Consider the following 57,671-nt stretch of genomic DNA (forward strand, 5'->3'; position numbering starts at 1 on the left):
ATGTATACCATTTGGATGATTGTCATTTCAATCGTTCCTGCCTTTGGCATTACCGGAAGGTTGCAGTTGTCTTTGCCTGCTGAGGTGATTGTATTTCTAATGGGGATGGTCATGTTGGTCTTTGCGCTGCGTCTTTTCGAAAAGCGTGATAATGTTTCGGCACGTAAATTAATGTTGGCTAGTGTAAGTTATATTACATTGATGCAGATAGTCTATGTGGTAGACAAATTCATATAAAATCAACTAGGAGTGGAGATGTGCATTTAACGTTTTGCCCATATCCCTAGGTGAATAGATTGATAATAGGTTTGGAATATAATAATTGATGATGGATTTAACGCAAGCAACAGATAAGGTAAAAAATGACAGGGCAAAGAAAATGATGCTCTGGTTCGGCATAGCGAGCTTGCTTATGGCATTCGCAGGGTGGACAAGTGCTTATATTGTGAGTAGTAGTTCTCGTGAAGACTGGATAAGCGATCTTCAAATGCCCTCTTCTTTCTTTATTAGTACGGGTATAATAATATTAAGTAGTATCACTTATATATTAGCGAAAAAAGCGATGCGTTCCGGGGCCTTGAAACAATGCACCACATTGTTGGTAGTAACAATGGGCTTAGGGGTAGCGTTTATCGTGTTCCAATTCAACGGTTTTTCGCAAATGGTGGCCCAAGGATATTATTTTACGGGACCCACGAGCAATATCAAATTGTCATATGTGTTTTTGATTGCTACCGTGCATATTGTTCACGTGGTTGCCGGAATAATCTCGTTGGCGGTTGTGCTGTATAATCAATTAAAAGGTAAATATAGTCCTGAAGAAATGCTCGGACTGTCATTGGGGGCTACTTTTTGGCATTTTTTAGATCTTCTATGGATCTATTTGCTTCTTTTCATGATTTATGTTGGATAATAAATTCAAATAAAATAGGTTTTGATTACGATTGGGCTTTTGTTTGGTCGAAAAAAATGTAAATTTGTGCAAATTCTAAATAAACGTTAAAAAAATATATGGATTCTACGGTGACAACAGCTACGGAAGAAAACGTTTGGGGCGGTGGTAATCGACCCTTGGGCGCTAGTTACGGAAAACTTATGATGTGGTTTTTCTTGGTGTCCGATGCCTTGACCTTTTCTGGGTTTTTGGCCGCTTATGGGTTTTCAAGATTTAAGTTTATAGAGACATGGCCAATTGCCGATGAGGTCTTTACACACGTACCTTTCTTTCATGGAAATTATCCCATGTACTATGTGGCCTTTATGACCTTTATATTGATTATGTCTTCGGTGACTATGGTATTGGCCGTAGATGCCGGTCATAAGTTGAAAAAGAATGCCGTAATATGGTACATGTTCCTAACCATTATTGGAGGTGCTATTTTTGTGGGGTCTCAGGCTTGGGAGTGGGCTACCTTTATTAGTGGTGATCATGGGGCTGTAGAAACCCGTGGAGGAAGAATATTACAATTCGTTAAAGCCGATACCGGTGAGCGAGCGGCCTTGGCCGATTTCGCAAAGACCATACCGGGAGAACGAACTGAGCACGAACGAAAAAACGGAATTTGGTTTTTTAATGAAGGATATGTACCGAGTTATAGTTTAGAAGAGGTTGTCGAAGGCTTTAAGGCCAATCCCAATGTTTTAATACGAACGGAGACAATTAATGACGATCATCAAAAAATAGTGCTTTCACGTGATGAGTCTCTAGCGAAATTGAAGAACGCAACGCAGGTGGTAGAAGGTGCAAACTTGATTCACAACGAATATGGTAGTAGGCTTTTTGCCGACTTCTTCTTCTTTATAACAGGCTTTCACGGTTTTCACGTATTTTCTGGTGTAGTGATAAATATCATTATATTCTTTAATGTGATATTGGGAACTTACGAACGTCGTGGCCATTACGAAATGGTTGAAAAAGTAGGTTTATATTGGCACTTTGTAGATTTGGTATGGGTATTTGTATTCACCTTTTTCTATTTGGTTTAAGAAATTTAATTGTCATTTTTGACTAAAGAAGATTGATATTTAAGTAACAAGACTGTTTATAACATGGCACACGAACATAAATTAGAAATATTCAGAGGACTTTTAAAGTTCAAGTCCAACACACAAAAAATTTGGGGCGTACTGATTTTCTTGACCGTAATTACGACAATTGAAGTAGCGTTGGGTATTACCAAGCCCAAGTCTTTGACGCACTCCTACTTTTTGGGTATGAAAGTACTGAACTGGATATTTATCATATTGACCTTGGTAAAGGCCTATTATATTGCTTGGGATTTTATGCACTTACGTGATGAAAAAAGTGCATTGAGAAGAGCGATAGTGTGGACACCTATTTTCTTGGTGGCTTATCTGATATTTATTCTTCTCTTTGAAGCTGACTATATTTACAACGTCTTTAAATATGGCTTTGTAACCTGGAATTTCTAAGGCAAAATTAACAGAATGAAAAGACGGTATAACAACCGTCTTTTTTATTTTTGTACCATTCTTAAACTACCATGAAAAAGACATTTGTATTAGTAGTCTTGTTCGTTCTACCTGTTGTTATTTACCTCTTCTTTGCGTCGGGGGTAAACAATTTTGGCAAGTTGCCAATACTTACTGAAAACGTACCAGAAATTAGTGCTATTGATGGCTCAGTGTCACTAGAGGACAAAATTACCGTTTTGGGCTTTTTAGGTGATGATACCTCGAACAAGAAGGGAATTGCATTTAACCTTAACCAGAAAATCTACAAGCGTTTCTATAAATTCAAAGACTTTCAGTTTGTCATGATGGTTCCCTTGGGAAAGGAACAGGAAGTGGAAGAAATTAAAAGGGAATTGGGAAAACTGGTCGATATGCAAAAATGGAATTTTGTCTTCGCCGAAGAGAATAAGATTCGCGATTTTTTTACAGAATTAAAAACTGACAGGAAACTGGATGAGCACTTAGGAATTCCATATGTTTTTATTATTGATAAGGATAGAAGTCTTCGTGGTCGAAAGAATGATGAAGATGAAGGAACGAAATATGGTTTTGATGCATCTTCCGTGGCCGATTTAAATAATAAAATGGTCGACGACGTCAAGATTATTTTGGCCGAGTATCGCTTGGCCCTTAAAAAGAACAATGCCGATAGACAAAAATAATGAACAAAAAGTACACATACATATGGGTGTCTTTGATAATTCTGATTTTCGGGATAATCTTTATTCCTAGAATTGTTGATCGCATCAAGGGTGGGACTATTGTTGAAACCGACCGTATGAGCGTCGAACCGCCGAAGATTCCTTTAAAGTACATTACCCTAGACGGTCAAATACGAAAAGTACCTTCTTTTGAATTTATTAACCAAGACAGTCTATTGGTCACAAATCGTGATTATTTGGGAAAGGTGTATGTGGTAGAGTTTTTCTTTACCTCCTGTCCCTCAATTTGTCCGGTTATGAATAAGAATTTGGTGGCTCTGCAAGATGAGTTCCAAGAATTTGATGATTTTGGCATAGCATCTTTTTCTATTACCCCTGAATATGACACTCCCGGTGTGTTAAAGGAATATGCAGAGGAATATGGCATTACCGATATGGATTGGAATTTGATGACAGGAGACAAAGAGAAAATTTACGAATTGGCCAATGCGGGGTTTAATATTTTTGCCGCCGAAGCGCCCGATGCTCCCGGAGGATTTGAACATTCTGGACTTTTCGCGCTTGTCGATAAACAAGGATTTCTTCGATCAAGAACTGATAGGTTCGGAAACCCTATCGTTTATTACCGTGGTGCCATTGCTGAATCAGATGGAGAGAATGACCATGGTGAAAAACAACAAATTTCCATTTTAAAAGAAGATATTAAAAAGTTGTTGGATGAGTAATATGGAGTTTGGCTTGGCCAGGGAACGAAAGTTCAATAGATTGATTACCGTGGTTTCTATCGTTATTCCGCTAGTGGTCGCTATTTTATTCCGGGTAAAGCTACCGAACGTTGAACCGCTGTCATTTCTTCCTCCTATATATGCATCTATCAACGGATTGACGGCCGTACTATTACTTGTGGCGGTATGGGCCATAAAAAACGGGAAAAGGCAGTTGCATCAAAACGTGATGACCTTCTGCATCGGTTTGTCGGTACTTTTTTTAGTGATGTATGTGGCCTATCATATGACGTCTGAATCCACAACCTATAAAGGTGCGGGCCCGGTGAGATATGTGTATTATTTTATTCTGATATCCCATATTATTTTGTCCATAGCGATTATTCCGTTGGTGTTAAAAACATATGCGAGGGCCTACTTGAAAAAGTTTGAAGCGCATCGAAAGCTGGCGCGAATTACCTTCCCCATTTGGTTATATGTGGCGATAACGGGGGTAATTGTTTATATGATGATTTCACCGTATTATGTGAATTGATGTTGCAGAATGCAATTAAATAATATTATGAAAAGGATCAATGCTATTTTATTGGTTATAGTGCTGTTGTTGCTTCCCAAAATATCGAAAGCGCAATGTGCCATGTGTCGGGCCGTTTTGGAAAGTGGGGATAATGTTGGTGCTGCTGAAGGAATTAATAATGGCATCGTTTACCTCATGGCGGTCCCCTACGTATTGGTGGCAGTGCTTTTTTATTTCGTCTACAAAAAAATGCGCACATAAACCATTTGATTGATTTTTTAAGAATTCGTTAGAGCATTCATCTTTTTAATTTCATTTGGTAAACAGTATTTGTATGCTTACCTTGTTTTAACCTAAGGCTAGGCGATTTAGGGGCTGCCACTCTTTTACTGGCGCAAACAGCATCGTAATTGAAAGAGGTGGCTCTTCGTAAAAATTTCCCCACTAATTTATTTAACATAACTTTTACATTCAAGGATGTAACAATGATATCTATGGTTAGTCTTATTGCTAAGATTTAAGAACCTGAACAACTAACATCTTCCGCATGATCGAAATAAAAGACCTTCACAAATCGTATAAAATGGGAAGTAATTCCCTTCATGTTTTAAAAGGAATTAATTTATCGATAGAGGCAGGTGAACTAGTGGCGATCATGGGTTCTTCCGGATCAGGTAAATCCACTTTATTGAACATTTTGGGAATGTTGGACGAAGCTGACTCCGGTGAGTATAATCTCGATGGTGTTCCTATTAAAAATCTTAACGAAACTAAGGCCGCCAAATACCGGAATAAGTTTTTGGGCTTTGTATTTCAATCCTTCAATCTTATCAATTACAAAAGCGCTATGGAAAATGTGGCGTTACCCTTGTACTACCAAAAAGTACCTCGAAAGGAGCGGGAACAAAGAGCAATGAAATATTTGGGACAAGTCGGTCTGAAAGAATGGGCCACCCATTTGCCAAATGAACTCTCAGGGGGTCAAAAACAACGTGTGGCAATAGCGCGGGCAATGGCAGCGGAGCCAAAAGTTTTGTTGGCTGATGAGCCCACAGGGGCATTGGACAGTACAACTTCCTATGAGGTGATGGACCTCATTCAGAAAATCAACGATCTGGGCAACACCATTTTGGTCGTAACCCATGAAGAAGATATTGCCCATATGTGCAAGCGCATCGTTTATTTAAAAGATGGAGTTATTGTAGAAGATAAAAAGGTTGAACAGGTTAGAGCTTCTACTTATGTTTAGCAGAGACAATTGGAAAGAGATTTTTGAAACCATTCAAAAGAATAAATTAAGAACCTTCTTGTCTGGGTTTACCGTCGCTCTGGGTATTTTGATATTTGTGGTCCTTTTTGGTTTCGGCAATGGCCTTATCAATACTTTCGACGATTTTTTTGGAGATGACGCTACCAATGTCTTTTTTATTTTCCCTGGGCGAACCACCGTTCCGTATAAAGGTTACAAGTCAAATAGAACTATTGAGTTCGAGAACAGCGATCTAGCCGATATAGAGAAGAATTTTCCACTTTTCTTGGAATATGTAACACCCCGAATTTCAAGGCAAGATACTGTTAGATATAAGCAAGAATCGAACAGTTATACTACCCTTGGAGTAGCCCCATCACACCAGTTTAGTGAAATGACCATCATCATGAAAGGTCGTTACTTGAACAAGCTCGATATAAAGAACAAAACCAAAAATGCGGTTATTGGTCGGCTGGTAGAGCAAGATTTGTTCGGTGCCAAAAATTCAATCGGAAAATATGTCGACATCGGAGGTAGCTCTTTTAAAGTAGTGGGCGTATTTCAAGATGATGGGGGAGATAATGAAGAGCGTGTTGTGGTAATACCATATACTACACGTCAACTGATTGAAAAGAATAATGACAAGGTAAGTCAGATCATTGTAGGGTTCAAGCCCCAGATTGGCTATGCCGGGGCCATGGCGTTTGAAAAAAGTCTCGACCGCTTTATTCGAGAAAAAAAGTACATCAGTCCGCAAGATCAAAACGGCATTTTTATACGTAATGTAGCCGACCAATTGAAGCAGAACCAACAGTTTGCGCGGGTACTTCAGATAATTGTTGCGCTAGTAGCATTTGGTACTATCATCGCGGGTATTATTGGCATAAGCAATATTATGGTCTTTGTGGTCAAAGAGCGGACAAAAGAATTGGGTATACGAAAGGCCTTAGGAGCGACCCCTAAGTCGGTTATAGGCACTATTCTATTGGAATCGGTATTTATTACCACCATATCCGGGTTTGTCGGAATGCTGATAGGCATTGCCATCCTAAGTTCGTTGGGTGAAAAGCTAAAAGATTTTTTTATTACCAATCCATATATAGATACCGGTACCGCGATTTTCGCAACAATGATTTTGATTGTTTTTGGAGCTATAGCTGGCTATGTGCCTGCTAGAAGGGCCGCGCGTATAAAACCAATTGTAGCACTTAGAGACGAATAGTATGAGATTTTTATTCGATAGAAATACGTGGCAAGAGATTTTTGGTTCTATAGGAAAGAACAAGATCCGAACAATTATAACCATTGTGGGAGTGCTATGGGGAATCTTTATCTATATCACCTTATCAGGAGCGTCAAAAGGTATGGATAACGGTTTCGAGCGCATGTTTGAAACCATTGCCAGAAATAGCATGTTCGTTTGGGCACAAAGTACAAGTATGCCCAACGAAGGCTTTAAGACCGGCAGGCAATTACAATTGAAATTGGGCGATGTCACAATGATTGAAAATAGAATACCCGAAGTGCAATATATAGCACCCCGGAATGTAAAAGGATTTTTTGGTTCTACACCGGCGAGGGTAGGAAGGGGTAAAGAATCGGGAAGTTATCCTGTGTTTGGAGATTTTCCCACCTTCACCAAAATTGCTCCAAAAAAAATATACGATGGTGGTAGGTTCATCAATGATGAAGATATAGAAAAGGCGAGAAAGGTATGTGTCATTGGTGAACGCACCGAGAAAGAACTTTTTAAGAAAGGGGAAAAGACGATTGGCGGCTTTATCGAAATCGATGATGTTTTTTTCCAAGTGGTAGGCGTACATAAATTCGATGCAAGCGGTGGTTTCGGTGGCGATGGCGATATTTTTATTCCTTTTGCAACCTTTAAAAAACTTTACAATACGGGTGATAATGTAGGCTGGTTCTCCATTGCAGCCTATGACGATGTCGATGTGGTAAAAGTAGAGGAGAACATCAAAAATCTTTTAAAGAATATACATAAGGTGCACCCCGATGATGAAAGGGCGTTCGGTTCTTTTAATTTGGGTGAACAGTTTGGTAAAATAATTGGTTTCGCAAAAGGGATAACCTTCCTTTCGTTAATTGTTGGTATAGCTACGATTTTGGCAGGGGTGATTGGTATAGGAAACATCTTGTTGATTTCAGTAAAGGAGCGAACCAAAGAGTTAGGGGTTCGAAGGGCTTTGGGGGCTACACCTAATGAGGTACGTTCACAAATAATTTTAGAATCTGTTTTCTTGACTATGATTGCGGGTGTTATGGGTATTATTCTTGGTGCCGGTACACTCAGCTTGATTAGTAGTTTTACTAAAGATATTGATTTCCCTTATACCAATCCTACGGTTCCCATCCCATATGTGATAGGGGCTTTATTGATAATGGTAGTTTTGGGTACTTTGATAGGCCTGATACCGGCACAAAGGGCAGTGAGCATTAAACCTATTGACGCATTAAGGGAAGAATAACAAGCTTTTTAGAAATACGAAAAAGAAAAGATAATTCATATGTTTTGAATCGTACTGTTTTTCAAATGGAGTTTTATTATCGAACAATCCAAGGAAAACAATATGTATTCTAAAGGAAATTTTTAACTGAAAACCACGAATACAATAACAACAAATACAACTTTAAAATGAACAAGATCGTAAAATACGTATTAATAGGTTTATTGGTGCTCGGAGCACTTTGGGCGGCAGCTTTTTTTATAAAAACCAACAGTAAATCAGCAATTACTTTCGAGACCCAAAAACCTTTTGTTTCCAGCATTGAACAAAAGACAGTGGCGACTGGCAAGGTCGTTCCTGAAGATGAAGTAGAAATCAAGCCGCAAATCTCTGGTATCATTGATAAAATATATTTGGAGGAAGGCGACGAGGTCAAGGCAGGCGATTTAATAGCCAAGATTAAAATCGTACCGAACGAACAAGCTTTGAACCAATCAAGGGGTAGGGTCAGAAATGCTGAAATTGCACTAGCTAATATAAAAATTGAATACGACAGAAATAAGAAGTTGTTTGATAAAGGAGTGATTTCCAGTCAAGATTTCAATACACTACAATTACAGTTTGATCAATCAACGCAGGAGCTGCAAAATGCACGATCTGACTATCAAATTATTCGTAGTGGCTCGGCCAGTGGATCTGCGACAGCAAATACAAATATTAGGGCAACAGTTGCCGGAACCATACTAGAAATTCCTGTAGAAGAGGGTGATCAGGTCATTGAAAGTAATAATTTCAATGATGGTACTACCATTGCCTCGATTGCCGATTTGAGTAAAATGATTTTCGAAGGAAAAGTTGATGAAGGTGAAGTGGGCAAATTAAAAGTGGGCATGCCTTTAAAAATAAGTTTGGGAGCGATAGAAGGTGAAGAATTGGATGCTAAATTAAAGTTTATAGCTCCTAAAGGGGTCGAGGAAACCGGTGCCGTTCAATTTAAGATAGAAGGAGATGTAGAGATTAAAGACGATGTTTTCGTTAGGGCAGGATATAGTGCCAATGCCTCTTTAACACTTGAAAAGAAAGATAGTATTTTGGTCATTCCCGAAGCCTTGTTGCAATTTGACAAAAAAACCGACAAGCCCTATGTCGAGGTAGCCACGGGTGCTATTGCCGATCAGAAGTTTGAGCGAAAAGATATTGAGATTGGTATTTCCGATGGCGTGAACGTAGAGATTGTTTCCGGACTCACCGAAGATGATGAGGTCAAACAGTGGAATAAAACCGAGCCTATTAAGAAAGGTGAAGATGAAGAAGAGTCGGAAGACTCGGAAGAATAAAAATCATCAATCGTAATTAAATCAAAATCAAATGAATTTCAAATTAACAGCTTTATTACTCCTGTTGTTCACGATGGGTAGCATGTCGGCACAGCAAAAGAAATGGACCCTTCGCGAATGTGTTGAATATGCCGTCGAAAATAATCTGACCGTTGAGCAATACGAACTAGATCTTCTAAGTGCACATATCGATAAATCCGATGCATTGGGAGATATGCTTCCGAATCTCAATGCTTCAATGAGCACATCGGGTAACACGGGACTTTCTTTTGACCCCACGACTCAAGAACCGGTTACGACAACTATTATGACCGCTAGCGGTGGACTTTCCTCATCGGTGACTTTGTTCGACGGACTTCGTAATATCCATCGACTCAACAGGGCGAAATTAAATGCTCTTTCCAATCAATATCGCTTAGATGATTTGAAAGATGATATCAGTCTTAACGTGGCGAATTCATATTTGCAAATACTATCGAACAAAGAGACGTTAAAAGTCTTTAATGCGCGATATGCGGTGACGGAGCAAGATTTGAAACGCACCAAAGAATTGGTGGAAGCAGGGGTTTTGCCATCAGGTGATTTGTTGGAAGTAGAAGCTACGGCTGCCAATTTGGAACAGCAAATTGTTAATACGGAAAATCAGGTCCTGTTATCGAGGATAAATCTGGCGCAGCTCTTACAAATAACCGATTATGAAAATTTTGACATAGTCGATATTGACTTCGAAATACCACCGACCGATATTCTTAATAATTCGCCCAAGGAAATTTTTGCCAAGGCATTGACGTTCCGAAATGATATCAAGTTCTCCCAATCGAATATCGATTTGGCCATCGAAGATTTAAAAATAACCAAAGGGGCGTTATATCCTACTTTAGGAGGATTTTTCAATTATAATACCAGATTTTCCGATCAAGAAAGGTTTGACAACATAACCGGACAGTTGTTCAGGGAGAGTTTTGGTGACCAACTATGGATGAATGATGGTATTTCTTATGGCCTGCAAATGAACATACCCATTTTTAATGGTTTTAGTGTAAAGAACAATATAAAGCGTTCCCAAATAAATGTTGAAAGGGCTAAACTGCAGCTAGAGCAAGAAAAACTGGGCTTAGAAACCAATATCAATCAGGCCTATGTAGATGTTAAAAGTTTTTCGAAAGCGTATGAAGCGGCACAAAAAACATTGGATGCAAGACGTTTGGCGTATAATTATTCTAAGGAAAGATATGACGTTGGTTTAATGAATGCCTTTGATTTTAGTCAGGCCCAGTCGCGGGTAGATGATGCTGCGGCGGAATTGGTGCGTACCAAATACGATTATATGTTTCGAATCAAGGTATTGGAGTTCTATTTCGGAGTTACACTCGACCTTGAGGGGTATTAAGACCGAACAGCTTTCCGAATCCTGAATATTTTGGTTAAATAGGATTATATTTGCGCCCATTATGGCAACGATTTTAAACCTTGAAACAGCTAGTACCAATTGCTCGGTAAGTATTGCTAAAGATGGCGAACTGCTTGCGATTAAAGAACACGACACGCCCAATTACTCGCATGCAGAGCAATTGCACGTTTTTATAGAGAAGGTCTTGCACGATGCGTCCATTTCCTTTGAAGAATTGAGCGCGGTTGCCGTTAGTAAAGGTCCGGGTTCATATACGGGGTTGCGTATCGGGGTTTCGGCGGCAAAGGGCCTATGTTTTTCCTTGGATGTCCCCCTTATTTCGATTTCGACTTTGAGAAGCATGGCCTATCAAGTTGAATCTGGTACGTATGATTTTGTTATACCTATGTTGGATGCTCGGCGCATGGAAGTGTATTCGGCTATTTTCGACCAATCAGGAAAAGAGGTTCGTGAGACACGAGCACAAATTATAGACCAGAATGCTTTTCAAGAGTTGGAGGGGAAGGGAAAAGTTCTGTTAATCGGAAGTGGTGCCGATAAATGCAAACAAGTACTAGCGTATCCGAACTTTAGTTTTAATACGGATGCCGTGCCTTCAGCCAAGGAAATGACAAAACTTTCTTATGCCAAATTCTTAGAGAAAGATTTTGAAAATGTAGCCTATTTTGAGCCCTACTATCTAAAAGACTTTATACTAAATGCGGGCAAAAAAAAATAACGGTATAGCAGCATGATTGTTACTTCGATGCCCATGATAGCAGGTATTTGTGGCCATCATGGGACAATGAACAAACTTGTAAATTAGGCTTCGCTAGCTCTTTTTGCTGGTGCGTGCATCACCCGTTGTGGGAACGGAATTTCAATACCTGCCGCATCGAATCGATTTTTTAATTCTTCCAACACATAAAAATGAGCGGCCCAAAAATTCTCGTTATTGGCCCAAAAACGCAACGTTAAGTTTACCGAACTATCGGCCAAGGCACCAACATATACTTCCGGTACCGGCTCTTTAAGAATATTTTCATTTTCCGCGCATATCTGTAACAGAATATCCTTTCCTTTTTTGATATTCGATCCATAACCAATGCCGACATCTATTTTGTCTCTACGGATTTTTTCGGCGTTGTAATTGATAATGTTATTATTCGAAAGTTGCCCATTGGGTAGTATAGCCACTTGATTTCCGAACGTATTCAATTTGGTTGTGAAAATCGTTATTTCTTTTACTGTTCCATCTACTCCTTGTGCAGAAATAAAGTCACCCACTTTGAACGGCTTAAAAAGTAAAATAAGCACCCCACCGGCAAAATTGGATAGTGACCCTTGTAGCGCCAAACCTATAGCTAACCCTGCAGCACCCACAATAGCCACCAGAGAAGAAGACTGTACGCCCATTTGGGTGACCACTAGAACAAATAATACGATTTTGAGGCCGGCACTAATAAAACTCTGTAAAAAAGTTTCCAAGGTTGGGTCGTAATCTTTTTTAGCGAAAAACCTGCGAACCATACGGTTAATGAAACGCAAGACCCACAATCCTAAGACTAGAATTATAATAGCCATTATGAGATTGGGTAATGCGGTCCAAACCCATGCGATGGCGTTGTCAATGTGTTCTTGATAATTCGTAAATTCTTTCATAAAACGGTTTAATTAATTTTTGCCAACATAACAAAAAACTTAATGGTCATCAAAAAATAAGAAATAAACTATTGTTAATTTGGTGTAGTTTGTTTTGATTGCTGAAACGTCTTACCGCGGAAGTGTGATTAATAGGTGTTTAGAAGGTGTTAGGCGCATTTTTTAAAAGGGAGGCGTGAAAGTGTTCCAAAAAAAACGTCCGGTAATTACCGGACGTTAAATTTGTATTGGGCTAGTTGTTAATTCACTTCAAAAGTGATTTTAACGTTGACCCGGTAATTATCCATTTTGCCATCCTTGACAGTGGCACTTTGCTCGTTGATATACACCGAGCGTATGTTCTTTACCGATTTAGAGGCGTGCGCAACGGCATTTTTAGCCGCATCTTCCCAACTTTTGTCGGAATTAGCCAATACTTCAATAACTTTTAAAACTGACATAGTATAGTGTTTTTAGATTTCCTTCAAGATAATGAATATTAACCGTAAAGACGAAAATCTAGGCTGGAAATTAGCCGTTCACCGCTACTACTTCATTGACTTTATCGCCCATCATATTTTTCAACATGTTCTCAATTCCATTTTTCAAAGTGAAAGTAGATGAGGGACATCCACTGCATGCTCCTTGCAGAATAACATTTACCGTTTTACTCTCTTTTTCATACGATTGAAAAAGAATATTTCCACCATCACTGGCGACCGCAGGTTTTACATATTCTTCAAGAATATCGATAATTTCTTGAGAGGTGTCATCCAGATTTTTACTAGCTACCTCGCTATTGGCGACTTGTACACTTTCTTGACTTAAGCTCTCAGCTGATACGACTTCTTTACCTTCGGCCAGAAAGTTCCGAATAAATTCCCGAAGCTCCATGGTTACATCGTTCCACTCGGCAACATCGTATTTTCTAATTGAAACATAGTTTTCGTCAAAAAATACTTCCTTTACAAATGGAAAATGAAACAGTTGTTTTGCCAAATCAGAGGTCGCCGCCTCATCGATGTTTTTAAACTCGAAGATTGTGGGAACGATACGTTTATTGGTCACAAATTTCATGGTAGCCGGGTTGGGTGTTACTTCGGCGTAAACAGTGACTGGTGATAATTTTTGATCTTCGCTTTCAGTAACTATAGGTTCCCCTGCATTCAGGTATTCTACCAATTGTTGGGCCACTTCATCTTTGACATCATCCCATTCAACAATATCAAAACGCTCGAGACCTATAAAGTTGCCTGAAATATAGACCGTTTTAATAAAGGGAAGGTAAAATAATTGCCGAGCCAAAGGGGAGTCTTTAGCCTCATCGATATTCTTGAATTCATAGTTTTTATTTGTGACTAAAAACTGATTCGTCTCGAATTTTAATATGCTGGGGTTGTTGGTTTTGACGGTTGTGATGGTATACTCTTTCATCGCTTTTAATTTTGTGTAAAAGTACAATCATTTTTGCAAAGAACGTAGGCTTTTATCGGTGTCTTACCGAAAGTCGCTTATGTGTATGGAAAGGATGATTATCTCGTGACTTTTAAGATAATATTGTTGCATTTCATCCGTTATTAGTTATGTTTAGTCGATAATACGAACCTTTGTTCCAACCAAATAGATGAAAAATCGTTTACTTCTTTTGCTGGCTTTCCTTGGCTTTGGTCTAAATTCATACGCCCAGGAAGGAATTCCGGTCTATTTCGACTATCTGTCAGACAATTATTATTTGGTGTATCCATCCATGGCAGGTATTGGTGAAGGAGGGAAAATTAGGGCTACGGCCAGAATGCAATGGTTTAGTGTTGATGATGCTCCCAACCTGCAGACCGTGAATGCCAATTTCAGGTTAGGGGAAAGCAATAGTGGAGTAGGTGCCATATTTTTCAATGATGCCAATGGGTATCACGCCCAGACGGGAATCAAATTGACGTATGCGCATCACCTGAAATTAGGTGGTGATGTTCGTAATCTCAATCAACTTTCTTTTGGGTTGAGTCCTACCTATTTGCAAAGTAGTCTCGACGAAAGTGAATTTAGATCTGTACAATTAGACAATGCCATTACCGGAAGTAAGATCAGTCAAGGCTATTTCAATATAGATTTGGGCTTTTCTTATAATCATATGGAGTTTTACTCCCATTTTGCCATTTTAAATGCCTTGGAAAGTAAACGTAATCTGTATCGCTACGGAAGACAAAATCCAGATAATGTGCCCGTAATCGATAACCTTAGACGCTATTTATTTTCTGTGGGTTATGTCTTCGGAAAGAGCGAATGGCAGCTCGAACCTTCCATATTGTTTCAAATGACCGATTTTACCAAAGAAAAAAGTTTGGATATCAACGCCAAGGTATATCGCGATGTCGATTTCGGAAGAATCTGGGGCGGAGTATCGTATCGAAGAAGTTTTGATGGGGCACAGTACCAGTCAGGTAGCGCATTGGTCGTTCAGCGGTTACAGCTTTTTACACCAATTGTGGGGGCAAATATCAAAAATTTTATGGTGTCTTATAACTACTCGTATCAGATGGGCGATATTCGCTTTGATAGTGGAGGTTTCCATCAAATTACGATAGGCTACGATTTTGGTCAGACGGAGCGTAAATACGATTGTTATTGCCCTGCTGCCCAGTAAAATTTGTTGTGGTTACAGTCCGCTTTATGTTTTTGCAGGAGCTCTCGCTTTCAAAGCCTGACGCTATAAAAAAAATAAAGCGACGAAGTACTTTCATACGTTATCGCCGCTTTAAGTTTTGTTGAATAAACTTTCAAATTCCCCAACATAATAGATTTATTCCCACTTATACGCCTTTTTAGCGGCCTGCTTTTCAATGGCCTTTAACATCGCGTTTTCCAATTGGCCCGTTGCATCCTCCTTTTGATTTGTGGCGATATAGGCATCTCGTTTGGAGTTTAGTTTCTGAATTTCATTTTGTATTTCGGTCCTTTCCGATTTCTTTCCTTCGATATATGCGGTTATTTCCGTAGTTGTTTTACCTTGTAATTCTCTGGGTAGTTCCGCTTTTTTAATCTTGGAGACATCGAATTTCTCATCGTCCGAGGCATCAACCAAATCCCAAGAGGAATTTGAGTACAAGCGTGAGCTTTTGCTTACCGCACGTTTTACCATGACCACCTCTTCCATAGCCTCCGCATTGGCATCTTGTTCTGACTGTAATCGCATTTTCGATTGACCGAGTGCTCCGTAAGAGATGTACGTTTTGTTCAATTTTGAATTCAACCGAATAATAACATCGTCATAGGGTGTGTCAATATGTACTACCTGACGGTTATGGTCAATGGCTATATATTCCCCACCTGTTAGTGTCGCTCCCTTTTTCCATTCAGAGTTTACTCCCTGGTCATAATTGCCACAGAAAATGGTGTTGACAACAATATCTTTTTCTTTGGCATCGGTAACGGCGTCCTTATAGTTTAGTTTGCCTTGGGTGAAGGGTTCGTTCCCGGCAATGAATATCATTTTCAGATTATCAGGATTTTTCCCCCATTCCAGTTGTCGCAATGAGGTATTGATAACCGTTCCGCAGTATTCTTCGCCGCCATTCGTAGTCAATGAAAATAGCTTTTCTGAAATTTCATCAAGGTCGCTACTGAAATTCAGTACCTGTTGAATGTAACCTTCCCGAGAAGAAAGATTGTCGTTGCCATATTGGTAAAGGGCAATCTGTAGTTTTGGTCTAGCTTCATTACTACATTTGGCATGCGTAAATTTGTTTACGATATCCCACAATTGTGCCTTTGCCTGATTGATGAGCCCGTCCATACTGTTACTGGTATCGAGCAAGAGGGCGATTTTAACAGTGTTATTGTCCGGTTTTTCATCACTTGCCAAGACTTGCGCCATAAGTGGTTCGGTATTTGAATTTTTTGACTTGGTTTCGCAGGCGGAGACGGCAGTTATCGTAAAGCTCATTAAACCGATTCCTAAAAGTTGTTTTATGTTTTTCATGGGTTACTGATTTTAGTGTTAATATGGGATAAAAGTAAGCCTGAACTTTTTCTGCCAAAACGACCATTGAGCGAAAGGCCCATTTGAATGCGTAAAGTGTCAGTTTGACTGCGCAACAGGTGATAAAGGGCTTGTTTTGCCTTGGTTTTTAGTCATTCCCCATTTTTTTGTACCGCTTAAATCAGCTAAGTTTACGTTGTAAATAAGGTTATGAAGAACTATTGTTTCATAGGGGTGTTTCTTTTCTTTGGACTTGTCACGGCTTTTGCCCAAGTACCCGAAAAACGGGCGAATCGTGAAGTTTCGAAACATCAGTCTTATTTAGATTCCGCAGCATTTTACAAGCGAAAGGATATAGGGAAAAGCATCGATTTTATTACTCGATCCATTGCCGAGCTTGGAAAGGAGGCGAACAAAAAAGATTTGGCTACTTCTTTGAGCGCACTTGGTGAGGTATATCAATATTATGAACAATATGACCTCGCCATTACGAACTATATTGATGCACTAGAAGCAAACAAATCGACGCGAACGACATTGCTTCTAGGAAAGGTATATGTACTCAACAAGGCCTTTGCAGCTGCTGAAAAAGTACTTGCCCCATTATTGGAAGTTGAGGGAATGGTTCCCTATCAACGAACGGAACTCTATGAGATAATGGGCGATGCCTATACCGGTATGAATCAAATAGAGAAGGCGGTATCTTTTTATTCGGAAGGTTTAAAAGTGGCGAAAAAGAATCAGATAGCTCCTAAGATGGCCGATCTGAATTCGAAAATTGGAGATGCCTATGCCAGTAACGATAGGTCATTGGAGGCGGAGGCCTTTTATGGCAACTCCCTGAAATTGGCCAATAGCCAGGCACCCCAACGTGCTGTTCAAGAAAAGGAAAAGATTGCTGATTTTTATAACCAGAAAAGCAGGTACCAAGATGAAATCGAATTACGTAAAAAAAGCTTGACCGAACTTGACGGTTTAAAGAAGTTGTCAAAAGCGGAGCCTAGTGTGGCGACAAAAATCGCAACTTCCGATTCAATTACCAGCCAGCGCATCAACTACAAAATCGCGAATGCTTATATTGCTCAGGATAAATACGATCAAGCAATTCCGTATTTACGACAGAGCATTGAGGAAGCTGATAGTGATGATGACCTAGTGGTGCAGAAAGATGCCACTCGAAAATTATCGGAAGTTTATCGATACAAAGGTGATTATAGTAAGGCTTTGGAAACCTATCAGGCCTATGTGGCGGTGGTCGATACTTTATATGTTCGAAAAGAGCAGGAAATTTCCCGAGCCGCACGATTCAATCGTGAAATCTCTAGCAAACAGAGCAGAATTTCTGGCTTGGAACAAGAACGGGAACTTTTCCAAAGTAAATATGACCTGGCGCTGACCGAGCAACAGTTGATTCATGAAACCAACAAAAGACAGCGATGGGTGATTTACTCCTTGATTTGCGGTTTGATCTTGATGGGGTTGGCGGCCTTCTTTTTCTACCGGAGCAACCAGCAACAACAGCTGGCCAATAACTTATTGGCATTGAAATCGCTGCGTTCCCAAATGAATCCGCATTTTATTTTTAATGCGTTGAACTCGGTCAACAACTACATTGCTAAGAACGACGAACGTAGCGCCAATAGGTATTTGAGTGAATTTTCGACTTTAATGCGTACCGTGCTTGAAAATTCAGAAGAAGACTTTATTCCACTGAGCAAAGAACTTTCCCTTTTGGAACTCTATACGAAACTGGAGCATACCCGCTTTCCCGATAAATTCGATTACAAGATTACCGTTGATGAGAAAGTGCCTGTAGCCGACTTTCAGATTCCGCCCATGTTATTACAGCCTTATGTTGAAAATGCGATTTGGCACGGATTGCGCTATAAAGAAGAAAAGGGAATCTTGAAAATCGATGTAAAACAGAAAGACGCCAAATCGTTGGAAATTACAATTATAGATAATGGCATTGGCAGGGCGAAATCTGCCGAATTGAAGACCAAAAATCAAAGAAAGCAAAAATCAAAAGGTATGGGAAACATTAAAAAGCGCATCGCCATTTTGAATGATATGTATAAGAACAAGATTGATGTCGATATTTCCGATTTAGCTAATGGAACGGGTACGAAAGTAGTATTTACTTTAAATAAAACTTGATGAAACTAAACGCGATCATAGTTGAAGATGAGGCCAGTAGTCGTGAAATTTTACGAAACTATATAGCCAAATATTGCGGTGAGGTCAATTTGATGGGGGAGGCGGCCTCTATAAAGGAAGCACTTCAACTTATTCAAGAAAATGAACCTGACCTCTTATTTTTAGATGTTGAAATGCCTTTCGGAAATGCTTTTGATTTGTTGGATCAATTGCCCGATAGAACCTTTCAGACCGTTTTCGTTACGGCCTATGACCAATATGCCAAAGATGCCCTGAACAATCATGCGGCCTATTATCTGATGAAGCCGATAAGTATTGATGAACTGGTGCGGGCGGTTCACTATGTTATGGAAATAAAGGAAAAAGAAGATCAGCTCGAAGACCGGGTATTACGCCCAAAATTGGGACAAGTGCTGGGGAAAATCACCCTTCCACAGCAAGATGGATTTCAAGTATTGAACGTTTCTGAAATTTTGTACTGCAAGGCAGATGATAATTACACGGAAATTTATCTGGTAAACAAGAAGATACTGGTCAGTAAGACCTTAAAGTATTTTGAGGAAGCATTGTCTACTTTTGCCTTTGCACGTATTCACAAATCTTATTTGGTCAATGTCAACGAAGTGGTAAAATATAGGAAGGGTAAAGGGGGGAGCGTGGTCGTTTCCAATGGCAAGGAACTTTTGGTATCCGCATCCCGAAAAAAGGAATTATTAGCTTATTTTTAAAAGGGTCGACGTTGGGGTCCGTAAAAGGAAATATATAGAAAGAGAACTATGATTAAAACAATTAAAGGAAAAACACCCATAATCGGTGCGGATTGCTTTATCGCCGAAAATGCGACGATTGTTGGTGAAGTACGTATGGGCGATCATTGTAGTGTGTGGTTCAACGCAGTAATTCGGGGCGATGTGCATTTTATTAAAATGGGCAATAAGGTCAATGTTCAAGATGGCGCGGTAATCCATTGTACGTATCAAAAATCGCCCACGACTATCGGAAACAATGTCTCGATAGGGCATAATGCCATAGTGCATGGGTGCACAATAGCCGATAATGTTTTGATTGGCATGGGAAGTATCGTGATGGATGATTGTGTGGTTGAAAGTAATAGCATAATTGCGGCGGGAGCGGTCGTGACTAAAGGAACCCATGTGCCTTCAGGTGCTGTTTTTGCCGGTATGCCCGCAAAGAAAATAAAAGATATAAGTCCGGAGCTGAGTGCCGGTGAGATCGACCGTATTGCAAATAACTACGTGAAATATTCAAGCTGGTTCAAAGAGGAATAGACTGCGAATGGGGCAATATTTAGGCGAAGCCGTATTTTAGATTGAATATTTCACAAAATTTTGGCCTTTTCAGCATATTCTTGATTCGTACACTTAAACTTTAATTCCTACTTTTGACGCATCAAAAAAGAAAAAAATGAAGGCATATATATTTCCCGGACAAGGGGCGCAATTTGTAGGAATGGGATTAGATCTATACGAGAAGTATCCTGTGGCTCAAGAACTCTTCGAAAGGGCCAATGAATTACTTGAATTTTCGATTACGGATATCATGTTCGAAGGTACTCCCGAAGATTTAAAAGAAACCAAGGTTACGCAACCTGCTATTTTTTTACATTCCGTGATTATGAGCATGGTCATGGGAGAGAATTTCAAGCCCGATATGGTTGCTGGGCATTCATTGGGTGAGTTTTCAGCATTGGTAGCGAACGGAACCCTAAACTTTGAAGACGGACTTCAATTGGTTTCTAAAAGGGCTTTGGCAATGCAAAAGGCTTGCGAATTGCAGCCCAGTACCATGGCCGCAGTTTTGGGTCTTGATGATAAAATCGTGGAAGAAGTATGTGAGGCAACTCCTGGTATCGTTGTGGCCGCAAACTACAATTGCCCTGGTCAATTGGTTATTTCTGGTGAGATTGAGGCAATAAACACGGCATGCGAACGGTTGAAAGAGGCAGGTGCCCGAAGAGCATTGGTTTTACCTGTTGGGGGGGCTTTTCATTCACCACTTATGGAGCCCGCTCGCGAAGAATTGGCTTCGGCTATAGAAAGTACTCTTTTTAATGTGCCCAAATGTCCCATCTACCAAAATGTGTCGACGACTGCGGTCACCGATGCCGAACAAATTAAGCGTAACCTTGTTTCCCAGTTGACGGCACCCGTAAAATGGACGCAAAGTGTTCGCAACATGTTCAGTGATGGCGCCAAGTCATTTATTGAAGTAGGGCCGGGAAGAGTTTTACAGGGATTGGTCAAAAAAATAGAACCAACCGCTGAAACTAGTTCTGCAGCATTATAAACACATACGTTAATCCTCGAATTTTGTATTTCATCCGAAAAAAACATATTTAACGGAAGAATTGGAGCCATAGCTTTTTTTTTTAGTAATATTGGGTCCCATTTTCTACAAAAAAAATCTACTTACATTGCTGTGAATTGAATTCTTATAAGTTCAACGGACACAGTTTATGAAATTGAAAAGAAATTATTTTTCCTTGGCCCCAGGAAGTAATTCGCTTTACAAGCGCTTTATTTTTACTGCGGCCCTACTTTTTGGACTTATGCTTCAGGGGCAGACCGTATCTGTTACCGCTATCGATGGTGCTGCCTCCGAGGCTGGTGCTGACCCAGGAACTTTTCGAATAGCTATTACAGGGGGGAATCCTGGCTTCTTTTATTCAGTAAACTATGTTATTTCGGGGACAGCTACACAAGGTGTTGACTATGCAGCCATATATAATGCACCTGCCACCTCTGGAACTATATTTCTGATAACGGATGGTTTCGGTACTGATTTTCGAGATATAGCAGTTGGCACTATTGATGATGATAATCTGGTGGAAGGCACAGAATCAGTTATAATCACTTTAAGCAATAGCGGTGCTTATGCTATTGCTGGTACAGGTGAAGCTACGGTTAGTATTACCGATAATGATACGGGAGTTATTTCGTTGGATTTGGTCTCGGCAAATTCTATAGATGAGGTTAATGAAGATGGCTCGGGTACTTTTCCATACGGGCAATTTCGAATTGTATTGGACAATCCCAATGGGACCGCAAGCCCTATAACGGTTAACTATACGATTTCCGGTACCGCTAGCGGTACCGATTACAACTTGACGAATGCGGTAATATTGGAATTTAACAATACCGGTCAATTAGCACGAAACATACGCGTCGCGCCGGTGGATGATGCCGTTGCCGAACCTGATGAAACTGTAACCATAACACTGAATAGTACAAGTAACCCTGCTTTATTCTCTATCGGAGCTCCGGCATCGGCCACTGTCACCATAATTGATGACGATTGTGCCGCAGGAGATACCGCCCCGGCAGTGAGTACAAATGCCGAAGCGTTCTGTGATACATTTTCCCAGGCCTTGGACGATTATTTTACCGGGGTGAGACCACCCAACACCGATTTGGGGTGGACTACAAATTCTGATCCATCTGTACAAGGAGATTGGCTACCATCGGCAAACGGAAGTCCTGTGACAGGTCCAGGTGTATATTATGCGTTTTTTGTAGACAATACGACTTATGACTGTTTTAGCCCTACGGCTACCGTAACTATAACACAAAGTTTTTCGCCATCAGCAGGCACCACTACAGATGCCGGTGCTTGCTCCGATGAAGATTTTGGGGAGAGCAGGGTAGACTTGGATGACCATATCACGGGACAGGATAGCGGTGGATGGACGCAAACCGGAGGTCCTTCAGTTGGAGCTATTCCTAATAATAACCGAATTGATTTTGATGGACGGGCTACTGGGCAATATGTGTTTACCTATACGACGAATACGGCTACAGGTGCCTGTGTTGATGATACTGCGACTGTCACTGTCACCGTTATTGAATGTTGTGATGCGGGCAGTACAGGCCCACAATTGGTGGCAAATCCACCGGCTATGGTCTATTGCGATGCGCTTCCCGATGACTTGAGTTTAAGCGATTTTACGACTTCTATTCCACCAGCGACTACGGTTCTCAAATGGACCACCGATTCCGGTGATCCTGCCGATACGAGTTCACATCTGACAAATACCCGCATAAATAACCCTTTGCCAGGCACCTATTATGCTTTGTTTTATGATGCGGCTAATGATTGTACTAGTCCCCTTCTGGAGGTTACTTTAGCGTTGAATGAAACTCCGACCATAACAGGTACCGAGGGAGGTACGCGCTGCGGCCCCGGTGAGGTTGAGCTTACAGTGACAGCTACTGGAAATGCAACTTTTAATTGGTACACCAGCGAAACTGGTGGTACGCCAGTAGATACTGGTGCTAGTTATACGCCGACGGTTTCTCGGGGTATAACTCTTGAACCAAGAAATCATTCTTTCTGGGTAGAGGCAACGGAAAACGGTTGTCCTTCGCCGAGGGTGGAAGTAATTGCCACAGTGGTTCCGCAACCTTCCCCCGGAATACCAAGTGATACCTCGTCTTGTAATGATTCCCGGTTTGGAACAACAACCCTGAATTTGGCTAGTCAATTGGCAGGCGAAGATGCGGGGGCATGGGCGGTAACCTCGCAGCCGGCTGGCGGTAGTTTGGGTAGCCCTACGAATGGCACGGGTACGGTCGATTTTCAGGGGCAACCTGACGGCAATTATGTTTTTACGTATACCACGACTGGGGCACAGGCACCCTGCGGAAATGAATCATCGGTGGTGACCGTTTCAGTCAGCAGTTGTGATACTGATGATGATGGTGACGGACTTTTTGGAGGTGATGAACAAGCATTGGGTACCGATCCAAATAATCCTGATACAGACGGTGATGGTATCAATGATGGTATTGAGGTGGGAAGTAATATTGCCGCACCTTTAGATGAGGATAATGATGGTATTATCGATGCTTTAGATTCTAATAGTACCGATCTTGATAATGATGGAGTTAATAATCAACAAGATCCGGCTAACGACAATCCGTGTATACCTGACAATTCACACAATCTTTGCGATACTGATGGTGATGGTATCACTGATGGTGATGAAGAAGCTAACGGTTCGGATCCATTGAATCCGTGTGACCCTAATCTTACGCCAGATTGTGAACCGGATCCCATAGATTTAGAAATCATAAAAGAAGTCGATAATGAGAATGCTCTTGTCGGCGAGCGGGTTACTTTTACGATACATGCGAATAACCTTTCCGATAGTAGGGTGTTGGGGGTAAAAATTGGCGATTTGTTGGAAACTGGTTTTGAGTATATATCCCATACGGTTTCATTAGGTAGTTATAATCCAGAAACCGGTATTTGGGATATTTTTGAGATGCAACCACTATCAGACAGCACTTTGGAAGTTACCGTGGATGTGCTTGAAGGTGGGGTGTATTCCAATACGGCCGAACTTTTAGATTCTTTTCCGATCGATGGAGATAGTAGCAATAATGTTTCCGAAGTCACCTTAAATATAGACTTACCGGAAGGCATCAATTTGATAGTCGAAAAAACCGCTAGAATTGATAATAATGAGAATACGGTACAGGTCGCTGGTCGGGTCAGTCCTTTGGTGGGCGAAGAAGTGATTTTTGCGATTAAAGTCACCAATAAATCTAAGGAGGATGCCGTGTCACGTATCGTTGTGCGTGATTCGATATCCAATATCAATGAATTAGGATTTACACTTCTTACATCTTCCACAGCGAACGGAACTTTCAACGAAAACTCAGGTATTTGGGTTATTGAAAGTTTAGCGGTGGGCGAAGAAGCGGTACTTGAAATTACCATGGTTTTTGAAGAAGGAGGGACGCTTTTCAATACGGCAACAATTGAAAATTCATCGCCACATGAAAGTGAAGTAAATGATAAAGACAGTCAATCTACAATTCAGATTGAAGTCAATGAACGTACCCCGTTGGATATAGGAATCATTTTTAATCAATTTTCACCAAATGGTGATGGTACTAATGATGAACTTAAAATAAACCGGATAGACAGCGAAACGAACACGGAAGTGGAAATAGCCTATTCTATTAAAATATTCAATAGGTATGGTGCTTTGGTTTTTGAGGGCGATGATATGACCGAAGACGTAATTTGGGATGGCAGTTGGAAGGGTCAAGATGCGCCCGATGGCACTTATTTTTATGTTTTAGATGTTGTTCAGGATAATGCTGAGCCCTTTAAAACCCAAAAAGGCTGGATACAGCTTATCAGATAACAAAATCAATGGCATACAATATAAACAAACCCGCATATAACTGTCTGTATTTATTAATCGGTCTTGTATTGTGCAATGTATATATGGGCTATTCACAGAGAGAGCCCCAATACACGCAATACATGTATAATATTGGTAGTTTTAACCCCGCCTATGTGGGAACTGTTGAAACACCTGAACTGATTGGTTTATATAGGGCACAATGGTTAGATATTCCGGGCTCACCCAGAACAATGCGATTCGGGGCAAATATTCCATTTTCGAACGATAAGCACGGACTTGGATTTAATATCGTGAACGATGAACTGGGCCCTGTTGCCCAGACCTATGTGAATTTGGCGTATTCCTATCAGTTTCAAGTTTCCGATAATGCCAAGCTTTCTTTTGGTATGGACGTGGGTGGCGGATTTTTAAACGTTGATTTTTCAAAAGGAACTTTTGAAAATCCCGGGGAACCGGTACTGGATCGTACGCCGATAAAAAAGTTTTATCCCACAGTAGGCGCAGGTCTGTTTCTTTACGGTCAAGATGTTTGGTATTTGGGCGTATCGATTCCCAATTTCTTGACAGATGGCATTTATGATGATGACGTTGCTACGATTGTAGAAGATAAGATGCATTTTAACTTTATTGGGGGGTATGTTTTTGATTTATCCGAAACCCTGAAGTTCAAACCGGCTTTTTTGGTTAATTACCTTAAGGGTTCACCGGTCAATGCCAATGTCTCGACCAATTTTTTGATCAATGAAAGATTTACGTTGGGCGCTTCTTACCGTGTTGGTAACGCGGTTAGTGGTTTGGCTGGTTTTCAAATTGGTAGTGGTACGTTCATTGGTTATTCTTACGATTATGATACCAATCCTCTTGGGAAATTCAATAGCGGTTCGCATGAGGTTATTTTGAAATTCTATTTGGGCAAAGGTAGTGGTGAAAGCAGAAATACTGGTAATACCGGCAGTAGTGGTAAGAGAACCAAACCAGACAAAGGGCAACCTAAACAAATAGATACGCCAAGATTCTTTTAATCGAGGGGTTGTGATTTGATCGGAACTTACGATTTATTGGCTATAATGAAGAAATGGTGATCGGAGAAAAAATTCCGACCTTTAAAACAAACAATAGTAACAGATGAAACTAAAGATATTTTTATTGTTCTTTGGTCTGTTTTGGGGCCTTTCCCATGCACAAGAGAAGAAGTCGCGGGCCGACAAATATTTCTATAGTTATGCCTATGCCGATGCTATAAGCGAATATCAGAAAGAAATGACCAAAGGTGCGTTGACTAAGGAGCAGCGTCTAAATTTGGCCGATGCCTATTTTAAAACGAAGGATTACGCCAATGCATCAAAAATTTATTTAGATGTTAACAAAAGCGATTCGACGATGTCAAACCATCGTTTCAATAAGATGTTGCAGAGTTTAGCTCAGACTTCTGAGACGGGTCAGGTAAAATCATTATTGAAATCGAACCGTGGGTCGTTGCGAAATGAACTTTTAGAGAATGCTGAATTTAACTTTGAATTATTGGAGACCACTGCCAATTCTTCTATTGATTTTCAAGTGTTCAATATTAAGGGAAATAGCGCTCAAGCCGATTTTTCACCAACTTTTTATAAAAATGAACTTCTTTTTAGTAGCAGTCGAATGCAAAAGTCAAAGGATGTTTATGCGCCCTCTGGGGAATCGTATCTCGACATCTATCGTGGAAAAATTGAAGCTACCGGTGATGTTGTTAACATCAATGAATTTACAGGCATTCCCAATTCAAAATATCATGAAGCAACTCCGTATTTTTCAGATAAGTTGAATCAGATATTTTATATAGCCTCGAATGAAGATAGAGGAAAACTCTTATTCGATGAAAAAGGAAAAAATGCGTTGGCCATCGTTATTGTTAAGAATGGCGCTGGTGCCGATCAACCTTTTAATTATCTTTTGAGAGATTTAAGTGTTTCCTTTTACTATCCATTTTATGACGAGTCTTCCGACCGCCTCTATTTTTCGGCCAATTTTGATGATGGCTATGGGGGAACGGATTTGTATTACGTAAGTACTTTTAATGGTCAGATTATGTCACAGCCCGTTAATTTGGGTCCGCGTGTTAATTCCGCAGCGAATGAGATAGCACCGTTTATTTTTGATGGTAGCCTGTATTTTTCCTCTGATGTTTTTTATGGTTTGGGAGGAATGGATATCTACAAAGCGAACCAGCGTCCCGATAATACGTTCAGCATCCCCGTAAACCTTGGTAGTGGAATAAATTCAGATGCCGATGACTTTGGGTTTATAATTAAGGAAAACGGAAGCAGCGAATTTTCTGGTTTTTTCTCATCAAATAGAAGTGGTGGAAAAGGGAATGACGATATTTATGGCTTCAAGGTGAGTGAGAAACCAGGACTGAAAACGTTCGCAGTCAAGGGAACCGTTTTAAAACCTCGAAGCAGTCAAGGTATTGCCGAGGCTTCCGTTAAAGTCTTGGATACGGAAGGGAATACAATTAAGGAAGTTTTGACACAGAACAATGGAAGCTATCAACTGGAAATTCCTTGGAGGGAAACCATTGTTTTGGAAATTTCCAAAAAGAAGCATTCGATTTTTAGCCAGAAATACACAGGTAACGAGCAGGAAGAGGTGCAGAAAAAACCCTTGGTCATTGAAATGGCCTATTTGGAAGATGTGGTTGAGCCGAAAGAGGGTAAAACGGTGCTGAAACTGCAAAAGATAAAGTTTGCCAAAGCTAAAAGTAATTTGACTCCCGAAACTTTGGTACAACTTGATAAAGTAGCCGATTTGCTTTTAAAGTTTCCTAAAATGCGAGTAAAAATAGAATCGCATACCGATAGCCGTGGTAGCAGCTACAGCAATAAAAAGATTTCCCAGCAACGTTCGGAAGCATTATATTCCTATTTGATGAAAAAAGGAGTGCCCTCGGAGAATATTATTGGTGTTTTGGGATATGGGGAAGAGCAGATAACAAACAGCTGTACCAACGGCGCTTTCTGTTTAGATTTCTTACATGATCAAAATGTACGCAGTCTGTTTGTTGTTGACAACTATGATGAATTGTTAAATCAATAAAATCTACATCTTTAGTTAAAGCGTAGCTTATTAGATATGGTTATTCGAAATATAAATTCGATAGCTTCAATCGAATAGTACTTACGGGATGTTTAGAAAACGACCATCCAGAAATATAGGATAGAAAAAAAGGAAAGAAAAATAATACCGGCATAGGTCAGCAGTTGAAGTCCCTTTTTAGGCCTTTGCTCTACAGGTAGTTCCTTACTCATAACATTTTTAAGATTCATGTACCCGACAATGGGTGCCACCACAAAAGATACAAAAGTGGCCAAAGCCACCAATTGCCCCATATTCGCACTAAAGGCACTGACAACAATGTAATTGATCAAGGCGAGTATCATGACCCCGAGCGCATAATAGATTTTCTTTTTATTGATTTTCAAATTGGGTTTGAGTAGGCCGATGATATCCAAGCTTACTCTTGTTATTGCATCATGAGCGGTCATACAGGTACTGAACATCGTGGCAAAGGCGGCAATGGCTATAAAAATGTAGGCCCAAGATCCGATATGGCTCGTGAACAATTGTACGATTTGATCTGCAAAAGTCACTGCATTTCCGCTGAGTTCGGTATTGGTGCCGTAAAGCGTCATGCATCCTATGGTTAAAAAGAAAAGGGCTAAAATGCTTGTCAATAAATAGCCGATATTGAATTCTTGAAGCGACTCTTGCAAACTAGGTTTTTCCTTGGTTTTCCATTTTTCGACGCTCCAAAGGCTAACCCAACTTGATGCTTCTACAGTTGTAGGCATCCAGCCCATTAATCCGATTAAAAATAAAATTCCCGCTTCATTAAAGATGGGCAGCGGTTTGAAGTTTTCTACAGGGGTTACTTGTCCTTTTAAGACCACTAAAAATGTGGTGATGATGAGTGCGATGAACAAAATGGTAACAACCAATTTTAGGGAACGTTCTAAAAATGTATAACGCCCCACAATGAGTAAGAGACTGATGAAGGCAAATAAACCCAAGGCGACCAAGCTAATCGGGATGTTAGGTATCTTGGCCAAGTTGATGAAGAGTCCGGCGGTTACTGTGTACAATGCGGCTAAAATGGTAAAGGTCGATATCAATGTGATTGCCGCGTAGAACCACAAATAAACTTTTCCCCTGTTGAGATAGCCCTCAATCAGTGTTTTGTTCGTTACATTGGTGTATCGTACGCCAAATTCAAAGAAGGGGTATTTAAAAATGTTGGCGAGTATAATGGGCAAAACCATTATCCAACCATATTGTGCCCCGGCCTTTGTAGATAGCACGAGGTGGGATGTACCAATCGCCATGCTTGCAAATAATAGTCCAGGACCAAGATTATTGAGCAACCTTTTGGTTTTAGATATCATTACTTCGCTTTAGGGGCCAAAATAGTTTTTTTTAATGACTTTCGCGCTCTTTACTTTTTATGGTTTTTTGTCTCCACGTTGGCTGAATATGATGATGAAATTCTTGCATCTATTTATATTTAGTAAGAAATCTCTTTATTATCAGTCCAAATCACTTCTCAGTTAATGATTATTTAACATTTTTTTACCTTAATGCAAAAAACTTAACATTAAAAATACTTAAGGAAGTATTGTGAGCATATATATTTACTGTCTGAAACATTGAAGTTTATACGGATGCAATAAGAATTTGCTGGTCCGCATAGTAATCATTGGATTACAGATTGATTAAAATGTCCGGAGCTATGGTGGCATTTGGTAAATTGAAAATTGCAAAAACTCTTCATCAGAGAAACAATAGACTATGAAAAAAGAAGATCACGATAGGGCTTATTTAAGCTATGTCAAAAGCAGTTATGGCATTTCTGCCTTTTACCTATTAACCTTATTTCTTGCGGTTACGGTAAATGCAAACAATACAGTTTCGTCGGAAGGTTACTCAAATGCCTTTGCAACTAATTGGGCAATCGCTTTAGCGGCGCCTCAAGAACGAACGGTTCAAGGTCTGGTATCTGACGAAACCGGTCAACCTTTACCTGGAGCGACTGTGCAGATAAAAGGTACGTCTTCTGGCGTTACCACCGATTTTGATGGTAATTTCTCTATTGAAGTCAGTGGGGATGCTGTTTTGGTCGTATCTTATCTTGGATATGCCACAAAAGAAGTGGCGGTAGCGAACCAGTCTACGGTAAACGTTTCCTTAGAACCTGATGCCTCGCAGTTGGATGAGGTTTTTGTGGTCGGTTATGGTACTACGGCTAAAAAGGATGTTACTGGGGCTATTTCTTCCGTAGATGGCGACGATTTTAAAAACTTGCCGGTTGCCAGCGTTGACAAAGTACTTCAAGGTCGACTGGCCGGTGTTCAGGTAGTGAACAATGGTGGGGCACCTGGTGCTGGAGCGTCGATACGAATTCGAGGAACAGGTACGGTCAATAATTCTGATCCGCTTTATGTTATCGACGGTGTTCCAACGGGTAGTATTGCAGGAATCAATCAGAATAATATTGAGTCTATTGAAGTGTTGAAAGATGCTTCTGCTTCAGCAATCTATGGTACACGTGCTGCTAACGGGGTGGTGATCATCACAACGAAAAAAGGGAGAAGAGGGCAGAAGACAGAGATGACCCTTGATGCCTATACCGGTTTTTCCAATGTAGTGAAGACCATTGATGTGCTCGAAGCTCCTGCCTTGGCCGAAATTAAAAGAGAACGTTATGCAAACGACGGAATTCCTGTTGATGAAATCTGGAACGATTCGCAATACCTAACGCAACGCACGAATTGGCAAAATGAACTTTTTAGAACAGGTACTACTCAAAATGTAGATTTGACCATTACGGGCTCAAGTGAAAAATCATCTTTCTTATTTGGTTTGGGTTATTATGATGAGCAGGGGGTTATCGAAAAAGCAAAAGCAAATCGTTTGAGTTTACAAATGAACTCTGACCATAGAATAACAGATTGGTTAAAAATTGAACAAAACCTTTCGCTTTCGACACGGGCCGATAATGGCTTTAATACGACCTCGGCGCAGACTGGGTTGATTTGGAGTGCTATTCGTTTTCATCCAGGACTTCCGGTTCGAAATGCCGACGGAAGTTACAGTTCTTCACAAGTAAGTAGTGAATTTGGCGATATCAACAACCCCATGTACACCGTCAATATCGACGATGCGAAAGATAGAAAAACCCGAATTCTATCGAATGTTGCCGCCGAAATCTCTTTTACTCCTGAGCTGAAATTTAAAGCAAATTTTGGTGTTGACGCTGAAATACGGGATCAACGGTCATATGATGCCCAGATTTTAGACCAGATTAGGCAACGAGGTACCAGCAGTAGATATCGAGGGTATGAAGAAACCTATTCTTTTCTTATGGAATATTTTCTTTCGTACAATAAGGTCTTTGGAGACCATGTTGTTGGAGGCGTAGCGGGGTATACCGAACAATCGTTCGATTCTCAAGGGTTTAACGCAAGAACGTATAATGTCGAAAGTGCCGAGAGTCAAAAATTATTGACCAATGGCGATGCTGATACGGCAGGTGAGTTCCGTTCACACGATGGGTTGAAATCAATATTCGGAAGATTGAATTATTCCTATAAAGATAAATACTTGGTTACCGCTACGCTTCGTTCCGATGAATCTTCCCGATTTGCAGAAGGTAATCAAAGAGGAACATTTCCTGCCTTTTCATTGGGTTGGAGGGTTTCTGAAGAATCTTTTTTCGATATTCCTTTGATAAGTGATCTTAAATTAACCGGAGGTTGGGGAGAACTAGGTAATCAAAATATTTCACGATTACAGTACTTGGCGCGATTGAGCGGTGGTAGAAGATATTCTTTTGGTCTTGACGGTAGTAACCAAGTAGAAGGTGTTGCACAGGCCAGTTATGCCAATCCTGATGTAACTTGGGAAACAGTGGTAATGAGCAACTTCGGATTGAATATCGGATTTGCCGATAACAGACTTACCACAAACTTCAACTACTTTATCAAAAATACCGAGGACATGCTTTTGCAGCCACCTGCTATTGGCAGCCAAGGTACTATTTCTTCTCCCTTCCAGAATGTTGGTGAGGTAGAGAACAAGGGATTGGAAATCGAGCTGAACTGGCAAGATAACAAAGGCGATTTAAGTTATGGTGTAGGTGCCAATGCTTCGTTTGTGAAAAATAAGGTAATCAAATTGGTCGATGGAAATTTCTTGGCTTCCAGTTTTTATGGACGGCCAAATCAAGAACTATCTCGAACCTTTGAAGGAGAGCCTATTGCTACTTTCTTCGGATGGAAGACCAACGGTCTTTTTCAAACACAAGCCGATATTGACGGTCATGCTACCCAAGAAGGCGCCGTACCTGGTGATGTGCAATTTGTTGACATTAACGAAGACGGGGTAATAGATGATCAAGACCGAACTATAATTGGAAGTCCTCACCCTGATATGACTTACGGTATCAATGCGAATATCGCCTACAAAGGTTTTGACGTTACTGCCTTTTTCTTAGGTGCTGCTGGCGTTGATATTTACAATGCGGACAGAATGCAAGGTTTAGACGCTTCGTATCCGTTTAATGTATATTCTGATATCGAAGGGCGATGGACAGGGGCTGGTACTAGTAATTCAATACCAAGAGTGTCTACGCTTAGAACGAATTTGAACCACAGAACTTCTGATATGTTCGTGGAGTCGGGTGATTATTTCCGATTGAAGAATTTGACGATCGGTTATTCACTGCCCGTTGATTATATTGAAAAAATTAATTTGAGTCGTTTACGTTTATACGTAACTGCGCAGAACTTATTTACCATTACCGGATATTCGGGTATGGACCCCGAATTGGGACTGACCGATGGCAATTTACAGCAAAACGTAGATTTTGCACAATTTCCACAGGCAAGAACATTTTTACTTGGTGTAAATCTTAGCTTTTGATTTTAGCTAATAAAAAGAAACTATGAAAAATACGATGAGACAAAAGTTACTGCCCTATATCGCTGTTATAGGCCTGCTAAGTAGCTGCAACGATGAAGTGTTGGATACCATACCATACGGCGAATCGACATCGGCTGAGTTTTGGCGCAATGGAACGGATGCCGTCGCGGCATCTACCGCTATGTACGAACCTTTGCGTTGGGAAGATATGTATGGTCACAGTGAAAACGTATTCGATAATTGCTCCGATGATATCTTTAGGGCCGGGGATCATGGTTACGAAGAAGCCATGGAGAATTTTACGTTCGATCCGAGTAATGATGGTTTTCGTTATGGCTGGGGCGCAAAATATGAGATTATTTCAAGGGCGAATTCCGTATTGATCAATGTGCCAAATATTGAGGATATAGATGCTGCACTAAAAGATAGAATATTGGGGGAGGCACATTTTCTACGCGCTTTTGCCTACTGGCGTTTTTCAGTGCTTTATGGTGAGGTTCCTTTGATTTTGGAAGCCAATGCAATCGAGGGGAACTTTAATGTCCCTAAATCGTCTTTGGCAGATATTCGTGCTCAAGTAGAAGCTGATTTGGTCATGGCAGCTAGCCTCTTGCCCGAAACACACGATGCCGAAAATTTAGGAAGGGTCAACAAGGGATCGGCAAACGGACTTTTGGCGAAACTATATCTTTACGAAGATGAATTTCAAAAATCAATTGATGCCGGTGAAGCAGTAATAGATGGCCCATATCCATTAGCAGATAATTTTAGGGATAACTTTGTACCGGCGACCGAGAATAACCCTGAAATGTTGTTTTCTGTACAAGGGGAAGAAAACTGGGGCGATGTTCCGAAAATGTTCGATGCACCCAGGCCATGGGGTGGCTGGGATTTTCATGACCCAATTCAAAGCGTAGTTGATGAATTTGAGGATGGGGATACCCGATTGGCGAATTCGATTTTGAGCCCTGGTGACATGGTTGATCGAGGTGAAAGTGGTATTTTAGAATTTACTGCCGATTTAACGCAAACAGGTTTCAGTTTGACCAAATATGCCAATTATAAAGCAGATGGTAATTTAGATGGCGATCAGAATGTACCCGTGTTGAGGGTAGCTGATGTATATCTTTTGGTTGCGGAGGCAAAGATTCGATTAAATGGTCCAGGTTCTGGTGATTTTGAAATTAACGAAGTGCGAAGAAGGGCAGGGCTTGCGCCGATTGAAAATGCCGATATGCCCGAACTTATCCATGAAAGGCGTGTTGAGCTAGTTGGTGAAAACCAACGGCATCAAGATTTGATGCGTTGGGATAAGGCAAATATTATCGATATCGCAGCTATTTATGCCGAAGATAGAGGGCAGTTTGATCCACCTCGAACGTTCGTCAGGCCAAAACATTATTATTTTCCGATCCCTCAACGGGAAATCGATTTGAGTAATGGAGTGCTGATTCAAAATGAAAATTATTAGAAAAGGATTCTTGGAAGTCAAATAATCGTTCCAAATCAATCTTTAAATAGTTATACTGATCAAATGGTTTTCTTAAGGGTTTTTCTTCCTTGGGAAAACCATTTGTTTTTTAAAAGGATATTATTTTCTTTTACCTAAAATAGGGGCTGACCAGATGGTAGGAAAGATGGAATGCCTAAATTACTAGAGATGAAGAGTCGCCGTTATATTAGTATTGCAGTAATTTGTACTTTATTTCTTCAGTGTGCTGATACGAAAGAATCGAATCAGACTAAAGAAGAATCTATGGCGGTATCTCGGCCACTTTTTACCGTATTGCCTCCCAGTGAAACACAACTGAATTTCGTAAATATTATTAATGAAAGTCCCACGATTAATGGTGTGTTGTATGAATATCTATACAATGGAGGTGGGGTTTCGGTAGGTGATTTGAACAATGACGGGTTACAAGACCTCTATTTTATTTCCAACTTATATAGCAATAAGCTTTTTCTCAATAAAGGAGATTTGGTCTTTGAAGAGAAAACGACCGAAGCCGGTTTAAAGGGTAAGACCGGGTTTCCGACCGGGGTTACCATGGTCGATATCAATTCAGACGGGCTCCTCGATATTTATATTTCGAAGTCGGGAAATTACCCGAATCCTGAACACCGAAAAAATGAACTTTACATTAATCAAGGACTCGATGACGAAGGAGTTCCTGAATTTGTCGAAGAAGCAAACCAGTATGGTCTCGATTTGCCGCATTATTCTACCCAAGCTGCTTTTTTTGATTATGATAAAGATGGTGATCTTGATATGTTTCTTTTAAACCACGGTATAGACCCTGCAGAAACCGAAAGGAATATCGACAAACTCCTTAGTCTAAAATCGGAATATAGCAGCAATAAATTGTTTCAGAACAACGATGGAAAATATGTCGATGTTTCAGAAAATGTTGGGATTGTTGACAATGGTATAGGCTATGGTCTCGGTATTGCCATTGGGGATTTGAATAACGACCAATGGCCCGATATGATCATTGGTATGGATTATTCCGAGAAAGACCATCTGTATATCAATCAAAAAGATGGGACCTTCAAAGAGGTTATTCAGCAGGCCACGAATCATATTTCCAATTTTTCGATGGGTAATGATATTGCTGATATCAACAACGATGGTTATTTTGATTTTATATCGGTCGACATGGTTTCGAACAATAATTATGATTTAAAGACCAATATGAGCGGTATGAACCCCAAACGATTTCACGACCTAGTGGGTAAAGGACTGCATCATCAATATATGTTCAATACGTTACAATTGAACAATGGCAATATGTTGGAAAATGGTACGGTGCCCGCTTTTTCCGATGTGGCACAATTTGCCGGCCTTTCAAAGACCAATTGGAGCTGGGCTCCCTTATTTTTTGATATGAACAATGACGGATGGCAAGATGTATTTGTTTCCAATGGTGTGCTACGCTCATTTAGAAACAACGATTTTGTTATTTACAAAAGACAGCGGGTAGCGAAACTATACGACGATATGAAAAAATATCGCAATAAAGATTCATTGATTGCATCCTATTACAAAGATCTTTTAGCAGTCATGCCAGAAAAGAAGGAAGTAAACCTGCTCTACCTGAACAATCAAGATTTTACATTTTCTGAAATGAACGAATCTTGGCAATTGAATGCCCCTACCGCAACCAATGGAGCCGTTTATGCAGATCTTGACAACGATGGTGACTTGGATATTATCGGAAACAATATAAACGACCCGGCGACTATTTATCGCAATAACAGTCGTGAATTGGCACCCGATAATAATTATTTGACTATCAAATTAAAGGGCAAAAATGGGAATTTAAATGGTATAGGTTCTCGAATTTTATTGCAGTACGAAGATGTTGAGCAGTCCAAGGAGCTCTATCTGTCAAGGGGATTTCAATCCTCGGTAAGCAATAGGTTGCATTTTGGTATAGGTAAAACGGGTGTAATAAATAGGGTCTCGATAACGTGGCCTGATGGAAATTATCAGTCTCTAAAAGAAGTGTCGGCAAATCAAGAGTTGACATTGGATTATAATGACTCCCAGATAATTCTTTCAAACAATGGATCAACCAATGATGCCTTTGTTTTTAAGGATGTATCACACGATTTGAATAGTATTTATGAGCATAAGGAAAACGATTTTGACGACTTTCAAAGAGAAATACTACTTCCTCATAAGTTTTCACAGAATGGTCCCGCTTTGGCTATAGGAGACGTCAATAATGATGGTTTAGATGATTTTTATATAGGAGGAGCAAAAAATGAGATCTCCGAGTTATGGGTGCAGCAGCAAAATGGGGATTTTGAACCATTGAGCAATCCATGGAAAGATGATAAAGGGCATGAGGATCTGGCAGCTGAATTTTTAGATGCCGATGGCGACGGTGATCTTGATTTGTACGTAGTTTCTGGAGGTAATGAGGCAAAGGAAAATGATGACTACTATCAAGATCGATTTTACGAAAACTTAGGAAAAGGTAATTTTTCAAAACGGACGAATGCAATCCCTAAAATAGTGACAAGCGGATCATCTGTAAAAGCTGGGGATTTTGATAACGATGGAGACCTCGATCTTTTTGTTGGAGGAAAATTGGTGCCGGGCAAGTACCCTTTTCCGGCAAAGAGTTATTTGCTTAAAAATGAAAGTACGGCTGGCAAAATTGAATTTGTTGATGTCACACAAGAATTGGCTCCTTTTATGGTCGAATTCGGGATGGTTTCGAAAGCACAATGGGCAGACATTGATAATGACAAAGACCTTGATCTAGTTGTTGTGGGGGAGTGGATGGCCGTAAAGATGATAGAAAATGACAATGGAAAATTTATCGACAGTACCACAAAAGCAGGTCTCGATGATCAAGTGGGTTGGTGGTTCAGCGTTGCCTCGGAAGATTTTGATAATGATGGTGATATGGATTTCATCGTCGGTAATTTGGGTGAGAATTATAAATACCAAGCCTCTGTCGAAGCCCCATTTGAAGTATTTACGAGTGATTTTGACAAAAATGGCAGCCAAGACATTGTGCTTGGTTACCATGAAGAAGGAAAGGTGTATCCGTTACGTGGGCGACAGTGTTCTTCCGATCAGATGCCGTTTATTAAGAAGAAGTTTCCCAGCTACGATGATTTCGGTGCAGCGGACTTGTCAACTGTTTATGGTGAAGAGAAATTAAAAAAGGCATTACATTATCAGGCGACTACCTTCGCGACTTCTTACATAGAAAATTTAGGTGATTTTAAGTTCAAAGTGCATAAGCTTGATGAGTTGGCCCAATTTTCATCTGTCAATAGCATACTTATCGATGATTTTAACGACGATGGACATGCCGATGCCCTGTTGTCAGGCAATCTATACCAGTCAGAAGTCGAAACTCCAAGGAGTGATGCGAGTTATGGCGATTTGCTTTTGGGTAACGGCAAAGGAGGATTTAAATCGTTATTTCCGTATGAAAGTGGATTGTTCGTTAAAGGTGATGTTAAGAATGCCGCTCTATTGAATTCGAATTCGCCCGGTCGCAAGCGTATTGTATTTGCCAAAAATGATGCCGCACTTCAGGTACTGGAGTATTCTATGAAGTAAGTATTGCGGGAAGCTTGAAAATCCGCAGGACTGCTTTAGACTATTTGATTTCTACTTTTTCCCCGTAAAAGCGAGGTTGGGTATTCATAAGTAAATCTAAGAACACTTTTACGCGTGCAAAGTACTCCCGAAGCTGTACTTTATAACCTTCGGATCCCGAAATATCGGTGGCATTGAACCCGATAGCCTTCAAACCTTTTGTTTCGGCCAAATAAATGGCCCGCTCGTTGTGAAACTTCTGTGAGATTATTGTCACTTGGTTTAATCCGAAAATTTCTTTCGCACGCACCATGGAATCCAACGTTCTGAAACCAGCATAGTCCAAGTATATTTTCTCTTTTGGGATTCCGTATTGCATTAAATCTTTTTTTATGGTATTCGGCTCGTTGTAGTAGATTGAGCCATTATCGCCGCTTACTAGTACGTAATCGATTTTCCCTGCTTCATAGAGTTTTACCACGGCTTCTATTCGGAAAGAATAATACGGATTTGGATGTCCGCTTCTAATCCTTTTAGAGGTTCCTAAAACGAGACCTACCCGATTTTGAGGTATTTCTTCAAGATTTGAATATGTTTTTCCTTCGGCATTCGAGTCAATGATTGCATTACATAAGAAAAGGCCTAGAAAAAAAATAATGACCATTGGTACAAGAATCCATACTATCTTTTTCTTCATTGGTCAGACAAACTGAAAACTAAAGGTAAGGAAATTCGAGGCGATTTTCTGTTTGAGATTCAGAAGCTATGAATGCCTTCCTGAAATTCATCGAATACGCCGATATCTTTACCGGTTTCATGTTTTCGGCATTAGCCTCCGTAAGCCCTCGAGTTTTGAGGATTTAGAGCAAACTGGAAGCGATAAGATATGAATAGCCAAAATCGCCTGATTTTTTGTTTACCGCAAATTATGCAACAATTGATGGCAAAATTGTAATCTTTCTTATAAAACATGTTAGATTTTTTAATGATGTCTTAGTTTTGCGCCATTTAGGAAAATCGTATTTTTCTAACCGAGAAGTATTTATTTAAACTAAACCACCAACCACAATGAAAATAGGCGTACTAAAAGAGACCCAAGATGGTGAAAGACGGGTTGCAATTACCCCCACCATTGCAAAACAGTTGATTGCTGTTGGGTTTGAAATTCTTGCCGAAGAAGGGGCTGGGGAGAACTCTTCCTTTAAAGATTCCGACTATACCGACGTAAATGTGACTATCGAAAAAAGAGCGGTCATCTTTCACGAGGCAGAAATACTCTTAAAAATCAATCCTTTTGATGAAGAAGATCTAAAATTGGTCGACGAAGGACAGATTTTGATCAGTAAGTTGTATCATAAATCGGACCCTGAACTTATTAAGGCTATTGCGGCAAGGGGGGCTACCGCTTTTTCTATGGATGCCATTCCCAGAATTTCAAGGGCTCAAGATATGGATGTGCTAAGTTCACAAAATAACTTAGCGGGATATAAGGCTGTTATTTTGGGTGCCTTTGAAATGACTAAGATATTTCCTTTGATGATGACTTCGGCAGGTACTATTGCCCCATCACGTGTATTGATTTACGGCGTTGGGGTAGCGGGATTACAGGCCATTGCCACGGCAAAACGTTTGGGTGCCGTAGTGGAGGCGACGGATATCAGGTCAGAAACCAAGGAGCAGGCCGAATCTTTGGGAGCAAAATTTATTTTGGTTGACAATGCCGGTGAAGAATCTGAAGGAGGTTACGCCAAAGAAGCGTCGGCAGATTATGCACAAAGACAAAAGGAAGCGGTCAATAAATCGCTCTTTCAAGCTGATTTGGTTATTACAACGGCCAATATTCCCGGAAGAAAGGCTCCGGTCTTGATTACGGAGGAACAGGTACTGCAGATGAAGAATGGTGCCGTAATCATTGATTTGGCCGCCGCCCAAGGTGGAAATTGTGAGGTCAGTGAAATCAATAAAACCGTTATCAGAAACGGTGTGAAGGTTATCGGTACCAGCATCGATCCAAAAAGTGTTTCTACGAACGCGAGTGATCTATATGCGAAGAATATCTACAACTATATCAGGCATCTTACTGAAGAAACTAAATTTAAATGGGATTTGGAAGAAGAAATCACTGATGAAACATTGATTGTGAAAGATGGAACCATTAGAAAAAACTAAAAAATAAAAAAATGACAGATTTTTTACAGTTTATAGAAGATAATCTTCAGATCACCTACATCCTCATTCTTTCGATATTTGTGGGTATCGAAGTAATAAAAAGTATACCTGCCGTACTGCATACCCCTTTAATGTCTGGGGCAAATGCATTGAGCGGGGTGGTAATCGTGGGGGCCATTCTGGTAATGTTACATGCTGACCCTGCCGACTATCTTGCGCTTGCCCTTGGCTTTGTCGCAGTAGTTTTGGGAGTTTTAAATGTTGTGGGTGGCTTTGCGGTTACCGATAGAATGTTGCAAATGTTTAAAAAGAAAAAATAATGGATATTTTACTGAATATTATATATCTGATCGCTACCATTACTTTTATTGTAGGTCTGAAAAAGTTAGGACATCCTGAAACAGCCAAAAAAGGGAATTTAATAGCGGCTTCCGGAATGGGCTTGGCCATCTTGGGAACAATTTTCATTCATGAATTAGCGGTTCCTCCGCTGATTTATATCTTGATTGGCTTGGCGATTCTTATAGGGTCGATTATAGGGTGGTTGATAGCCATTAAAGTGGAAATGACGAAGATGCCCGAACTGGTATCTTTGTTCAATGGGTTCGGTGGGGCTAGCGCAGCCTTGATTGGATTGGTGGAATACAGCAAAAATGTCTCCGATGTTACCCAAGCTACTACAATAGTCGCAGGGGTTATCATTGGGGCCATTACATTTTCAGGAAGTTTGATTGCCTGGGGCAAATTGAACGGCTCTCTGAAAAGTGTGGTGAAAATTCCTTTTTATAACCCTATCAATAATCTGCTTTTTATCGGAATAATTGCTTTTGCCGCATTTATGATCGCTACTGGCGTCGACAGTCAATTGCTATTGTATGCGTTGTTGGCTTCAGGGTTGGCTTATGGGGTCTTGTTTGTGCTTCCTATTGGAGGGGCAGATATGCCCGTTGTAATTTCATTATTGAATTCGTTGACCGGTATCGCAGCAGCTATCACAGGCATTTTATATGATAATATGGTAATGCTTGTTGGTGGTATTCTGGTAGGTTCTGCAGGTATTATTTTGACAATAGCGATGTGCAAGGCTATGAACAGAACCTTAGGATCGGTAATTTTTGGAGCTTTTGGTGGGGGAGAAGCCGCTGTAGTCGGTAACAAGACTTTGGGATCCATTAAGAGTACCAACCCAAGTGATGCGGCCATTATGATGAATTATGCGTCAAATGTGGTGATTGTTCCGGGGTATGGTTTGGCCGTTGCACAAGCACAACACGTAATTCATGAGTTGGAAGAAATGTTGTCTAAAAGAGGAGTCAACGTAAAATATGCCATCCACCCTGTGGCAGGTCGTATGCCGGGCCATATGAACGTTTTGTTAGCAGAATCTAATGTAGAGTATCATATGTTGGTTGAAATGGATGATATCAACCCTCAGTTCAGTAATACCGATATCGTTTTAGTGGTCGGTGCCAATGATGTGGTAAACCCTGCAGCCCATAATGACCCTGCCAGTCCGATTTATGGTATGCCCATTTTAGATGTAGAGAACGCAAAACATATCATTGTAAATAAAAGGGGTATGAATGCCGGTTATGCCGGTATTGAAAATGAACTGTTCTATAATTCTAAAACTTCGATGCTATTCGGAGATGCCAAGGCGGCACTTACCGATTTGGTCGCGGAGTTGAAGAATATGTAATGCCATTGCCTCTGGGTAAAATAGAGAAGTTCTAAGGAGACAGGTGAACCACACTTTAGATTTTATTTATATCCATAAAATTAAAGAAGGTGTTAAAAAGTCCTTATTTGCGTCATTACTAAGTACGAAGTAATACTTAAAATGGAGGTAATCATTGAACGGATTACTTCACTTCGTTCGAAAAGACTGCTTATTTTGACTTTTGTTCACCTTTTTTCTTGATTATATGGATGAGCTAAAATTCTGGTGCCTCAAGAGCCTAAAAGGAGCCACCGGTTCAAATAAACTTAAAAACTCTAATGCCATTCTAATCTCATCAGCTGAAAGTAAAGCGGCCTTTCTTTACCTTTGCGATTTTCTAGAAATTTTAATGGTATTAAGAATATTTTCAAAATGGCCAAACAAATATTAGTCATAGAAGACGAACATAATGTGGCTACCTTTATTAAACAAGGCTTGCTTGAAGCCGATTATGAAGTTTTTTTGGCCTATGAGGGTGAACAAGGTATCGAACTTTTGAGAAACAAGGAAATTGACTTGATTATCCTTGATATTATTTTGCCTAAAATGGATGGTAGGGAAGTCGCCAGAAAAATAAGAGGCCTTGGTTATGAAGATGTACCCATCATTATGCTGACTGCCTTGGGAAATACAGAAAATGTAGTCAAGGGACTCGACTCGGGTGCCGATGATTATTTGGTGAAACCTTTTAAGTTCAAAGAACTTTTAGCAAGAATACGTGCTTTGACAAGGCGAAATGGGTATGCTTTGACCACGGTACAGAAACTGGTCTTGCAAGACTTGGAGTTGGATACCGATGCAAAGACTGTGAAGAGGGCCGGCCAAGAAATCAGTTTGACGTCAACTGAATTTCGCCTGTTGGAATTTTTATTGAAAAATAAGAATAGAGTACTTAGCCGCATCGATATTCTTGAAAACGTTTGGGATATTAACTTTAATATGGGTACCAATGTCGTCGATGTTTATGTTAATTATTTACGAAATAAGATTGATAGGAACTACAATTCCAAACTCATACAGACCGTAATCGGTATGGGTTATGTTATCAAAGATTAAGTGAAATAACCGTATGCAGTTAAGAACAAAGATCACTGCCATTTTTATATTGTTAACGGGACTTTTCCAAATTGGGATTTTCGTACTTATCTATTATTTTTCAGAGGAATATACCGAAAACGAGTTCTATCTACGGCTGAGCCAAAGAGCTACTATTGCCGCTCAGGCCCATCTTGATGAAGGTGAAGTTAACGTCGATATCTACGAAGATATACGTATTCGTCATCTGCAGACCCTACCCAATGAAAGAGAGGTAATCTACCCAGTGGATGCAGAAAAAAAGAAGCCCTTGGCCAATTTTGACACTAATCTGCCCGAATCTTTTTATCAAAAGGTTTTCGATAAAGAATATGCCGAGTATAAAAAGGACGAATATTATTATACGGGACTTTTATACCACGATGCTCAAGGAGACTTTATCGTCTTGTTATCTGCAAGAGACCTTTATGGAGTGGGGAAACAAGAGAATTTGAGGAATATTCTCATCATCGCTTTTTTCGTAAGCATGATTTTCATTTCTATTTTAGGGCAGTATTACGCAAAGCAGGCGTTGAGCCCAATTTCGGAGATTATTAAAAAAGTAAATTCCATAAGGGCGGAGAGCCTTTTTCTTAGATTGGATAATGTTAGCGGAAAAGATGAACTTGCCGATTTGACCCGAACATTCAATAGTATGCTGGATAGGTTACAGATTTCATTTGATCTGCAGAGCAATTTTATCAATAATGCGTCCCATGAACTCCGAAATCCGTTGACAGCCATTCTTGGGCAGACCGAAATTGCATTAAGTAAAAGAAGAACGATACAAGAATATCGGTCCACACTTAATAATATTGATCTTGAGGCTTCAAGGCTTGATACTTTAGTAGATGGAATGCTAAAACTTGCAAAAACAGATTTTGATTCGAAAGGCTTGGTTATCGAAGCTATTCGATTAGATCAAACTGCAATCGAGATCAAGCAAAATTTAGACGTTGTAAATCCTAAAAATAGCATAAAACTTAATTTTGACCACTTACCTGAAGATGAACGTTTAATTACCATGTTGGGAAGTGAGACGCTTCTTAAGGTAGCATTGAGCAATATTTTGGAAAACGCCTGTAAGTTTTCAGATAACAAAAAAGTTACCTTAAAACTCTTGACAGATGATGGTTATATCTTTTTGATCATTACCGACGAGGGTATTGGAATTCCGTCTGACGAACTCAAGAATATTTTCGAACCTTTTTACAGGGGGTCGAATGTTCGAAATTTAGTTGGCTTTGGTTTTGGGCTTCCATTGGCCTACCGGATAATAAAACTTCATTCTGGTGACATTCGCGTTTCATCACAAGTGGGTAAGGGGACCATTGTAAAGATAAAACTCCCTACTCAGGATAAATACAATTCTTTGAAGTCTTGATAATTTTGGGTACCTAAAGACTACTTACCTTTTTGTTCAGTCCCTAATTGGTAAAACAAAGCCTTGATGGACGAAGTATATTCTATTAAGAAATTATAGCTGCGCATAATTGTGCCAGGCTAAAAAGGGAAAAACATCATTCGAAATAATACTTCGATTTCGAGGAAACAAGATTGACTAAGCCTCTTTTTAAAATTTTAATCCCATTCTAATTTCGCTCTTAAACCGTTCTAATTGTCTGCACTTACTTTCGCTGAGAAAATAATAAACAGATGAAAAAAGTACTTATTCCGACCGATTTTACCGTAGAATCGTTGCAGCTCATTGAGTATGCTATTTTAAATTTTCCTGAAGCAAAACTAGATATTATTCTTGTCCACGGTTTTAGGTTGCCCGATACACGATGGGGACTCACACATTATTCCGCAATGAGGGAAGTCAATAAACTTAATACCGATGTTTTTGCGAAAGCCAAGAATATGTTCGTTCGTGAGCACAGCGATGTGATCGGGCGTTTACGGTTTGAGTTGTTTACGGGGAACAATTCCTTTGCATTTCAAAATTTCGCGGAACAATTGGACGTAAAGGATGCGATTATCCCAAAAGGAAAATTTTTAAACGTTAATAATTCCAAATGCTTCGACCCAACTCGATTTATCAAAAAGAATATTGATAATGTAATCGAAATTCCTTTTGAGTTGACCGAGGAGTATCAAAAAGGAAGATTTTCTCTCTCAGCCCTTTTAAACTTCTAAAAATATCACCGCTATAACGGTCTGAGCGTATTCATTTTTACAAAATCAAAAAAGCTATGAAAAATTTCACAACAAGATATTTAAAATCTGATATAAAATCTGGCCTAGTGGTCTTCTTGGTTGCCTTGCCACTGTGTCTCGGTATTGCTTTGGCCAGTGGAGCTCCACTGTTTTCAGGCATCATTTCGGGTGTCGTAGGAGGACTGGTCGTGGGTGTCTTAAGTAACTCTCAATTGAGCGTCTCCGGCCCTGCGGCAGGTTTAACGGCTATTGTACTAGCTGCAATAGCTACTTTGGGTTCTTTCGAAGCTTTCTTGCTTGCCGGACTTTTGGCGGGGGTTATCCAATTGATATTGGGTTTCGTAAAAGCAGGCATTATTTCAAATTACCTGCCGTCCAATGTTATTGAAGGAATGCTTGCTGCGATAGGTATTATCATTATGCTATCACAGATTCCGCATGCCGTAGGGTTCGACGAGATGCACGAAGGGGATTATTTTTATGTCAACCCGGCCGGTGAACACCAAATTTTTCAAACGTTTGCCAATACCGTTAATTTTATCCATCCGGGAGCTGTTGTAGTGGTTTTAGTTTCTCTCGCTATTTTGATTGCCTTTATAAAAGTCCCATTTTTGAAAAAAATCAAGGCTATACCTGGTGCCCTAGTGGCCGTATTGGGTGGAATTGCAATTAACGAGGTTTTTAAATTAACAGGCTCATCATTGGTTATTAGCGAAGGTCACCTCGTAAGCCTACCCGTGCCCGAATCGATTGGTGAATTTTGGAACCAGTTCAGTTTTCCCGATTTTACCCAGATTGGTAATACAGATGTTTGGATTGTAGCGCTTACAATTGCGGCAGTCGCGAGCATTGAGACCTTGCTGTGCATCGAAGCGGCCGACAAACTAGACCCTTTGAAGCGTTATACCAATACCAATACCGAGTTAAAAGCTCAGGGGGTCGGAAATATAATAAGTAGTTTGATAGGGGGCATACCGATGACTTCTGTTATTGTAAGAACTTCTACAAACGTTGACTCGGGTGGTAAAACGAAGATCGCCGCCATTGCACATGCTGCTTTTTTGTTGCTTGCGGTTGTTGCACTTCCTTCTTTTATGAACAAGATTCCTTTAGCATCCCTAGCGGCCGTTCTACTGGTAATCGGTTACAAATTGGCTAGTCCTGCTAAATTCTTGCATATGTGGTCCAACAGTAAAAAATTTCAGTTTATACCCTTTGTTGTCACCATTGTAGCCATTGTACTCACAGATCTTTTGATGGGGGTAGGTATAGGATTGGCTGTAAGTATCTATTTTATTCTTAGGGGGAATCTGAAACTTGCTTACTTTTTCAAGAAAGACAAACATATCGAAGGGGAAACCATACAAATGGAATTGGCACAGGAGGTTTCTTTCTTGAACAAGGCCGCCATAAAACAGACTTTCATCCATTTACCCGAAAATAGTAAAATCGTCATAGATGCCTCGAACACGGTATATATAGACCACGACGTGCTGCATCTGATAAAAGATTTTGTGTATCATGGTTCTAGGGATAAGAATATCTGGGTTGAGCTAATAGGCTTTAGAAAGGAATATCGAATAGAGAACTCGGCTTCCCATGTTACTTCCATAGTTTCCGATAATGGTAGTCTGGTATCCCCAAACAATATCACGAATGGGGCGAAGGTTCCCTCTAATGTACTCTTGGTAAGGGAGCTGAGTCGGGCTTGATGACTCTGGCGTTGCCAAAAAGTCGATAATGCCGCATGACAATAGATTAACAAGTAACTTATAGGACAAAGGCTAAAGAGTTAAAATAGCATAATATGTTTTTTAAGGAAACTTAGAGAAGAAAAAGCCAAGATTATAAATCTTGGCTTTTTTTGTTTCGGTTATGTTTTGTCCTGTCGGTGTTAATTTGGTCGGCAGTGGCCGCCAAAGGGGCTAATAGGATATCTTTTTTATCTGGCTGTTAGAAAAGTAAAATAAAAACCCTGAAAATCAAATGATTAACAGGGTTAGTTGTACTCGAGACGGGACTTGAACCCGTACGGACTAATGTCCATTGGATTTTAAGTCCAACTCCTTTTGACTTTATATGGTACTATATGGCCTTATAATCAGTTGTTTATGAATTGTTTACAAATTTATTAAATTAGAATAATACAAGTAAAACCGCCATTTGTTGTACCTATGTTGTACCAATTTTTGTATCTTTAAATAGATTAATTACGATTATGGCATCAAGTGTAAAAGTAACATTACGTAAAAAACCGAACAAACAAGGACAATATCCCCTTGCGGTACGAATAACCAAAGATAGACGAACTTCATATCTCTACACAGGTCAATTTATTGAGCTAAAGTATTGGGATGCTTCAGGACGTGTAGTTAGAAAATCACATCCCAATGCAGCCAGGCTGAATAATCTCCTTCTTGCAAAGTTGTCAGAAGCAAATAAGAAGTTACTGGACCTTCAGACAACAAATACTGATATCTCGTCTAAGCAAATCAAAAAGGAGATTAGCGCCCCTCTAAATAAAACCACATTTAAGGAGTTGTCGGAAAGCTATCTTCTGGAAATTAAGGCAAATGGGAAACTGAGCCGATATGCTTCCGATAAAGTTCGTGTGAATCACTTACAGTGTTTTGCAGAAAATAATTATTTGACGTTTAAGGAAATTGATGAAGCTTTTCTCAGACGTTTCATGAGTTATTTGAAAGTTACTAAAAAGGTCTCTCAACGAAGTATTGTCAATAATCTAGTGGTTATTCGAACACTATATAATAGAGCCATTAAACAAGGAATTGTTGATAGGAAACATTACCCCTTTGGCGCAGATAAAATCCGTATCAAGTTTCCCGAAACGGAGAAAGTTGGGCTAACCATTGAAGAAATTCAAAATATAGAGGAATTGAATAATTTATCCAAACAGGAATGTCATGTTCGAAATGTTTGGCTCTTCAGTTTTTATTTGGCAGGTATGCGGGTCAGCGATGTGCTGCAAATAAGATGGAATGATATTTATGATGACCGCTTGCATTACCGTATGAACAAGAACGATAAATTACTATCCCTAAAGTTGCCCAATAAGCTTTTGCCCATTTTACAGCAATATGTAGTGGATAAAGTAAACGATACCGATTTTATCTTTCCAGAAATGAAGAAGGCGAATATGGAAAGCATGCAGGATATTTTTGCTAAGACGAAGACTGCAACCAAAAAGTTCAATAAATACCTCAAATCTATTGCTCAAAAGGCGAAAATGGACAAGAAACTTACCATGCATATTGCCAGACATAGTTTTGGTAACATAGCAGGGGATAAGATTCCTATTCAGATGCTTCAAAAGTTATATCGCCATTCTTCCGTAACCACAACAATCAATTACCAAGCGAATTTCATGCATAAGGATGCAGATGATGCCTTGGAAAAAGTGATAAACTTTTAGCGGTATGAACAAATTATCGTTTAAATTATATGGTCATTCTTATGCTCTATCTTCTTAGAATTGTTTCGTTATTTACCTTTTGTCTGTTAAACATGAGAATCCTTTAAAGTTATAGGACATTATTACTATTCCTTTTGAACTAGTGCTAAGAAGAGTAACATACTGTGTTGCCAACCATTAAGTGAATGCTATTTATTGTCGAGATTAAATCTAGATATGTACCAGCGACCTTCTGGTTATGAGTTTGAAAAAAATCTCGAATTTTAGCGTTTTTAGACGGTAAATGCTATAAAACTGTTTAGCGGACTTTTTACTGTATCAGCACTAATTTTTTTGTCTCTCACGAAAAGGTAAACAATAATTTTTTTGGAGAAATTTTTTGATTATGGCACACCTCAATGAGAATGTCACTTATTTCCATTGCGGAATTTTTCAAACAAAACAAATAAAAGAACACTGTCGTTCTTAAAAGCTTCACGTATTTTGGTAAATGCAATCCGCATTTGTGATTCAACGGTTTTGATTGAGATTCCCATTTGCGCTGCAATTTCCTTGTACCCTATACCTTGCACTTTATTCATCTGGATAATTTTTCTACACTTGGGTGGTAGGGTTTCAATTATCTCTTTCATTTTCTGAATGCGCATTTCTTGCATTTCTGAATCTTCCTCAATTCTATCTATCAATGCACGTTCCCAAATTTGATCTAATAGTTTTTCTTGTTTTTTGGTCTTCTTGATGGTATCAATATACCTATTGTAGGCGATGGCATAGAGGTATCCTTTTGGGGATTTGGTTTCATCCAATTTCGATTTATCCTCCCAAAATCGAATAAACGCATGCTGAACAATATCTTCCGACTGAAATTTATCATGGGTGTAGGTGGTAATATAGGCCACAAGGCGGCTATAATATGTGGTAAATAGATATTTGAAAGCACTCCGGTCTCCCCTTTTCATGGCTATCACAGCCTCGACTTCGTTCATATCAACAGGGTATTGGTTTGTTTGGTAATTGAAATTTAGATGCGAATATCAAATTTTTTTTAATTTTTTTTAAGGGTTTAATAAAATTTTAAAGTATTGGTTGTGTAATGTGTAATGAGGGTAACTTCAAAAAGAGCTAAAACAAGAGTATTCTACGCGAAAATATAATGAAAAAAAATATCACCAAACTGCTTATTGGTACAATTACGGAAAAGGAGATTATTGAGCTTCGGGATTGGTTGGAAAATCCAAAAAACAGGACTATTCTTGAATCGTATGTTCGGGACTATCATGATTTGAATTTAACCACACTAAAAAGTAATCTCGATGAAGCCTACAATAAGGTGAGTCGTCAAATAGATAAGAAAGAAAAACCCGTTAAAACGTTGTTCCCAAATTGGACGAAGTATGCTGCTGCGATTGTAATACTATTTGGTTTGGGGTTTTTATTTCAACAAGGCTTCTTTTCTCTGCAGGACCATAAGTTTCCAGTGCCCCAAGAAACATTCATAACCTTGGAATTGGATAATGGTACCATTCAGACCATTGATGTTAATGGGACCAAAGAAGTTAGGGATTCTGAAGGGAATGTTGTAGGAGACCAAAACCAAAATCAAATTAGTTATAGCCAGGCAAACCAGAAGGAAGAATTGGTATATAACACCTTGACTATACCTAATGGAAAAAAGTTTCAGATTGAGCTTTCAGATGGGACTTTAGTACATCTAAATGCCGGGAGTTCTTTAAAATATCCCATAAATTTTTTAAGCAAAGAACCAAGGCAGGTGTTTCTGTCAGGGGAGGCCTATTTTAATGTAGCAAGAAATGAATTAAGCCCATTCATTGTTAACGTGGACCAACTGGACGTAAAGGTGTTAGGTACAGAATTTAATGTCTCGGCCTATACTGAGGATATTAGTATCGATGTTGTTTTGGTAAAAGGAGCGGTGATTCTTGGTAAAATGAGGAAATCGGAGGAGGAGGTTATTAGGTTGTCACCAGGTCAAAAGGGATCTTACGGTTATGATTCCCGAGACATTTTGGTAAGTGCCGTAAATACCGATCTATACACTTCTTGGATGCAGGGTCAATTGGTTTTTAGGAATTTAACCTTTAACCAGATTTTGGCGAAATTGGAACGCCATTACAATATAGAAATTGAGAATATGAACACCGATTTGGGTCAAGAAGTTTTTAATGCCAGTTTTAACAATGTTAAAATTGAGGAGGTGCTTAGTTTTTTTAATGATGCCCATAAAATCGATTATGAGATAAAAAATAACAAGATAATTATCAAGTAAAAGAAGAGTAGAACCAAAAAACAGATAAATATGATGTAGCCTACCGAATACCACTTATGACACTTTGTTTTCAATAAAACAAAACCGGAAAATGTTGGAGCATTTTCCGGTTGTAAAGGGTGATCATGATTATTTACATAACCACAATAAAACAATCAAAAATATGAAAAAACCACTTAACCAATGGAGGTCGGACAAGCCTTTGTTGAAATTTGACTTAAAAATGAAACTTACTACATTGTTATTGATAACGACCTTGTTGGGGTTGCATGCCAATAACAGTTACGCCCAAAAGACGAAGGTGACATTGAATGTTGAGAATTCAACAGTTCGAAGCATTATCGACAATATTGAATCTAAGACGGAGTTCCGATTTATTTACAAGACAAAACAAATTGATTTAGAGCGCAAAGTATCGCTAAGGGTTGATAAAGAGTATATAGAAACCGTGCTAAATAGGTTGTTCCGTGATACAAGTACAATATATAAGGTTAGGGGCACTCATATCATTTTAAGGCGGAACCAAGAAAAAAAAATATCTACGACCGAAATCTTCAAAAATGGTCCGATAGACCAGATGCAAGACTTTATAGCTACTGGTGTCATTACTGATTCCGACGGGGTTCCCCTACCAGGTGCGAATATCATCGAAAAGGGCACCACGAATGGGGTCACCGCAGACTTTGATGGGGGTTTTTCCATTTCAGTCAAAGATGAAAATGCCGTTTTAGTAGTTTCCTATATAGGTTTTTCGAATAAAGAGGTGCCTATCAATGGTCAAACGAATATTTCCGTGATGTTGGAGGAGAATGCAGCAGGGTTAGATGAAGTTGTTGTGGTTGGTTACGGTACGCAGAAGAAAAGAGATGTATTGGGTAGTATTGCTACGGTAAAATCGGACGTACTGGAAGATTCATCAGGAGCTAGTAACTTCACATCTTTGTTACAAGGCCAGGCAGCAGGTGTGAGCGTTCAAACATCTACCGGTAGGTTGGGCTCAGGTGTAGACGTTAAAATACGTGGGTTGAGTTCGATAAGTGCCGGAACTAGTCCGTTATGGATTGTAGACGGAGTACCAATTATTGCCGGAGCGGGTTCAAGTGCCGAGTATACTTCTGAACAATCACCTTTTTCGTTGATTAACCAAGCGGATATTGAATCGATTGAGATATTAAAAGATGCTGCGGCCACTTCTATATATGGTTCAAGAGGCTCTAATGGTGTAATAATCATTACCACTAAAACTGGACGAAAAGGCAAGACATCCATTAATCTTGATTATAGTACAGGTGTTTCAGACCTACCCTTCCAAAGAGTAGATTTTGTCAATACAGAAGAATGGTTTGAGATAAGGGACAAAGCAAAAAAATCTTATGGCTTGGGTGATTATAGCATGACAGATTATTATGCGGGTTCGGTATATTTAACAGAGCAACTTACTCTGGAACAGGCCAAATCAATCGATACCAATTGGTTTCAGGAAGCTATGCAAAATGGTAGTTTTCAAAGTATAAATCTATCAGCGTCTGGCGGTTCGGAGAAAGCGGATTATTTTATTTCCTCAAATTACCGAAAGGATAAAGGAGTGATGCTAAATGATGATCTTGAGCGATATGGTTTCCGTACAAACGTAAATTTGACCAGTTCCGATAACTTTAAAGTAGGAGCAAAACTGAATTTTTCATTGTCAAACAGCAACAGAGGTAAGAACTTTGGCACATCAAGTAGCGGAAATAAAGATGCTCGTTCTGGGGGATTTGCTTTTTTGAACACGAGTGCACAAACATTTAACCCGGTTTATAGTTTGGCAAACCCCAAAGAATATTTCAATCCCTATGTTGGAAATCCGGTTGCCCTTAGTGATCGCGATAATATGGTTCAAGATGTTGAAATGTACCGTACTTTGGCAAGTTTATATGGAGAGTATGCTCTGCCATTCTTACCCCAACTCTCAGTGAGGTCTGAATTATCTCTTGATTTTGTGCAGGTTAATAGAAATACATGGTTGTCCGATGAGATTCGTTGGGATGGTTCATGGGCCGATGATTTTGCAAACACTATTAGAACATTCAATTACAATTTGTTCTTAAAGTACGATAAAACTTTTGGCGACCATAATATTATTGCAATTGGAGGTGCGGAAGCTCAGCGTAGCAAGTCGTGGAGCCGTCGGATGCAAGGGGAGGATTTAGTAGGGAATTATAAGCAACTAGGCTCTCCAAGTCAAATGACCTCGATGTATTCCGGACTAGGAGGAGAAAGTTATTTGTTAGCTTATTTTGGTCGGGCGAATTACAAGTTTAAAGATAAGTATTTAGCGGGGATCAGTGTTCGTCGCGATGGGTCATCAGTATTTACCCCAGATTACCGATGGGGTACTTTCATGGCTTTTTCGGCAGGCTGGATAATGTCTGATGAAAATTTTATGAAAGGATTTGGGGCCAATAATTTTTTGAAGTTAAGAGGTAGTTTTGGACAGACAGGTAACGCGGGTATCCCAAGTGGATTGGACGCATTTAAATATACCCCAGGAAATGCCTATGGCAGTGCAGATATATTTGCAACAAATGGAACATTGGTTTCAAGTATTGGGGTTTCTAATTTAACATGGGAAACAACTAATAATTTTGATGTTGGGTTGGATTATGGATTATTAAATAACCGCATTAATGGTTCACTGGCTTATTATAATAAGTATGTCAAAGATTTACTTTTGGCGACACAGTTGCCCCAATCATCAGGTATAAGCACAATTTATGGAAACATCGGTGATCTTGTTAATTCAGGGATAGAATTTAATGTGAGTTCAATAAATATTAGTAAGCCAGATTTTAAATGGCAAACCACTTTTAATATTGCATCTAATCACAATGAAGTGAAAAAACTAGTTCCAAGAATCGATGCAGACGGAGCTGGTATGGTGAGTTATGTTAATATTACTAAAACCGGCTATGCTGTGCGTGAATACTATTTAGCTGATTTTGCAGGTGTAGATCCCGAATCTGGGATATCTATGCTATATGCTCTTGATAAGGATTATTATGACGAGACTAATGAAACACGTAGGTTGAAAGATGAAAATGGAGAAGATGTGAAAATTATTAATAGCAATTCGAATGCCAATGCTAATAAATTTCACTTAAAAGGAAAGAATTCCATTCCTGCATATTATGGTGGTCTAACCAATAGTTTTAGTTATAAGGGGTTTGATTTAAACCTGTTGATTACGTTTTCAGGGGGTAACTACATTTTTGATAGTTTTTATAGAGATATGGCTACCGATTATAGTGGTACAAGGCGTATGCTGAAGGACGTGTATGATGATTATTGGAAGTCTCCAGGTGATGATGCGAAATTTCAACAAGTAAATTGGAATTCAAATATTAAATTAGAAGATGGCACCACAATCGGTCTTGGTGATCCGCGAACCAATACCGACCAATTTTTATTTAAAGGAGACTATGTGAAGTTTAAGTCTGCGACTTTGGGATATACCGTACCTAAATCGACAAAAGTCGGGAGTTTGTTCGAAGGTTTGAGATTGTATACCACGGTTGAAAATCTACACACAATAACAAAATATCCAGGATGGGATCCTGAAGGGAGTGCCACATCGTGGGATCTACCTCAGTTATTTTCTTCAACATTTGGTGTCTCCATTAAATTCTAAATCCATAATCATGAAAAAAGTTTTATTTTATATAGTACTATTACTGGCCACTATCTCTTGTGAAAATGAAGAATTTTTTGAACTGGAAAGGCCCGTTCAAAGACCGTGGTTGAATTTAACTGAATTTGAAAGAGCTCCCATAGGAGCTTATAGAGAAATTTTTTCAACAAACCTAAGTTGGGGCAATGGATTTAATTATTGGTATTTGTACAAAAACGCGGTTGGCGATGATGTTGCTTGGGCAACACCAGGGGACGCCGCTTGGGGATGGTATCGTGACACTGAAAACGAAAAGGCGTGGTTGTCAGAAATGTTCACGGATTGTTATAAGACGATATCGTCTGTAAATGATGCCATTCAATATGTTGAGGAAAATAATGGGAATCCCTATCCAGACATTAACGAAGCAGACAAAGTAAATAATCTTGAACGAATTGTAGGGGAGCTTTATTTTTTAAGAGGTTTTTCATATTATATGGTTGCAACTACTTTTGGCGATGCCTATGAGCCGGGGGGAGTCAATGGTGCGCAACAAATACCTTTAAGAATAGTAAGAGCAAGTTCTTATGAGGAAGCAGCTAATTCAAAAATTGGCATGACTGAAGAAATCTGGAATCAAATGCTTTCTGATTTTCAAACAGCCTACGAGATGCTTCCTGAGCGATATATTCCCGGAATAATGCATGTTTCGTATCAGGCGGGAAGGGCCAATAAATTTGCGGCCGCTGCTATGTTGGCCCGGATATATTTTGGAATGGGAAATTATACTAAGGCAGAGGAATATAGCAGTTTTGTTATTGATGAGAATAATGGTGACTATGACTTAAGTGAAGACCCCATTGAAGCCTTCAACAAAAGTACCCTAGCGCGTGCAAAGGAGACCATTATGTACACACCGTGTTATGATGAAACTTTTGGCAATCAAAATTTGCATGCCGCAACTTTTAGTAATCTTCTAATTGACAATCCAGTTCCTTGGGTAGCTACTCACATGGATTATGCAACTGCACAGCGCTTAGGGTGGATGTCTGATCCTAAAAATGACACAACCATTACCATTTTGGCTAGAAGGGATAAACGCTTTCAACAATTAATGGCATTTCGCGGAGCTTCTAATGTGCCGGAGTCAGATAGAATAGAAGGAATCTATTACGAAACACGGACGAATTTAATGTGGAGGACCATACTTGCGAGTAAATATTTTAGAGGTCCTGGGGGGAGATATACCAATGTTCCAACCCTACGTTTGGCCGAAATGTACCTGACTCGGGCTATATGTCGATTTAGGGGTGGTGATAAAGAAGGCGCCGCATCCGATTTAAACGTGGTAAGAAAACGAGCATGGGATGAATCGATTGCCGGTGAGCCTTATGAATTTTCGGATAGTCATGTTACATCAAGTAATGTTACAGAGCAAATGATCAATGATGAACGCTTGATTGAAATGTTTATGGAGGGTGATAGAATAGATTATTTGAGAGGATTAAAAGTAGATGTTCCGAACAATGAGCCGGAAAGAGGAGTTCCTGCGTCTGTTCCTTATACCGATAAAGGGTTTGTTTGGCCAATCCCAATTAATGAAACCGAATTGAATCAGGGATATGGTAATTAAACAGAATCAGCTTAAATCGCTACAGGTAGAATGTTATCTAAACCATAGATTGCTAATAAATTGTATGCTTTGTCTGTTCCATGCAAGCTGTGGAGCCGGTAAGAGTTTATTTTAATAATAAATTCTGGCATAAATAATTTTAAAGAACCAATCTGCCAGTGTGAATCAATCATTGGCAGATTGATTATTGATAGGTAAGCCCATAATTTTATCTCTTGTATACAAAAAGCTTTGAACAGTCGGGAATAACCATAAATAAATTAAAGCCTAAATGATTTTTATATTCCTTCTAATATTGACATCATAGATCATTTATAGGAATATCAAAATAAAACCAGATGATGAGTGGTTTTTAAAAAAGTGGGACAACAAATTAAGTAAGTAATCCATTTCGTGTATGCAAAAAAAATCCGCGATGAAAGGATTAAAAAAAAAGCTGCTTACTGTGCTACAAATTATCTCTTTGGTATATATTCCGAAAAAGCGAATAAAACTTTCTTTTGCCTTGCGCAGATAGATAAAACAAGTACCACAGTATTTTCTACTGCTGATTAAACAGGTGAAGTTGCCAATTGCATTATCATTTTTGGACAAGCTTTCTGTATAGCTTGTTTTATATATAGGATGTATGGAACATATACTTTCTGCAAAGTATGGCCTATTAATTTGGTTTCATATCGAAACTAATTATAGTTTAATATATTAATGTATTTTTTATACATTTATCACATATAATGGTAAATAATTGCATAATTAATTAAAATGTCCGCAGAAAAATCCTATACTAACGAATTGCTTGTTACTCAGTTTAGAAACGGTAACAAACAGGCGTTTCAGAAGCTTTTTGAGCTGTATTGGGAATCAATGTTTGTACAAGCTAAAGCTATACTTTCGGATGGAGAAATAGCAAAAGATGTAGTTCAGGAAATTTGGGTTGAACTATGGAAAAGTAAAGAAAATAAGGTAATTGTAAATTTCGAGGCTTATATTTTTAAAGCGGTCAGGTATGGTTGTTTTAAATATTTAAGAGATAATAAGTTCAATGCCGTTCAGCTTTATGTTATCGATTCATTACAGTTATCTAACCATGATGTTGAAAATCAACATGATCTAGAGGAGACTCAAATCGTTATTGCCAATTCTTTAAAAGAATTGTCCCCAAGGTGTCAACAAATTTTTCGATTAAGCCGAATTGAAGATAATAGTAATGAAGAAATTGCTTTACATTTGGGCATATCAAAGCGCTCGGTTGAAAATCAAGTTTCCTTGGCATTAAAAGCTATCAGGGAAAACTTGGGAATTCTACATAACGTACCCTTCATCATTTTTTTTCTTTGTTGATTAGCTTTTATAGAGCAGAGCGTCGTGTAAAAAAATACTTCAAACTATAAATTCCGGTCCTGATTTATTATTCTCGAACCCTACAAATCTCGTTATAGTTGTTAAATTAATGTTAAATGTCCAAATTTGATGTGTGTTGCATGTCTGAAAAGGTACATCTAAATATAGGGTTAAAACTATGCGCGAACAGGAATTCCGGAAATTATTGGATAAGTATCTTAATGGCTCTATATCCGATGAAGAAAAAAAAATTCTCGAAAAATTTAATGAGAATATGATTTCAATAAACGATAGTCCGCATTTTAAAGATGAATCGAATAAAATTGAAATTAAGGAATCTTTATGGAAAGATATCAAAGTCGAAAGCAGGTTTAATAAGAAGAAAACAGGTTTCTGGAGAATAGCTGCAGCG

Annotated in this window: 45 protein-coding genes (2 of these 45 running past the window's edge); 38 read left to right on the forward strand and 7 right to left on the reverse strand. The window is 39.5% G+C overall.

The window, feature by feature from the left end:
* From cyoE to tsaB, 14 genes are all read left to right on the forward strand, one after another.
* Positions 1-237: the final stretch of a heme o synthase gene (gene cyoE / locus BLS33_RS16755; protein ID WP_089892137.1), read on the forward strand. Its footprint begins 663 nt before the window's first position; 237 of the gene's 900 nt are visible here — the last part of the coding sequence; its start codon lies off the left edge, out of view; it ends in the stop codon at positions 235-237.
* Positions 238-328: 91 nt separating this feature from the next.
* Positions 329-913, forward strand: coding sequence for a cytochrome c oxidase subunit 3 (locus BLS33_RS16760; RefSeq protein ID WP_089892140.1), 585 nt, complete (start codon positions 329-331; stop codon positions 911-913).
* Positions 914-1,011: 98 nt separating this feature from the next.
* Positions 1,012-1,986, forward strand: coding sequence for a cytochrome c oxidase subunit 3 (locus BLS33_RS16765; RefSeq protein ID WP_089892143.1), 975 nt, complete (start codon positions 1,012-1,014; stop codon positions 1,984-1,986).
* A gap of 63 nt (positions 1,987-2,049) precedes the next feature.
* Complete coding sequence (locus BLS33_RS16770; protein WP_089892146.1) at positions 2,050-2,433, forward strand: cytochrome C oxidase subunit IV family protein; 384 nt, start codon at positions 2,050-2,052, stop codon at positions 2,431-2,433.
* A 71-nt stretch (positions 2,434-2,504) separates the two neighbouring features.
* On the forward strand, positions 2,505-3,137 hold the full coding sequence (locus BLS33_RS16775) for a hypothetical protein (RefSeq protein WP_089892149.1): 633 nt from the start codon (positions 2,505-2,507) through the stop codon (positions 3,135-3,137).
* Entirely contained in the window at positions 3,137-3,862 is a 726-nt protein-coding gene (locus tag BLS33_RS16780; protein WP_089892152.1) for an SCO family protein, read from the forward strand. Before BLS33_RS16775 ends, BLS33_RS16780 begins: the two co-directional genes overlap by 1 nt.
* The gene (locus BLS33_RS16785) at positions 3,855-4,397 is read left to right on the forward strand and encodes a DUF420 domain-containing protein (protein WP_218129580.1); all 543 of its coding nucleotides are present in this window, start codon (positions 3,855-3,857) and stop codon (positions 4,395-4,397) included. The genes BLS33_RS16780 and BLS33_RS16785 overlap by 8 nt, the downstream gene beginning before the upstream one ends.
* Positions 4,398-4,424: 27 nt before the next feature.
* Positions 4,425-4,640 (forward strand): hypothetical protein, encoded by a 216-nt coding sequence (locus BLS33_RS16790; protein WP_089892344.1) that lies wholly within the window; start codon positions 4,425-4,427, stop codon positions 4,638-4,640.
* A 286-nt stretch (positions 4,641-4,926) separates the two neighbouring features.
* A complete protein-coding gene (locus BLS33_RS16795) occupies positions 4,927-5,628 on the forward strand; it encodes an ABC transporter ATP-binding protein (RefSeq protein ID WP_089892155.1) in 702 nt (233 codons plus the stop codon).
* Entirely contained in the window at positions 5,621-6,850 is a 1,230-nt protein-coding gene (locus tag BLS33_RS16800) for an ABC transporter permease (protein ID WP_089892158.1), read from the forward strand. Before BLS33_RS16795 ends, BLS33_RS16800 begins: the two co-directional genes overlap by 8 nt.
* Before the next feature lies 1 nt (position 6,851).
* Positions 6,852-8,114 (forward strand): ABC transporter permease, encoded by a 1,263-nt coding sequence (locus tag BLS33_RS16805; protein ID WP_089892161.1) that lies wholly within the window; start codon positions 6,852-6,854, stop codon positions 8,112-8,114.
* 167 nt (positions 8,115-8,281) lie between these two features.
* Positions 8,282-9,430, forward strand: coding sequence for an efflux RND transporter periplasmic adaptor subunit (locus tag BLS33_RS16810; protein WP_089892163.1), 1,149 nt, complete (start codon positions 8,282-8,284; stop codon positions 9,428-9,430).
* Between the two features lie 31 nt (positions 9,431-9,461).
* Positions 9,462-10,820: a TolC family protein gene (locus tag BLS33_RS16815; protein WP_089892167.1), complete on the forward strand. Its 1,359-nt coding sequence runs from the start codon at positions 9,462-9,464 to the stop codon at positions 10,818-10,820.
* Between the two features lie 61 nt (positions 10,821-10,881).
* Entirely contained in the window at positions 10,882-11,559 is a 678-nt protein-coding gene (gene tsaB / locus BLS33_RS16820; protein ID WP_089892170.1) for a tRNA (adenosine(37)-N6)-threonylcarbamoyltransferase complex dimerization subunit type 1 TsaB, read from the forward strand.
* Positions 11,560-11,642: 83 nt separating this feature from the next.
* On the opposite strand, the gene BLS33_RS16825 is transcribed toward tsaB, so the two are convergent.
* The 3 genes from BLS33_RS16825 to BLS33_RS16835 form a co-directional block, all read right to left on the reverse strand.
* Positions 11,643-12,482 (reverse strand): mechanosensitive ion channel family protein, encoded by an 840-nt coding sequence (locus tag BLS33_RS16825; RefSeq protein ID WP_089892173.1) that lies wholly within the window; start codon positions 12,480-12,482, stop codon positions 11,643-11,645.
* A 239-nt stretch (positions 12,483-12,721) separates the two neighbouring features.
* Positions 12,722-12,922, reverse strand: coding sequence for a dodecin family protein (locus BLS33_RS16830; RefSeq protein WP_089892176.1), 201 nt, complete (start codon positions 12,920-12,922; stop codon positions 12,722-12,724).
* Positions 12,923-12,992: 70 nt separating this feature from the next.
* A complete protein-coding gene (locus tag BLS33_RS16835) occupies positions 12,993-13,895 on the reverse strand; it encodes a NifU family protein (RefSeq protein WP_089892179.1) in 903 nt (300 codons plus the stop codon).
* A gap of 190 nt (positions 13,896-14,085) precedes the next feature.
* On the opposite strand from BLS33_RS16835, the gene BLS33_RS16840 reads away from it, so the two are divergent.
* Entirely contained in the window at positions 14,086-15,102 is a 1,017-nt protein-coding gene (locus BLS33_RS16840; RefSeq protein WP_089892182.1) for a PorP/SprF family type IX secretion system membrane protein, read from the forward strand.
* Positions 15,103-15,258: 156 nt separating this feature from the next.
* Here BLS33_RS16840 and BLS33_RS16845 read toward each other — a convergent pair whose 3' ends face one another.
* Positions 15,259-16,437, reverse strand: coding sequence for a vWA domain-containing protein (locus BLS33_RS16845; RefSeq protein WP_089892185.1), 1,179 nt, complete (start codon positions 16,435-16,437; stop codon positions 15,259-15,261).
* Between the two features lie 210 nt (positions 16,438-16,647).
* On the opposite strand from BLS33_RS16845, the gene BLS33_RS16850 reads away from it, so the two are divergent.
* The 7 genes from BLS33_RS16850 (at position 16,648) to BLS33_RS16880 (ending at position 27,847) form a co-directional block, all read left to right on the forward strand.
* The gene (locus BLS33_RS16850; protein WP_089892188.1) at positions 16,648-18,594 is read left to right on the forward strand and encodes a tetratricopeptide repeat-containing sensor histidine kinase; all 1,947 of its coding nucleotides are present in this window, start codon (positions 16,648-16,650) and stop codon (positions 18,592-18,594) included.
* Positions 18,594-19,322: a LytR/AlgR family response regulator transcription factor gene (locus BLS33_RS16855; protein WP_089892193.1), complete on the forward strand. Its 729-nt coding sequence runs from the start codon at positions 18,594-18,596 to the stop codon at positions 19,320-19,322. Before BLS33_RS16850 ends, BLS33_RS16855 begins: the two co-directional genes overlap by 1 nt.
* A gap of 48 nt (positions 19,323-19,370) precedes the next feature.
* Positions 19,371-19,883, forward strand: coding sequence for a gamma carbonic anhydrase family protein (locus tag BLS33_RS16860; RefSeq protein ID WP_089892196.1), 513 nt, complete (start codon positions 19,371-19,373; stop codon positions 19,881-19,883).
* 136 nt (positions 19,884-20,019) lie between these two features.
* Complete coding sequence (gene fabD / locus BLS33_RS16865; RefSeq protein WP_089892199.1) at positions 20,020-20,901, forward strand: ACP S-malonyltransferase; 882 nt, start codon at positions 20,020-20,022, stop codon at positions 20,899-20,901.
* A gap of 169 nt (positions 20,902-21,070) precedes the next feature.
* On the forward strand, positions 21,071-24,769 hold the full coding sequence (locus BLS33_RS16870) for a T9SS type B sorting domain-containing protein (RefSeq protein WP_089892202.1): 3,699 nt from the start codon (positions 21,071-21,073) through the stop codon (positions 24,767-24,769).
* Positions 24,770-24,777: 8 nt separating this feature from the next.
* Complete coding sequence (locus tag BLS33_RS16875) at positions 24,778-25,794, forward strand: PorP/SprF family type IX secretion system membrane protein (RefSeq protein ID WP_089892205.1); 1,017 nt, start codon at positions 24,778-24,780, stop codon at positions 25,792-25,794.
* 103 nt (positions 25,795-25,897) lie between these two features.
* Complete coding sequence (locus BLS33_RS16880; RefSeq protein ID WP_089892208.1) at positions 25,898-27,847, forward strand: OmpA family protein; 1,950 nt, start codon at positions 25,898-25,900, stop codon at positions 27,845-27,847.
* A gap of 92 nt (positions 27,848-27,939) precedes the next feature.
* On the opposite strand, the gene BLS33_RS16885 is transcribed toward BLS33_RS16880, so the two are convergent.
* The gene (locus tag BLS33_RS16885; protein ID WP_089892347.1) at positions 27,940-29,190 is read right to left on the reverse strand and encodes an NRAMP family divalent metal transporter; all 1,251 of its coding nucleotides are present in this window, start codon (positions 29,188-29,190) and stop codon (positions 27,940-27,942) included.
* A 406-nt stretch (positions 29,191-29,596) separates the two neighbouring features.
* Here BLS33_RS16885 and BLS33_RS16890 point away from each other — a divergent pair, with 406 nt between their 5' ends.
* The 3 genes from BLS33_RS16890 to BLS33_RS16900 all read left to right on the forward strand — a co-directional run bounded on the left by BLS33_RS16890 (position 29,597) and on the right by BLS33_RS16900 (position 37,814).
* Complete coding sequence (locus tag BLS33_RS16890; RefSeq protein ID WP_089892211.1) at positions 29,597-32,728, forward strand: SusC/RagA family TonB-linked outer membrane protein; 3,132 nt, start codon at positions 29,597-29,599, stop codon at positions 32,726-32,728.
* Positions 32,729-32,750: 22 nt separating this feature from the next.
* Positions 32,751-34,199 carry a RagB/SusD family nutrient uptake outer membrane protein gene (locus BLS33_RS16895; RefSeq protein WP_089892213.1) on the forward strand — a complete coding sequence of 483 codons (1,449 nt, stop codon included), beginning with the start codon at positions 32,751-32,753 and terminating at the stop codon, positions 34,197-34,199.
* Between the two features lie 189 nt (positions 34,200-34,388).
* Positions 34,389-37,814, forward strand: coding sequence for a VCBS repeat-containing protein (locus BLS33_RS16900; RefSeq protein ID WP_176801416.1), 3,426 nt, complete (start codon positions 34,389-34,391; stop codon positions 37,812-37,814).
* A gap of 40 nt (positions 37,815-37,854) precedes the next feature.
* On the opposite strand, the gene BLS33_RS16905 is transcribed toward BLS33_RS16900, so the two are convergent.
* Positions 37,855-38,490, reverse strand: coding sequence for a SanA/YdcF family protein (locus tag BLS33_RS16905; protein ID WP_089892218.1), 636 nt, complete (start codon positions 38,488-38,490; stop codon positions 37,855-37,857).
* A gap of 371 nt (positions 38,491-38,861) precedes the next feature.
* Between BLS33_RS16905 and BLS33_RS16910 the strand changes: the two genes are divergently transcribed.
* From BLS33_RS16910 to BLS33_RS16950, 8 genes are all read left to right on the forward strand, one after another.
* On the forward strand, positions 38,862-39,962 hold the full coding sequence (locus tag BLS33_RS16910) for a Re/Si-specific NAD(P)(+) transhydrogenase subunit alpha (RefSeq protein WP_089892221.1): 1,101 nt from the start codon (positions 38,862-38,864) through the stop codon (positions 39,960-39,962).
* 11 nt (positions 39,963-39,973) lie between these two features.
* A complete protein-coding gene (locus BLS33_RS16915; protein ID WP_089892224.1) occupies positions 39,974-40,282 on the forward strand; it encodes an NAD(P) transhydrogenase subunit alpha part 2 in 309 nt (102 codons plus the stop codon).
* Positions 40,282-41,661, forward strand: a complete 1,380-nt coding sequence (locus tag BLS33_RS16920) for an NAD(P)(+) transhydrogenase (Re/Si-specific) subunit beta (RefSeq protein WP_089892227.1) — start codon at positions 40,282-40,284, stop codon at positions 41,659-41,661. The genes BLS33_RS16915 and BLS33_RS16920 overlap by 1 nt, the downstream gene beginning before the upstream one ends.
* A gap of 393 nt (positions 41,662-42,054) precedes the next feature.
* Positions 42,055-42,738, forward strand: coding sequence for a response regulator transcription factor (locus tag BLS33_RS16930; RefSeq protein WP_089892232.1), 684 nt, complete (start codon positions 42,055-42,057; stop codon positions 42,736-42,738).
* A 13-nt stretch (positions 42,739-42,751) separates the two neighbouring features.
* Positions 42,752-44,140, forward strand: a complete 1,389-nt coding sequence (locus BLS33_RS16935; protein ID WP_089892235.1) for a sensor histidine kinase — start codon at positions 42,752-42,754, stop codon at positions 44,138-44,140.
* Positions 44,141-44,412: 272 nt separating this feature from the next.
* Positions 44,413-44,895, forward strand: coding sequence for a universal stress protein (locus BLS33_RS16940; RefSeq protein WP_089892238.1), 483 nt, complete (start codon positions 44,413-44,415; stop codon positions 44,893-44,895).
* 56 nt (positions 44,896-44,951) lie between these two features.
* The gene (locus BLS33_RS16945; protein WP_089892241.1) at positions 44,952-46,628 is read left to right on the forward strand and encodes a SulP family inorganic anion transporter; all 1,677 of its coding nucleotides are present in this window, start codon (positions 44,952-44,954) and stop codon (positions 46,626-46,628) included.
* A gap of 506 nt (positions 46,629-47,134) precedes the next feature.
* On the forward strand, positions 47,135-48,349 hold the full coding sequence (locus tag BLS33_RS16950) for a site-specific integrase (RefSeq protein ID WP_089892244.1): 1,215 nt from the start codon (positions 47,135-47,137) through the stop codon (positions 48,347-48,349).
* A 407-nt stretch (positions 48,350-48,756) separates the two neighbouring features.
* On the opposite strand, the gene BLS33_RS16955 is transcribed toward BLS33_RS16950, so the two are convergent.
* Complete coding sequence (locus BLS33_RS16955) at positions 48,757-49,335, reverse strand: RNA polymerase sigma factor (RefSeq protein ID WP_089892247.1); 579 nt, start codon at positions 49,333-49,335, stop codon at positions 48,757-48,759.
* 167 nt (positions 49,336-49,502) lie between these two features.
* Here BLS33_RS16955 and BLS33_RS16960 point away from each other — a divergent pair, with 167 nt between their 5' ends.
* The 5 genes from BLS33_RS16960 to BLS33_RS16980 form a co-directional block, all read left to right on the forward strand.
* Positions 49,503-50,636, forward strand: a complete 1,134-nt coding sequence (locus tag BLS33_RS16960; RefSeq protein ID WP_089892250.1) for a FecR family protein — start codon at positions 49,503-49,505, stop codon at positions 50,634-50,636.
* A gap of 163 nt (positions 50,637-50,799) precedes the next feature.
* On the forward strand, positions 50,800-54,306 hold the full coding sequence (locus BLS33_RS16965) for a TonB-dependent receptor (RefSeq protein ID WP_176801417.1): 3,507 nt from the start codon (positions 50,800-50,802) through the stop codon (positions 54,304-54,306).
* Between the two features lie 10 nt (positions 54,307-54,316).
* Entirely contained in the window at positions 54,317-55,918 is a 1,602-nt protein-coding gene (locus BLS33_RS16970; protein WP_089892256.1) for a RagB/SusD family nutrient uptake outer membrane protein, read from the forward strand.
* 762 nt (positions 55,919-56,680) lie between these two features.
* Positions 56,681-57,259 (forward strand): RNA polymerase sigma factor, encoded by a 579-nt coding sequence (locus BLS33_RS16975; RefSeq protein ID WP_089892259.1) that lies wholly within the window; start codon positions 56,681-56,683, stop codon positions 57,257-57,259.
* Between the two features lie 178 nt (positions 57,260-57,437).
* Positions 57,438-57,671 carry the start of a FecR family protein gene (locus tag BLS33_RS16980; protein WP_089892262.1) on the forward strand. It continues 894 nt past the right edge of the window, so only the first 234 of its 1,128 coding nucleotides appear in the window; the start codon lies at positions 57,438-57,440; its stop codon lies beyond the right edge, outside the window.

The organism is Kriegella aquimaris (genome assembly GCF_900103215.1).
Classification (GTDB): Bacteria; Bacteroidota; Bacteroidia; order Flavobacteriales; family Flavobacteriaceae; genus Kriegella; species Kriegella aquimaris.

Bases quoted from the DNA above. Each gene is read 5' to 3' on its own strand.
- BLS33_RS16780 (WP_089892152.1), top strand. From the start codon at position 3,137: ATGAACAAAAAGTACACATACATATGGGTGTCTTTGATAATTCTGATT.
- BLS33_RS16880 (WP_089892208.1), top strand. From the start codon at position 25,898: ATGAAACTAAAGATATTTTTATTGTTCTTTGGTCTGTTTTGGGGCCTT.
- BLS33_RS16815 (WP_089892167.1), top strand. From the start codon at position 9,462: ATGAATTTCAAATTAACAGCTTTATTACTCCTGTTGTTCACGATGGGT.
- fabD (WP_089892199.1), top strand. From the start codon at position 20,020: ATGAAGGCATATATATTTCCCGGACAAGGGGCGCAATTTGTAGGAATG.
- BLS33_RS16905 (WP_089892218.1), bottom strand. From the start codon at position 38,490: ATGAAGAAAAAGATAGTATGGATTCTTGTACCAATGGTCATTATTTTT.
- BLS33_RS16900 (WP_176801416.1), top strand. From the start codon at position 34,389: ATGAAGAGTCGCCGTTATATTAGTATTGCAGTAATTTGTACTTTATTT.
- BLS33_RS16785 (WP_218129580.1), top strand. From the start codon at position 3,855: ATGAGTAATATGGAGTTTGGCTTGGCCAGGGAACGAAAGTTCAATAGA.
- BLS33_RS16810 (WP_089892163.1), top strand. From the start codon at position 8,282: ATGAACAAGATCGTAAAATACGTATTAATAGGTTTATTGGTGCTCGGA.
- BLS33_RS16860 (WP_089892196.1), top strand. From the start codon at position 19,371: ATGATTAAAACAATTAAAGGAAAAACACCCATAATCGGTGCGGATTGC.
- BLS33_RS16805 (WP_089892161.1), top strand. From the start codon at position 6,852: ATGAGATTTTTATTCGATAGAAATACGTGGCAAGAGATTTTTGGTTCT.
- BLS33_RS16935 (WP_089892235.1), top strand. From the start codon at position 42,752: ATGCAGTTAAGAACAAAGATCACTGCCATTTTTATATTGTTAACGGGA.
- BLS33_RS16975 (WP_089892259.1), top strand. From the start codon at position 56,681: ATGTCCGCAGAAAAATCCTATACTAACGAATTGCTTGTTACTCAGTTT.
- BLS33_RS16945 (WP_089892241.1), top strand. From the start codon at position 44,952: ATGAAAAATTTCACAACAAGATATTTAAAATCTGATATAAAATCTGGC.
- BLS33_RS16915 (WP_089892224.1), top strand. From the start codon at position 39,974: ATGACAGATTTTTTACAGTTTATAGAAGATAATCTTCAGATCACCTAC.
- BLS33_RS16890 (WP_089892211.1), top strand. From the start codon at position 29,597: ATGAAAAAAGAAGATCACGATAGGGCTTATTTAAGCTATGTCAAAAGC.
- BLS33_RS16940 (WP_089892238.1), top strand. From the start codon at position 44,413: ATGAAAAAAGTACTTATTCCGACCGATTTTACCGTAGAATCGTTGCAG.
- BLS33_RS16835 (WP_089892179.1), bottom strand. From the start codon at position 13,895: ATGAAAGAGTATACCATCACAACCGTCAAAACCAACAACCCCAGCATA.
- BLS33_RS16870 (WP_089892202.1), top strand. From the start codon at position 21,071: ATGAAATTGAAAAGAAATTATTTTTCCTTGGCCCCAGGAAGTAATTCG.
- BLS33_RS16910 (WP_089892221.1), top strand. From the start codon at position 38,862: ATGAAAATAGGCGTACTAAAAGAGACCCAAGATGGTGAAAGACGGGTT.
- BLS33_RS16930 (WP_089892232.1), top strand. From the start codon at position 42,055: ATGGCCAAACAAATATTAGTCATAGAAGACGAACATAATGTGGCTACC.
- BLS33_RS16795 (WP_089892155.1), top strand. From the start codon at position 4,927: ATGATCGAAATAAAAGACCTTCACAAATCGTATAAAATGGGAAGTAAT.
- BLS33_RS16955 (WP_089892247.1), bottom strand. From the start codon at position 49,335: ATGAACGAAGTCGAGGCTGTGATAGCCATGAAAAGGGGAGACCGGAGT.
- tsaB (WP_089892170.1), top strand. From the start codon at position 10,882: ATGGCAACGATTTTAAACCTTGAAACAGCTAGTACCAATTGCTCGGTA.
- BLS33_RS16770 (WP_089892146.1), top strand. From the start codon at position 2,050: ATGGCACACGAACATAAATTAGAAATATTCAGAGGACTTTTAAAGTTC.
- BLS33_RS16760 (WP_089892140.1), top strand. From the start codon at position 329: ATGGATTTAACGCAAGCAACAGATAAGGTAAAAAATGACAGGGCAAAG.
- BLS33_RS16840 (WP_089892182.1), top strand. From the start codon at position 14,086: ATGAAAAATCGTTTACTTCTTTTGCTGGCTTTCCTTGGCTTTGGTCTA.
- BLS33_RS16830 (WP_089892176.1), bottom strand. From the start codon at position 12,922: ATGTCAGTTTTAAAAGTTATTGAAGTATTGGCTAATTCCGACAAAAGT.
- BLS33_RS16875 (WP_089892205.1), top strand. From the start codon at position 24,778: ATGGCATACAATATAAACAAACCCGCATATAACTGTCTGTATTTATTA.
- BLS33_RS16850 (WP_089892188.1), top strand. From the start codon at position 16,648: ATGAAGAACTATTGTTTCATAGGGGTGTTTCTTTTCTTTGGACTTGTC.
- BLS33_RS16965 (WP_176801417.1), top strand. From the start codon at position 50,800: ATGAAAAAACCACTTAACCAATGGAGGTCGGACAAGCCTTTGTTGAAA.
- BLS33_RS16845 (WP_089892185.1), bottom strand. From the start codon at position 16,437: ATGAAAAACATAAAACAACTTTTAGGAATCGGTTTAATGAGCTTTACG.
- BLS33_RS16800 (WP_089892158.1), top strand. From the start codon at position 5,621: ATGTTTAGCAGAGACAATTGGAAAGAGATTTTTGAAACCATTCAAAAG.
- BLS33_RS16790 (WP_089892344.1), top strand. From the start codon at position 4,425: ATGAAAAGGATCAATGCTATTTTATTGGTTATAGTGCTGTTGTTGCTT.
- BLS33_RS16970 (WP_089892256.1), top strand. From the start codon at position 54,317: ATGAAAAAAGTTTTATTTTATATAGTACTATTACTGGCCACTATCTCT.
- BLS33_RS16895 (WP_089892213.1), top strand. From the start codon at position 32,751: ATGAAAAATACGATGAGACAAAAGTTACTGCCCTATATCGCTGTTATA.
- BLS33_RS16920 (WP_089892227.1), top strand. From the start codon at position 40,282: ATGGATATTTTACTGAATATTATATATCTGATCGCTACCATTACTTTT.
- BLS33_RS16950 (WP_089892244.1), top strand. From the start codon at position 47,135: ATGGCATCAAGTGTAAAAGTAACATTACGTAAAAAACCGAACAAACAA.
- BLS33_RS16825 (WP_089892173.1), bottom strand. From the start codon at position 12,482: ATGAAAGAATTTACGAATTATCAAGAACACATTGACAACGCCATCGCA.
- BLS33_RS16775 (WP_089892149.1), top strand. From the start codon at position 2,505: ATGAAAAAGACATTTGTATTAGTAGTCTTGTTCGTTCTACCTGTTGTT.
- BLS33_RS16960 (WP_089892250.1), top strand. From the start codon at position 49,503: ATGAAAAAAAATATCACCAAACTGCTTATTGGTACAATTACGGAAAAG.
- BLS33_RS16765 (WP_089892143.1), top strand. From the start codon at position 1,012: ATGGATTCTACGGTGACAACAGCTACGGAAGAAAACGTTTGGGGCGGT.
- BLS33_RS16855 (WP_089892193.1), top strand. From the start codon at position 18,594: ATGAAACTAAACGCGATCATAGTTGAAGATGAGGCCAGTAGTCGTGAA.